This is a genomic window from Pseudomonas sp. BN606 (genome assembly GCF_029873115.1).
Taxonomy (GTDB): Bacteria; Pseudomonadota; Gammaproteobacteria; order Pseudomonadales; family Pseudomonadaceae; genus Metapseudomonas.
Window position 1 is genome coordinate 165554 of the sequence record NZ_SSOF01000042.1, and the last position, 54036, is coordinate 219589.

Annotated in this window: 55 protein-coding genes and 1 pseudogene (1 of these 56 running past the window's edge); 40 read left to right on the plus strand and 16 right to left on the minus strand. The window is 63.7% G+C overall.

Annotated elements, in window-relative coordinates; all coding sequences use genetic code 11:
- The 4 genes from E8E75_RS06235 to E8E75_RS06250 form a co-directional block, all read left to right on the plus strand.
- Positions 1 to 1054, plus strand: partial view of a phosphatidylserine/phosphatidylglycerophosphate/cardiolipin synthase family protein gene (locus E8E75_RS06235; protein ID WP_120654750.1) — the 3' portion only. 101 nt of this gene lie to the left of the window's left edge; 1054 of the gene's 1155 nt are visible here — the last part of the coding sequence; the start codon falls outside the window, past its left edge; the stop codon is at positions 1052 to 1054.
- Between the two features lie 91 nt (positions 1055 to 1145).
- On the plus strand, positions 1146 to 1757 hold the full coding sequence (locus tag E8E75_RS06240) for a DUF2846 domain-containing protein (RefSeq protein WP_153918592.1): 612 nt from the start codon (positions 1146 to 1148) through the stop codon (positions 1755 to 1757).
- Between the two features lie 106 nt (positions 1758 to 1863).
- Complete coding sequence (locus E8E75_RS06245; protein ID WP_120654752.1) at positions 1864 to 2445, plus strand: DJ-1/PfpI family protein; 582 nt, start codon at positions 1864 to 1866, stop codon at positions 2443 to 2445.
- 123 nt (positions 2446 to 2568) lie between these two features.
- On the plus strand, positions 2569 to 2871 hold the full coding sequence (locus tag E8E75_RS06250; protein WP_120654753.1) for a ribbon-helix-helix domain-containing protein: 303 nt from the start codon (positions 2569 to 2571) through the stop codon (positions 2869 to 2871).
- Positions 2872 to 2875: 4 nt separating this feature from the next.
- On the opposite strand, the gene E8E75_RS06255 is transcribed toward E8E75_RS06250, so the two are convergent.
- Entirely contained in the window at positions 2876 to 3274 is a 399-nt protein-coding gene (locus E8E75_RS06255; RefSeq protein ID WP_120654754.1) for a nuclear transport factor 2 family protein, read from the minus strand.
- Between the two features lie 113 nt (positions 3275 to 3387).
- Between E8E75_RS06255 and E8E75_RS06260 the strand changes: the two genes are divergently transcribed.
- On the plus strand, positions 3388 to 3978 hold the full coding sequence (locus E8E75_RS06260) for a GNAT family N-acetyltransferase (RefSeq protein WP_153918594.1): 591 nt from the start codon (positions 3388 to 3390) through the stop codon (positions 3976 to 3978).
- Positions 3975 to 4853 carry a carbon-nitrogen hydrolase family protein gene (locus E8E75_RS06265; protein WP_120654756.1) on the plus strand — a complete coding sequence of 293 codons (879 nt, stop codon included), beginning with the start codon at positions 3975 to 3977 and terminating at the stop codon, positions 4851 to 4853. Before E8E75_RS06260 ends, E8E75_RS06265 begins: the two co-directional genes overlap by 4 nt.
- 139 nt (positions 4854 to 4992) lie before the next feature.
- Here E8E75_RS06265 and E8E75_RS06270 read toward each other — a convergent pair whose 3' ends face one another.
- A complete protein-coding gene (locus tag E8E75_RS06270) occupies positions 4993 to 6516 on the minus strand; it encodes a fumarate hydratase (RefSeq protein ID WP_120654757.1) in 1524 nt (507 codons plus the stop codon).
- A 214-nt stretch (positions 6517 to 6730) separates the two neighbouring features.
- On the opposite strand from E8E75_RS06270, the gene E8E75_RS06275 reads away from it, so the two are divergent.
- The 3 genes from E8E75_RS06275 to E8E75_RS06285 are packed head-to-tail and all read left to right on the plus strand — an operon-like array spanning position 6731 to position 9598.
- Entirely contained in the window at positions 6731 to 7858 is a 1128-nt protein-coding gene (locus tag E8E75_RS06275; protein ID WP_153918596.1) for a GGDEF domain-containing protein, read from the plus strand.
- A complete protein-coding gene (locus E8E75_RS06280) occupies positions 7851 to 8792 on the plus strand; it encodes an iron-sulfur-binding ferredoxin reductase (RefSeq protein WP_120654759.1) in 942 nt (313 codons plus the stop codon). Before E8E75_RS06275 ends, E8E75_RS06280 begins: the two co-directional genes overlap by 8 nt.
- 32 nt (positions 8793 to 8824) lie before the next feature.
- Positions 8825 to 9598, plus strand: a complete 774-nt coding sequence (locus E8E75_RS06285; RefSeq protein WP_153918600.1) for an enoyl-CoA hydratase — start codon at positions 8825 to 8827, stop codon at positions 9596 to 9598.
- Positions 9599 to 9708: 110 nt separating this feature from the next.
- Here the strand turns inward: E8E75_RS06285 and pyk are convergent, their stop codons facing one another.
- Positions 9709 to 11160: a pyruvate kinase gene (gene pyk / locus E8E75_RS06290; RefSeq protein ID WP_120654761.1), complete on the minus strand. Its 1452-nt coding sequence runs from the start codon at positions 11158 to 11160 to the stop codon at positions 9709 to 9711.
- A gap of 110 nt (positions 11161 to 11270) precedes the next feature.
- Positions 11271 to 12074, minus strand: coding sequence for a tetratricopeptide repeat protein (locus tag E8E75_RS06295; RefSeq protein ID WP_120654762.1), 804 nt, complete (start codon positions 12072 to 12074; stop codon positions 11271 to 11273).
- Between the two features lie 169 nt (positions 12075 to 12243).
- Between E8E75_RS06295 and E8E75_RS06300 the strand changes: the two genes are divergently transcribed.
- The 3 genes from E8E75_RS06300 to E8E75_RS06310 all read left to right on the plus strand — a co-directional run bounded on the left by E8E75_RS06300 (position 12244) and on the right by E8E75_RS06310 (position 13541).
- A complete protein-coding gene (locus E8E75_RS06300) occupies positions 12244 to 12615 on the plus strand; it encodes a tetratricopeptide repeat protein (RefSeq protein WP_120654763.1) in 372 nt (123 codons plus the stop codon).
- A gap of 83 nt (positions 12616 to 12698) precedes the next feature.
- A complete protein-coding gene (locus E8E75_RS06305) occupies positions 12699 to 13121 on the plus strand; it encodes a DUF4124 domain-containing protein (protein WP_120654764.1) in 423 nt (140 codons plus the stop codon).
- A 60-nt stretch (positions 13122 to 13181) separates the two neighbouring features.
- Positions 13182 to 13541 (plus strand): PilZ domain-containing protein, encoded by a 360-nt coding sequence (locus tag E8E75_RS06310; protein ID WP_077526741.1) that lies wholly within the window; start codon positions 13182 to 13184, stop codon positions 13539 to 13541.
- Positions 13542 to 13644: 103 nt separating this feature from the next.
- Here E8E75_RS06310 and E8E75_RS06315 read toward each other — a convergent pair whose 3' ends face one another.
- Both E8E75_RS06315 and E8E75_RS06320 read right to left on the minus strand, forming a co-directional pair.
- The gene (locus E8E75_RS06315) at positions 13645 to 14148 is read right to left on the minus strand and encodes a L,D-transpeptidase family protein (RefSeq protein ID WP_120654765.1); all 504 of its coding nucleotides are present in this window, start codon (positions 14146 to 14148) and stop codon (positions 13645 to 13647) included.
- Between the two features lie 43 nt (positions 14149 to 14191).
- Positions 14192 to 14746: an NUDIX hydrolase gene (locus tag E8E75_RS06320; protein WP_120654766.1), complete on the minus strand. Its 555-nt coding sequence runs from the start codon at positions 14744 to 14746 to the stop codon at positions 14192 to 14194.
- A 169-nt stretch (positions 14747 to 14915) separates the two neighbouring features.
- Between E8E75_RS06320 and E8E75_RS06325 the strand changes: the two genes are divergently transcribed.
- The 5 genes from E8E75_RS06325 to E8E75_RS06345 are packed head-to-tail and all read left to right on the plus strand — an operon-like array spanning position 14916 to position 18243.
- The gene (locus E8E75_RS06325; RefSeq protein WP_153918602.1) at positions 14916 to 15518 is read left to right on the plus strand and encodes a CoA pyrophosphatase; all 603 of its coding nucleotides are present in this window, start codon (positions 14916 to 14918) and stop codon (positions 15516 to 15518) included.
- 21 nt (positions 15519 to 15539) lie between these two features.
- Positions 15540 to 16064 carry a gamma carbonic anhydrase family protein gene (locus E8E75_RS06330; protein WP_120654768.1) on the plus strand — a complete coding sequence of 175 codons (525 nt, stop codon included), beginning with the start codon at positions 15540 to 15542 and terminating at the stop codon, positions 16062 to 16064.
- Complete coding sequence (locus E8E75_RS06335) at positions 16064 to 16273, plus strand: DUF1289 domain-containing protein (protein ID WP_162945874.1); 210 nt, start codon at positions 16064 to 16066, stop codon at positions 16271 to 16273. Before E8E75_RS06330 ends, E8E75_RS06335 begins: the two co-directional genes overlap by 1 nt.
- Positions 16274 to 16291: 18 nt before the next feature.
- On the plus strand, positions 16292 to 17473 hold the full coding sequence (gene purT, locus E8E75_RS06340) for a formate-dependent phosphoribosylglycinamide formyltransferase (RefSeq protein ID WP_120654770.1): 1182 nt from the start codon (positions 16292 to 16294) through the stop codon (positions 17471 to 17473).
- A complete protein-coding gene (locus E8E75_RS06345) occupies positions 17470 to 18243 on the plus strand; it encodes an SGNH/GDSL hydrolase family protein (protein ID WP_280358318.1) in 774 nt (257 codons plus the stop codon). The genes purT and E8E75_RS06345 overlap by 4 nt, the downstream gene beginning before the upstream one ends.
- On the opposite strand, the gene E8E75_RS06350 is transcribed toward E8E75_RS06345, so the two are convergent.
- From E8E75_RS06350 to E8E75_RS06360, 3 genes and pseudogenes are all read right to left on the minus strand, one after another.
- Positions 18233 to 19546 (minus strand): MFS transporter, encoded by a 1314-nt coding sequence (locus tag E8E75_RS06350; protein ID WP_153918606.1) that lies wholly within the window; start codon positions 19544 to 19546, stop codon positions 18233 to 18235. The two genes, E8E75_RS06345 and E8E75_RS06350, sit on opposite strands and share 11 nt — an antisense overlap.
- Before the next feature lie 259 nt (positions 19547 to 19805).
- Positions 19806 to 20486: pseudogene (locus E8E75_RS06355) on the minus strand (transporter associated domain-containing protein); the annotation flags it as partial.
- A 151-nt stretch (positions 20487 to 20637) separates the two neighbouring features.
- On the minus strand, positions 20638 to 21438 hold the full coding sequence (locus E8E75_RS06360; protein WP_120654774.1) for an inner membrane protein YpjD: 801 nt from the start codon (positions 21436 to 21438) through the stop codon (positions 20638 to 20640).
- A 156-nt stretch (positions 21439 to 21594) separates the two neighbouring features.
- Here E8E75_RS06360 and ffh point away from each other — a divergent pair, with 156 nt between their 5' ends.
- The 6 genes from ffh to E8E75_RS06390 all read left to right on the plus strand — a co-directional run bounded on the left by ffh (position 21595) and on the right by E8E75_RS06390 (position 25680).
- The gene (ffh, locus tag E8E75_RS06365) at positions 21595 to 22968 is read left to right on the plus strand and encodes a signal recognition particle protein (protein ID WP_120654775.1); all 1374 of its coding nucleotides are present in this window, start codon (positions 21595 to 21597) and stop codon (positions 22966 to 22968) included.
- A gap of 136 nt (positions 22969 to 23104) precedes the next feature.
- Positions 23105 to 23356 carry a 30S ribosomal protein S16 gene (gene rpsP, locus E8E75_RS06370; protein WP_069085410.1) on the plus strand — a complete coding sequence of 84 codons (252 nt, stop codon included), beginning with the start codon at positions 23105 to 23107 and terminating at the stop codon, positions 23354 to 23356.
- Positions 23357 to 23364: 8 nt separating this feature from the next.
- Positions 23365 to 23901, plus strand: a complete 537-nt coding sequence (gene rimM / locus E8E75_RS06375; protein WP_120654776.1) for a ribosome maturation factor RimM — start codon at positions 23365 to 23367, stop codon at positions 23899 to 23901.
- A 9-nt stretch (positions 23902 to 23910) separates the two neighbouring features.
- Entirely contained in the window at positions 23911 to 24663 is a 753-nt protein-coding gene (gene trmD / locus E8E75_RS06380) for a tRNA (guanosine(37)-N1)-methyltransferase TrmD (RefSeq protein WP_153918608.1), read from the plus strand.
- 44 nt (positions 24664 to 24707) lie between these two features.
- Complete coding sequence (gene rplS, locus E8E75_RS06385) at positions 24708 to 25058, plus strand: 50S ribosomal protein L19 (RefSeq protein ID WP_120654778.1); 351 nt, start codon at positions 24708 to 24710, stop codon at positions 25056 to 25058.
- A 193-nt stretch (positions 25059 to 25251) separates the two neighbouring features.
- Positions 25252 to 25680 (plus strand): acyl-CoA thioesterase, encoded by a 429-nt coding sequence (locus tag E8E75_RS06390; protein ID WP_120654779.1) that lies wholly within the window; start codon positions 25252 to 25254, stop codon positions 25678 to 25680.
- Between the two features lie 45 nt (positions 25681 to 25725).
- Here the strand turns inward: E8E75_RS06390 and E8E75_RS06395 are convergent, their stop codons facing one another.
- Both E8E75_RS06395 and E8E75_RS06400 read right to left on the minus strand, forming a co-directional pair.
- On the minus strand, positions 25726 to 26406 hold the full coding sequence (locus E8E75_RS06395) for a hypothetical protein (protein WP_153918610.1): 681 nt from the start codon (positions 26404 to 26406) through the stop codon (positions 25726 to 25728).
- A 95-nt stretch (positions 26407 to 26501) separates the two neighbouring features.
- Complete coding sequence (locus E8E75_RS06400) at positions 26502 to 28340, minus strand: sodium:proton antiporter (RefSeq protein ID WP_153918612.1); 1839 nt, start codon at positions 28338 to 28340, stop codon at positions 26502 to 26504.
- Between the two features lie 76 nt (positions 28341 to 28416).
- Between E8E75_RS06400 and xerD the strand changes: the two genes are divergently transcribed.
- The 4 genes from xerD to thrC all read left to right on the plus strand — a co-directional run bounded on the left by xerD (position 28417) and on the right by thrC (position 33219).
- Positions 28417 to 29313: a site-specific tyrosine recombinase XerD gene (gene xerD, locus E8E75_RS06405; protein ID WP_120654782.1), complete on the plus strand. Its 897-nt coding sequence runs from the start codon at positions 28417 to 28419 to the stop codon at positions 29311 to 29313.
- Between the two features lie 264 nt (positions 29314 to 29577).
- The gene (locus E8E75_RS06410; RefSeq protein ID WP_280358322.1) at positions 29578 to 30306 is read left to right on the plus strand and encodes a thioredoxin fold domain-containing protein; all 729 of its coding nucleotides are present in this window, start codon (positions 29578 to 29580) and stop codon (positions 30304 to 30306) included.
- Between the two features lie 110 nt (positions 30307 to 30416).
- Positions 30417 to 31721, plus strand: coding sequence for a homoserine dehydrogenase (locus E8E75_RS06415; RefSeq protein WP_077526769.1), 1305 nt, complete (start codon positions 30417 to 30419; stop codon positions 31719 to 31721).
- Between the two features lie 88 nt (positions 31722 to 31809).
- Positions 31810 to 33219 carry a threonine synthase gene (thrC, locus tag E8E75_RS06420; protein ID WP_153918616.1) on the plus strand — a complete coding sequence of 470 codons (1410 nt, stop codon included), beginning with the start codon at positions 31810 to 31812 and terminating at the stop codon, positions 33217 to 33219.
- A 196-nt stretch (positions 33220 to 33415) separates the two neighbouring features.
- Here the strand turns inward: thrC and E8E75_RS06425 are convergent, their stop codons facing one another.
- Complete coding sequence (locus E8E75_RS06425) at positions 33416 to 34615, minus strand: CaiB/BaiF CoA-transferase family protein (protein WP_153917046.1); 1200 nt, start codon at positions 34613 to 34615, stop codon at positions 33416 to 33418.
- A 202-nt stretch (positions 34616 to 34817) separates the two neighbouring features.
- On the opposite strand from E8E75_RS06425, the gene E8E75_RS06430 reads away from it, so the two are divergent.
- The 13 genes from E8E75_RS06430 (at position 34818) to E8E75_RS06490 (ending at position 48520) form a co-directional block, all read left to right on the plus strand.
- Positions 34818 to 35972 (plus strand): GGDEF domain-containing protein, encoded by a 1155-nt coding sequence (locus E8E75_RS06430; RefSeq protein WP_153917048.1) that lies wholly within the window; start codon positions 34818 to 34820, stop codon positions 35970 to 35972.
- A gap of 72 nt (positions 35973 to 36044) precedes the next feature.
- Positions 36045 to 36584, plus strand: a complete 540-nt coding sequence (locus E8E75_RS06435; protein ID WP_153917050.1) for a YaeQ family protein — start codon at positions 36045 to 36047, stop codon at positions 36582 to 36584.
- A gap of 100 nt (positions 36585 to 36684) precedes the next feature.
- Positions 36685 to 38400, plus strand: a complete 1716-nt coding sequence (gene recJ / locus E8E75_RS06440) for a single-stranded-DNA-specific exonuclease RecJ (RefSeq protein ID WP_120654787.1) — start codon at positions 36685 to 36687, stop codon at positions 38398 to 38400.
- 343 nt (positions 38401 to 38743) lie between these two features.
- Positions 38744 to 39166 carry a YciI family protein gene (locus tag E8E75_RS06445; RefSeq protein WP_153917052.1) on the plus strand — a complete coding sequence of 141 codons (423 nt, stop codon included), beginning with the start codon at positions 38744 to 38746 and terminating at the stop codon, positions 39164 to 39166.
- Positions 39167 to 39195: 29 nt separating this feature from the next.
- Positions 39196 to 39609 carry a VOC family protein gene (locus tag E8E75_RS06450; RefSeq protein ID WP_153917054.1) on the plus strand — a complete coding sequence of 138 codons (414 nt, stop codon included), beginning with the start codon at positions 39196 to 39198 and terminating at the stop codon, positions 39607 to 39609.
- 82 nt (positions 39610 to 39691) lie between these two features.
- Positions 39692 to 41398: a SulP family inorganic anion transporter gene (locus E8E75_RS06455; RefSeq protein WP_153917056.1), complete on the plus strand. Its 1707-nt coding sequence runs from the start codon at positions 39692 to 39694 to the stop codon at positions 41396 to 41398.
- Between the two features lie 37 nt (positions 41399 to 41435).
- Positions 41436 to 41882 (plus strand): nucleoside deaminase, encoded by a 447-nt coding sequence (locus tag E8E75_RS06460; protein ID WP_120654790.1) that lies wholly within the window; start codon positions 41436 to 41438, stop codon positions 41880 to 41882.
- A gap of 336 nt (positions 41883 to 42218) precedes the next feature.
- Positions 42219 to 43334: an AI-2E family transporter gene (locus E8E75_RS06465; protein WP_120654791.1), complete on the plus strand. Its 1116-nt coding sequence runs from the start codon at positions 42219 to 42221 to the stop codon at positions 43332 to 43334.
- A 15-nt stretch (positions 43335 to 43349) separates the two neighbouring features.
- Complete coding sequence (locus E8E75_RS06470) at positions 43350 to 44888, plus strand: efflux transporter outer membrane subunit (RefSeq protein ID WP_120654792.1); 1539 nt, start codon at positions 43350 to 43352, stop codon at positions 44886 to 44888.
- Entirely contained in the window at positions 44885 to 46015 is a 1131-nt protein-coding gene (locus E8E75_RS06475) for an HlyD family secretion protein (RefSeq protein WP_120654793.1), read from the plus strand. The genes E8E75_RS06470 and E8E75_RS06475 overlap by 4 nt, the downstream gene beginning before the upstream one ends.
- Complete coding sequence (locus E8E75_RS06480) at positions 46005 to 47036, plus strand: DUF2955 domain-containing protein (protein WP_153917060.1); 1032 nt, start codon at positions 46005 to 46007, stop codon at positions 47034 to 47036. The genes E8E75_RS06475 and E8E75_RS06480 overlap by 11 nt, the downstream gene beginning before the upstream one ends.
- 12 nt (positions 47037 to 47048) lie before the next feature.
- Positions 47049 to 47498, plus strand: coding sequence for a potassium channel family protein (locus E8E75_RS06485; RefSeq protein WP_120654795.1), 450 nt, complete (start codon positions 47049 to 47051; stop codon positions 47496 to 47498).
- A gap of 38 nt (positions 47499 to 47536) precedes the next feature.
- Positions 47537 to 48520 carry a cysteine synthase A gene (locus E8E75_RS06490; protein WP_120654796.1) on the plus strand — a complete coding sequence of 328 codons (984 nt, stop codon included), beginning with the start codon at positions 47537 to 47539 and terminating at the stop codon, positions 48518 to 48520.
- Between the two features lie 156 nt (positions 48521 to 48676).
- Here E8E75_RS06490 and E8E75_RS06495 read toward each other — a convergent pair whose 3' ends face one another.
- The 4 genes from E8E75_RS06495 to E8E75_RS06510 all read right to left on the minus strand — a co-directional run.
- Positions 48677 to 49822: a methyl-accepting chemotaxis protein gene (locus E8E75_RS06495; protein ID WP_153917062.1), complete on the minus strand. Its 1146-nt coding sequence runs from the start codon at positions 49820 to 49822 to the stop codon at positions 48677 to 48679.
- A gap of 95 nt (positions 49823 to 49917) precedes the next feature.
- Positions 49918 to 51780 (minus strand): NAD(P)/FAD-dependent oxidoreductase, encoded by a 1863-nt coding sequence (locus tag E8E75_RS06500; protein ID WP_120654798.1) that lies wholly within the window; start codon positions 51778 to 51780, stop codon positions 49918 to 49920.
- A gap of 104 nt (positions 51781 to 51884) precedes the next feature.
- The gene (locus E8E75_RS06505) at positions 51885 to 52361 is read right to left on the minus strand and encodes an ester cyclase (protein ID WP_120654799.1); all 477 of its coding nucleotides are present in this window, start codon (positions 52359 to 52361) and stop codon (positions 51885 to 51887) included.
- A 292-nt stretch (positions 52362 to 52653) separates the two neighbouring features.
- Positions 52654 to 54036 (minus strand): gamma-aminobutyraldehyde dehydrogenase (locus E8E75_RS06510; RefSeq protein WP_280357711.1); only part of this gene is annotated, 1383 nt, incomplete at its 5' end.

The window sequence follows — 54036 nt, forward strand, 5'->3', positions numbered from 1 at the left end:
GTACCAGGTTGCGCTGGAGTTGTACCTGGTGGAAGACGGCCGTTGCAGCGAAGCGCTGGTAGATGCGTTGTGCGTTGCTGCCGTGCGCGGAGTGCGCGTGCGTTGCCTGTTCGATGATTTCGGCAGCCTGAAACTTGGCAGGGTGCTTCGCGAGCGACTCAACGATGCCGGGGTGCTGCTGCAGTTCTACAACCCGCTGCGCTGGCGGCGCGGCTTCAGGAACCTGTATCGCGACCATCGCAAGATCCTCGTGGTGGATGACCGACTGGCATTCGTGGGCGGCACCGGCGCCACCGACGAATTCTGGGACCCGGCGCAGGAAGCCAGCCGTTGGCACGAGGTGATGGTCGCAATCGAGGGCCCGCTGGTGGCGCACTGGCAATTGATCTTCGACTACCAGTGGCTGGCCAACCTCGGCCGCCGCCCCTGGAAATCGGGCGATGCGCCGGGCCTGGCGCATCTGCCACCCTATCCGGCGGTGGGCGAGGGGCTTGGTCGCCTGGCCTACGCCGATGCCAGCCAGCATCGCGACATCGTCCAGTCGCTGGTGCGCAGTATCCGCACGGCGCGCAATCGTGTGTGGCTGGCGACGCCCTACTTCCTGCCGAGCTGGAAGGTTCGCCGTGCCCTGATCAAGGCCGCACGACAGGGGGTCGAAGTGCGCCTGCTGCTCACCAGCCGTCACACCGACCACCCGCCGATACGCTTCGCTGGCCAGCGCTACTACCCGCGCCTCCTGCGTGCCGGCGTGCGGATATTCGAGTACCAGCAGCGCTTCCTGCATCTGAAAATGGTGCTGGCCGATGACTGGGTCAGCGTCGGCTCCTGCAACTTCGACCACTGGAACCTGCGCTTCAACCTCGAGGCCAACGTGGAGGCGCTGGACCAGAACTTCACTCAGGCGGTCGATGCCTGCATGCGCCAGGATTTCTCCGATAGTCGCGAGATCACCATGGACGACTGGCATGCCCGGCCCCTGATCAAACGGCTGCGCCAGCGCCTTTGGGGATGGCTGGACCGTCTGGTGGTGAATCTGCTTGACCGCCGCCGCTAGCGGCACGGGAATGGCTGCCGCACTTTCGTCGGGTGTCTGCGGATCGATGCCGGGCTAGGCTTGCTCCACAACAACAAGAGGGAGTGGCTGCATGGGCCGCCGATACCTGCCGATCCTGCTGCTGTGCGCCGTGCTGGGCGGCTGTTCCACCCCAGGTGCGTTCTTCGGTGCAACCGAGGGACCGGCCTTCCAGTCCATTGCGCCGAGCGATGGCGAGCACGCGCTGGTCTACCTCTATCGGCCGCAAAGCCAATGGGCCGACCAGGAACTGGAAGCACCTGGCATCTTCCTCAATAACGAACTGATCGGCAGCCTGCCGAGCAATGGCTACCAGGCATTGGAATTCGAAGCCGCCAGCTACAAGCTGGAAGTGCGTCGGCCCCTGTTCGGCAGCTACTGGACCCTGTTCGCCGACGGTCCACTGGACTTCACCCTGGTCACTTCCTTTGCTCTGGACGCCAGCGCCGGTCGAACCTACTTCCTGCGCTACGACGAACTGGACCCGCCGCCGAAGAACAGCGAACAGCCCGGCGCGGGCAACGGTCCACTGCACCTGGTGGAGGAATCCCTGGGCAGCCAGGAAATCACTGCCACCCGTCAGGTGCAGCCGATCGAGCGGGTTGCCGCCAGCGGTGAAGTGGTACGCCCTCAGGAGGGTTTCTGGCGCGGCGTGGGCCGGGTGCTGGATAAGATTGGCATCTGACGCTTGGCATTCCTGTAGTAGGGGCCTATTACCCGCGATCGAAAGACGCCGTGGATAATTGGCTACCCTTTGAAGCCTCAGGGCTTCCAATCCAGGAGGATGCGAAATGGCCGCGAAGAAGATTCTGATGCTGGTCGGCGACTACGCCGAAGACTACGAAACCATGGTGCCGTTCCAGGCCCTGCTGATGGTGGGTCACACGGTGCACGCCGTGTGCCCGGACAAGATCGCCGGCCAGAGCGTGCGCACCGCCATCCATGACTTCGAAGGTGACCAGACCTACAGCGAGAAGCCTGGCCACAACTTTGCCCTCAACTTCGACTTCGCCAAGGTCAAGGCAGAGGACTACGACGCCCTGTTGATCCCGGGGGGGCGCGCGCCGGAGTACCTGCGCCTGAACGCTGCCGTGTTGGAGTTGGTGAAGGCCTTCGACAAGACGGGCAAGCCCATTGCCGCGGTCTGCCATGGCGCCCAACTACTGGCGGCCGCCGGCGTGCTGGAGGGGCGCGAGTGCAGCGCTTATCCGGCGTGCGGCCCGGAAGTCAGGCTCGCCGGTGGCCAGTTTGTGGATATCCCGGTGGATGCTGCCCACACCCAGGGCAATCTGGTCACCGCCCCGGCCTGGCCGGCTCACCCTGCCTGGCTGGCAGGTTTCCTCAAGCTGCTCGGGACGAAGATCGAGCTGTGAGGTGCGTAGGGTGGAAACCGTTTTAGGTTTCCACCACCGAGGTCGTGCCGGCCTCCGAGGGTGGATTGGTGAAGCGTGATCCACCCTGCGCCGATGCACCACACCATGAACCTGGAGGCACCCATGTGCGAGCTGTACGTCAAGGCCGATCCCATCCTCTACGAGTCCCGCTCGCGCTCGCTGCGAATCCGCGGGGTCGTGACCACCCTGCGCCTGGAAAACCAGTTCTGGGACATCCTGCGAGAGATCGCCGAGGTGGATGGCATGACCACCAACCAACTCATCACCAAGCTCTACGACGAGGTGATGGAGTACCGCGGCGAGGTGATCAACTTTGCCTCTTTCCTGCGGGTGAGCTGCACCCGCTATCTGGCTCAGCGGCGCGCCACGGTCGTCGAGCTGCCAAAGGCGCGAGCGCAGGGCTGAGACCTTAAACCACCTGTTCGACCCAGTCGTTCAGGTTGTAGTAGTTGGTCACGCGGGCGATCTTGCCGCAGTGGATGTGGAAGAAGGCGCCCGCTGGCAGCACGTAGGTCTGGCCCTTGGCCGGCGGCAGGCCCTCATCGTCGGACAGGTACTGGCCGTGCACCACGAACTCGGCGGCGGCGCGGCTGCCGTCGGCACTTTGCATGACCACGATGTCTGACAGTCGCTCCTTATAGCAGCGGTTCATTTTGTCCATGAAAGCTGCGAAAGCGGCCTTGCCCTGCTGGCGTTCGCCCTGGTTGATGTCGTGCACCACATCCTCGCTGAGCAGGGCGAGGAAGGCCGGCATGTCGCTGGCGTTGAAGGCGGCGTAATAGGCTTGCACCAGTTCGGTAGCGGTCATGGTTGGGTTCCTGTCGCAATGGGGTCATTCGGTCCGTGCCCGGCATGATAGGTTCTTGACCCAGGCCCGGCTTAGCCAGGGGCGTCATCCACATCGCCAGAACGACCGCTCCCATGCAGATCCGACTTCTCCAGGGCGCTGCCATCGCGCCCCACATTGAAGACCTCGCACGCCTTCGACTGACGGTTTTCCGCGAGTTTCCCTATCTCTACGATGGCACGCTGGAATATGAAGCGCGCTACCTCTCGACCTATGCCGAATCGCCGGAGAGCCTGTTCGTCCTGGCCCTGGATGGCCAGCGCGTCGTAGGTGCTTCCACTGGCCTGCCGATGGCGGATGAAACGGAGGAGTTCCAGCGGCCCTTCCGCGAGCGGGGCTGGGACCCGAAGCGCATCTTCTACTTCGGTGAGTCCGTGCTGCAGGCCGAATACCGGGGCAGCGGTCTGGGCGTGCGCTTCTTCGCCGAGCGCGAGGGGTACGCACGGCGCCTGGGTCGTTTTCGCCATTGCGCCTTCTGCGCGGTGGAACGACCGGACGATCATCCACGACGGCCTCCGGGCTACCAGCCGCTCAATGAGTTCTGGGCGCGGCGTGGCTATAGCCACCATCCGGAGCTGCGCACCGAATACCACTGGCGCGACCTGGACGAAGATTCGCAGTCGGCCAAACCCATGTCCTTCTGGCTCAAGGAGCTCACTCCATGATCAGGATCGCCGCCTGCCAGTACGCCATCGAACTGCATGAGAGCTGGGACGCCTACGCCGCACACCTGGAGGCAGTCTGCGCCGAGGCGTCAGCGACTGGCGCGAAACTGCTGGTGCTGCCCGAGTACGCCGGCCTGGTGCTGGCAGGCCAGTTGCCGCCGGATGAGCGGGGCGACCTGCAGGCGTCCATCGTCGGCATCCAGCCGCTCCTGCAGGACTGGCGAGCGCTGTGCGCCGGCATTGCCGCGAAGCTCGGTGTCTACTTGCAGCCCGGCAGCCTGCCGGTGCGTGACGCAGACGGGCGCTTTCGCAACCGCGCCTGGCTGTTCGGTCCGGGCGGCGAACTCGGCCATCAGGACAAGCTGATCATGACCCGTTTCGAGCGAGAGCAGTGGGGCATCGTGGCGGGGGAGGGGCTGAAGGTGTTCGACACGGCCCTGGGACGACTGGGCATCCTGATCTGCTACGACAACGAGTTCCCCATGCTGGCGCGTACCCTGGCCGAAGGCGGCGTCGACCTGATCCTCGCCCCCAGCTGCACCGACACCGAAGCCGGCTACAACCGTGTGCGCATCGGTGCCCAGGCGCGCGCACTGGAGAACCAGATCGCCGTGCTCCAGGCCCCCACCGTCGGCTTGGCGCCATGGTCGCCCGCGCTTGACGAGAACATCGGCCGCGCCGGCCTCTATGTACCGCCGGACTACGGCATGCCGAGCAATGGTGTTATCGCGGAAAGCCCCGAACTCTGCCCCGCTTCCAGCCAGTGGCTGATCTGCGATCTGGATCTGGAGGAGGTGCGCCGTGTGCGTACGGAAGGGCAGGTGTTCACCCGGCGGGACTGGCCGGAGCAGTTTGGCCAGGCACAGCTCCAGTAAGTTGGTGCGGGGTGGCGTTCCGCTTGCTCGGAGCGAAGTTCGGTATTGCTGTGTTCGGCCTCGTAAGCTCAGCGCCAACCTGCGGGTACAACGAAAAAGCCCGGCACATGGCCGGGCTTTTTCATGGAGCGATGTAGGCTTACTTCACTTCCACCGCCAGGTTCTCGGCGATCTTCTGTTGCCAGATCGCCGGGCCGGTGATGTGGACCGACTCGCCGTTGGTATCGACGGCGACGGTGACCGGCATGTCCTTCACGTCGAACTCGTAGATGGCTTCCATACCGAGTTCGGCGAAGGCCAGGACCTTGGACTTCTTGATCGCCTGGGCCACCAGGTAGGCGGCGCCGCCGACGGCCATCAGGTAGACAGCCTTGTTGTCCTTGATCGCTTCGATGGCGATAGGGCCACGCTCGGACTTGCCGATCATACCCAGCAGGCCGGTGCTTTCGAGGATCTGGCGGGTGAACTTGTCCATGCGGGTCGCGGTGGTCGGGCCAGCCGGGCCAACCACTTCATCACCGACCGGATCGACCGGGCCGACGTAATAGATGAAGCGGCCTTTCAGGTCCACCGGCAGTTCTTCGCCCTTGTTCAGCATGTCGACCATGCGCTTGTGCGCGGCGTCGCGGCCGGTGAGCATCTTGCCGTTGAGCAGCAGGGTTTCGCCCGGCTTCCAGCTCTGCACTTCTTCCGGGGTGATCTTGTCCAGGTCGACGCGGCGAGCGGACGGGCCGGCTTCCCAGACGATCTCCGGGTAGGCGTCCAGCGGCGGGGCTTCCAGTTCGGCGGGGCCGGAGCCGTCGAGCACGAAGTGGGCGTGCCGGGTAGCCGCGCAGTTGGGGATCATGCACACCGGCAAGGAGGCGGCGTGGGTCGGGTAGTCCATGATCTTCACGTCGAGCACGGTGGTCAGGCCGCCCAGGCCCTGGGCGCCGATGCCCAGCTGGTTGACCTTCTCGAACAGCTCGAGGCGCATTTCCTCGATCTTGTTCTGCGGACCGCGGGCCTTCAGCTCGTGGATGTCGATCGGGTCCATCAGGACTTCCTTCGCCATCACCGCAGCCTTCTCGGCGGTACCACCGATACCGATGCCGAGCATGCCCGGCGGGCACCAGCCGGCGCCCATGGTCGGGACGGTTTTCAGTACCCAGTCGACGATGGAGTCGGACGGGTTGAGCATGGCCATCTTCGACTTGTTCTCGGAGCCGCCGCCCTTGGCCGCGACGTCCACTTCCACGGTGTTGCCGGGAACGATGGAGTAGTGGATGACCGCCGGGGTGTTGTCCTTGGTGTTCTTACGGCTGCCTGCCGGGTCGGCCAGGATGGACGCGCGCAGGACGTTCTCGGGCAGGTTGTAGGCGCGACGCACACCCTCGTTGATCATGTCGTCCACGCTCATGGTGGCGCCGTCCCAGCGCACGTCCATGCCGACGCGGACGAACACGGTGACGATACCGGTGTCCTGGCAGATCGGGCGGTGGCCGGTGGCGCACATGCGCGAATTGATCAGGATCTGCGCCATGGAGTCGCGCGCGGCGGGCGACTCTTCACGCAGATAGGCCTCATGCATGGCCTGGATGAAATCCACGGGATGGTAGTAGGAGATGAACTGCAGGGCGTCGGCGACACTCTGGATCAGATCATCTTGCTTGATCACGGTCATGTGGGCGCTCCTCTTGGAGGGAACATCAGGGAAGCGCCGGACCACGACCCGGCGCGCGAGGCTAAAAAAGGCGCGGCAGTATAGCGCGTGGTGCCATTCGGGCACAGTCGCCGGTAGTCGACCTTGGTCGGTTGTCGGCCACATCCTACAGGCTAGGAAATTTGTGATCACAGGCGTACATTGAAGGCATGGTGCCATTACGGGAAGGAGCCCCATGAGCCCATCCAGCCAGCGGGTCAGCCATAGAGCCTTGCAGAGTTTGCTGTTTAAGCGCTTCGGTATGGCAGTGGCTACCTACTCGATGGTCCTGCTTTTGTGCTGGGTCGCGATGATCGGTGGCTTGTTCCGGGTTTCGGCGAGCACCGCCCTGATCGGCTCCGGCTTCGTCGCCCTGTCCCAGTTCGTCCTGTTCTGGCTGTTCATGAGCGGGCACAACCTGCGCTTTTCCGATCCCAGCCTGACCGAGCCCCAGGTGCTGCTGGCGCTGGCCTGGAACACTTGGCTGATGTCCATGGTCGACACCGCGAGGGGGACACTGCTGGCGGTTTATGTGCTGATCATGATGTTTGGCGTATTCCAGCTCAAACCGCGGGTATTCGCCCGCTGCGCGGCAGTCGGCTTCTTTGCTTTCGCCGGCCTCAATCTGTTTGAAGCCTACTGGATGCGCTTGCCCGATCCGGCCCTGGCGTTGTTGCAGGTTTGCGTGCTGTTCGTGTTGATGGTCTGGCTGAGCTTGTTCGCCAGCTATGTCCAGGCGCTGCGCCAGCGCATGCGTCAACGTCGCTTTGCCCTCCAGGCGCACCAGGACACCCTGCGTGGAATGATGCGTCAGTTGGAGGACCTGGTAGCCACCGACGAGCTGACCGGGCTGTTCAATCGCCGTCATTTCCTACGCCTGGCCAGTCGCGAGCTGGAGAACCTGACGCCGAACCGCCGGCATGGGCTGGCGCTGATCGACCTGGACCATTTCAAGCGAATCAATGATGTCCATGGCCATGCCGCCGGTGATCGGGTGTTGCAGACGTTCGCCGCCGTCGCGCGGGCGTGCCTGCGTGATGGCGATGTGCTTGCGCGCTACGGCGGCGAGGAGTTTGTCCTGCTCCTGCCCAACTGCGATGCAGACCGCCTTACCGCTTGTTGCGAGCGCCTGCGCCAGGCCTTTGAACAGGCCGAGCCGGTGGGCGTGCAGGTTGAGCGGTTGAGTCTGTCGGCGGGTATGACTCTGCTGACGGCCGGCGACGATCTGGATGATGCGCTGCAGCGTGCGGATCAGGCACTCTATCGGGCGAAGCGCGGCGGACGTAACCGTTGCGATGCCGCCTGGGAGGGGCAGGGTGCCTGAACTTGAAGTTGCCGGAAAACACTGGAGCGTTGCACCTGCCAGCAACTTGCTGGATGCCCTGAATGCCGGCGGTTGCAACGTGCCCTTTAGCTGCCGCGCTGGCAGTTGCCACGCCTGCCTGGTTCGTTGCCTGTCTGGAGAACCGGCTGATGCCCTACCTGAGGCGCTGGATAGTGTCCGGCGTGCCGAAGGCTGGCGGTTGTCCTGCCAGTGCCTGGTAGTGCAGGACCTGGTGGTGGAGGTCTTCGATCCCGCTCGTGATGGTCTTGAGGCAGAAGTCGTCGGTATCGACTGGTTGGCTCCAGACGTCCTGCGCTTGCGGCTCGTGCCGCAGCGACCTCTGCGCTACAGCGCGGGTCAGCACCTTCTGCTATGGAACGACGAGGGTATTGCGCGGCCCTATTCCCTGGCCAGCCTGCCCGGTGTCGATGACTGCCTGGAATTTCATCTGGATTGCCGCAAGCCCGGCCTCTTCAGCGATCGGGCTCGTCGTCTGGCATTGGGCGAGAAGCTGCGCCTGGGCGAACTCCATGGCGGTGCACTTCACTACGATCCATCCTGGGATGCGCGGCCGCTACTGTTCCTCGCTTCGGGCACCGGTCTCGCGCCGCTCTGGGGGCTGCTGAGGGAGGCCTTGCGGCAGCATCACCAAGGCCCCATGCGCGTCATTCACCTGGCCCATGACGCCCAGGGCCACTACCTTGCCAACCCCCTTGCCGAGCTGGCCACAGCCCATCCAGGCCTGGAAGTCAGCCTGATCTCCCCGGCCGAGCTGCCAGAGGTTTTGGCGCAATTCCGCCTTGTTTCCCGCCAGACCATCGCCTTACTCTGCGGCCATCCTGCCAGCGTCGAAGAGTTTGCACGCCGGCTGTACCTGGCCGGCCTGCCCCGCAATCAGTTGCTGGCCGATACCTTCCTGACCCGCGAAGCGTGAAGTCGCGGGCCAACACCCATCGAGGATTTGCCATGAGCGAGCACATTCTGGTCGAGCGCGAACAGGGCCTGCTGACGCTGCGGATGAACCGTCCGGACAAGAAGAATGCCCTGACCCGTGCCATGTACAGCGGCATGGCCGAAGTGCTGGACGCCGCGCGAAACGATGCTGGCGTACGTGTCGTGCTGATCACCGGCAGCGAGGAGTGCTTCACCAGCGGCAACGACATCGTGGACTTTCTGCAGGAACCGCCGAGCGGGATGGGCAGCCCGGTGTTCCAGTTCATGCGCGCGCTGTTCGACTTTCCCAAGCCTGTGGTGGCGGCGGTAAGTGGTCCGGCGGTAGGCATTGGCACAACCTTGTTGCTGCATTGCGATCTGGTCTACGTGAGCTGCGATGCCAAGCTGAAGATGCCATTCGTCAGCCTTGGCCTCTGCCCCGAATTCGGTTCCAGCTTGATCCTGCCGCGTCTGCTCGGTCACGCGAAGGCGTCGGAGTTGCTGCTTTTGGGTGAAGGCTTCACGGGTGAGCAGGCTGCCAGCTGGGGTATCGCCAACGCTGCACTGGAAAATGGGGCTGCGACTCTGGCCCGCGCGCGCGAGGCCGCACTGCGATTCCTCGACCTGGCGCCCTCGGCACTGGCGGTGAGCAAGCGCCTGATGCAGGCGCCGGGCCGCGAAGAGTTGCGCCGGGTGATCGCGGAAGAGGGCGAGATGTTCAGCCAGCGCCTGCGTTCGCCTGAGGCGGTGGAAGCGCTGTCGGCCTTCACCCAGCGACGCAAGCCGGATTTCTCGAAGTTTGTATGAGGCTGCGAGAGCCGCTGTAGGGGAATCGATGCTGTAGGGGCGAATGAATTCGCCCCTACAAGAAAGCCAAAAGCCGCCCCGAAGGGCGGCTTTTTTCGTTCCAGGCCAGGTCAGACCAGCAGGTCGCCGACGTGGAGGATCTTCATGGTGTTGGTGCCGCCCTGGGTGGTGTAGCTGTCACCCTTGGTCAGGATCACCCAGTCACCCTTGGTCACCACGCCGCGTTGCAGCAGTTCGTCCACGGCCATCTGGCTGACCTTCTCCGGGGGCAGTGCGGCGGCGTCGAAGGGGATGGTCTCCACGCCACGGAACAGCGCCACGCGGGCCTGGGTCTCGCGGTGAGGCGAGTAGGCGAAGATCGGCACCGAGGAGCGGATGCGCGACATGATCAACGGTGTGTAGCCGCTTTCAGTCAGGCAAATGATGGCCTTGATACCTGGGAAGTGGTTGGCGGTGTACATCGACGCCAAGGCAATGCTCTCGTCGCAGCGGTCGAAGGTCTGACCGATGCGGTGGTGGGAGCGGCGGGTATCCGGGTGCTTCTCGGCGCCCTGGCAAATACGCGCCATGGCTTGCACGGCCTCGACCGGGTACTCGCCAGCGGCGCTTTCGGCCGAAAGCATCACGGCGTCGGTGTAGTCGAGCACGGCGTTGGCTACGTCCGAAACTTCGGCGCGGGTCGGCATCGGGCTGTGGATCATCGACTCCATCATCTGGGTCGCGGTGATCACGGCTTTGTTGTAGCGGCGGGCATGCAGGATGATCTTCTTCTGGATACCCACCAGTTCGGCGTCGCCGATTTCCACGCCGAGGTCGCCACGGGCCACCATGACGGCGTCGCTGGCGCGGATCAGGCCGTCGAGGGCCTCGTCGTCGGCCACGGCTTCGGCGCGTTCGATCTTGGCCACCAGCCAGGCCTTGCCACCGGCTTCGTCGCGCAGGCGGCGGGCCAGCTCCATGTCTGCGGCGTCACGGGGGAACGAGACGGCCAGGTAATCCAGTTCCATTTCCGCGGCCAGCTTGATGTCGGCCTTGTCCTTGGCGGTCAGCGCGGGTGCAGTCAGGCCGCCGCCGCGACGGTTGATGCCCTTGTGGTCGGACAGCGGACCGCCGATCAGTACGGTGCAATGCAGTTCGTCAGCGGTGGTGGCGACGACGCGCATCACCACGCGACCGTCGTCCAGCAGCAGCTCGTCGCCGACGCCGCAATCCTTGATCAGGTCCGGGTAGTCGATGCCCACCACTTCCTGGTCGCCGGCGTCACGCGGATGGGTGACGGAGAAGCGGAAGCTGTCGCCTTCCTTCAGTTCGATGCGTTTGTTGGCGAACTTGGCGATGCGGATCTTCGGGCCTTGCAGGTCGCCGAGCAGCGCGACGAAACGGCCGTGCTTGGCGGCCAGTTCGCGGACCAGGCGGGCGCGTGCCTTGTGTTCCTCGGGGCTACCGTGGGAGAAGTTCAGGCGGGCGACGTTCAGCCCCGCGACGATCAGTTGCTCCAGGACCTCCGGGGAGTTGCTGGCCGGGCCGAGGGTGGCGACGATTTTGGTACGGCGAAAAGGCATGCGAAGACTCCATTTTTCAAGCAGAGCGCGAGGCTACTACGCGAGAAAACTGTAGTCATTGTTCCTTTGCACTACCCGCTGAATTGTTTCAGGTGGGCCGCTGGGCGGCGCTACGGACGACTCTGATTGAGGGCCTGGTCGAGGTGCTGCGAAGCCTTGCTGGCCAGGTCGCTGTCGGGGAACTGCACCAGTAGCCGGCGGAAATAGCCAATGGCCTTGTCGCGACTGGCGTGGGGATTGTCCGGCGCCAGGTACATCAGGCCCAGTTGATAGAGCGCCTTCTCCTTGATGTCAGGCTGTACGTGGGCGTCGGACAGTGCCAGCAGGTAGAGCTCCTCGGCTTCGGCCACGCGGTCCTTGAGTACTGCCCGGCGTGAAAGCAGGGTCATGTCCGGATCCAGTCCCGGCTTGTAGAGATCGAGGTTGTTGCTTGGCTGCCAGGTGGCGAGGAGTTCGCGGGACGTCTTCTGCACTGGCTCCCCGGCCCGCTGGCGAATGACCAGAATGCGCGCTTCGGCGCGTTGAGCCGCGCGGCTGCTGGGAAATTCGTCGAGCACCCGCTCCAGGTAGCCCAGCGCCTTGGCATCGTTGCGCTGCTCGTTGTAACGGCTCATATAGATCAGGCCGATCTGGTAGAGGCTGATGGCGCGTACGTCGTCGCTGAACTTGTCGTCGCGGTAGCCGACCAGATACAGCTCTTCCGCCTCCGGACTCTTCGCGTCGCGGATGGCCATGGCGCTGTAGGTCAGCAGATCGCCTTCTTCCTCTACTGCCGCGGCCATCCGATTGCTTTTCATGGTCTTGTACTCCACCACCTCGTTGGTGGTGACCTGGGCAATGAATAGCGGAGTGGTGGGCGAGCAGGCGCCCAGTAGCAGGCACAGGGCGAGAAGGGTGGGGCGCGTGGAGTGCATGGCGGGAGCGTGTCCTTGGGCGACTTCCGCAGTCTAGCAGTGGCCGCTTGCCCTCCGAGTCGCGCGCCAGCAGGACCAATCGGAGGTTATGCTTTGCACTTCTCGTTCGCCCAACGGCCTGAAGAAGCGGCGCTCCCAGCCGATATCCCGTGGGACGGAGGAATTACCCATGAGAACCCTGATCATCCTGACCCTGTTGGTGGCCGTGGGCGGTTGCACCCGCTGGTCCCTCGACCATCACCTGAACAGCGCCTACCGCTCCTACGAGAAGGGGGATTGCGAGGATGTGATGCTCGAGCTGTCCAAGGCAGAGCGCAAAAGCCGGTCCCGCCAGTACCTGCAACCGGAAATCTCTCTGTTGCGCGGCCAGTGCCTGGAGCGCCAGAGACTGTTCGTCGATGCAGCGCAGACTTACCAGTTCATCATCGCCCGCTATCCCACCAGCGAGTACGCCTATCGGGCCAAGGCCCGCTTGGAGACCCTGGAGCAGCTCGGCCACCTTGGCGGCAGCGCTGCCCGCGCCAGCGCCACACCGCTCTGACCCGTAACCCGGCCGTCGGTCGTTGTCAGCTTGAGCTGCGTTCGGCCGGGGCTAAGCTGTGCGTCAATCCGAGGAACCCTGGAATGCGCCACCTGCTGTGCTGCCTGTTGCTGGTTCCGGCCATCGCCGGTGCAGAGATCTATCGCTGGACTGATGCCCAGGGACAGGTGCATTTCAGCGAGACGCCCGGGGAGGGAGCCGAGCCGGTCTCGGTGAAGCCCCAGGTGGTGGAGCGTGACCAGGCGACTCGTGAGCGCGAGGCGCGCACCGCGAAATTCTTCGATGCGCGCCGCCAGGAAAAGGCCGCTGCAGCTGACCAGGCCACGGAGGCTCGGGAGAAGCAGCAGAGAAGGTGCGGCCAGTTGCGTTCGCAGCAGGACCAGCTAAGTCGCGGCGGCCCGTTTTACCGGGTCGACGAGCGTGGCGAACGTCAGTACTACACTGATGAAGAGATCGAAACCTTCCATCGCAAGCTCGGCGAGAACATCTCCCGCGATTGCAATTGAAGGTTGGTCTGGGGTTACAACGAGTTCATACTGAAGTGCCACCAATAGCGATTTGATATCATGCCGACCAAGCGCCATATCGAACGCCATCAGTTGCCTTATTACCTGAAGGTGTTCAATCGCATCACCGACAAGCCCATGGGTTACCTGGGCAATGTTTCGATGGACGGCCTGATGCTGATCAGTCAGCTGCCCATGCTGGTGGGCGCGCGCTTCGACATGCAGCTGAAGATTCCGGGCAAGGATGGGCAGCTGCACTTCATCGATTTCTATGCCACCTGCCAGTGGTGCCATGAGGACGTGACTCCCGGGCATTACGATTCCGGCTTCTCGCTGGTTGCGCCGCCGTCGGAGTATGCCGACCTGATCGATGCCCTGCGTTTCTATTTCAGCTTTCGTCCTTTGGCCGCCTCGGCCTGAGTCTGCCTGAAAAAAGGTTGCCAGCCTGCTTCGAACTTTCCCTGATTCGTGCAATGGAAAATAAAAAAGGCGCCATTTGGCGCCTTTTTCGCAGCAGATCGACTCAGGGGCGGATTTCGATCAGCGTGCCATCTTTCACCAGGCTCCAGATTTCGCGCATGTCAGAGTTCTTCATGGCGATGCAGCCTTCGGTCCAGTCCAGGCTGTGGAAGTACCACTCGGGGTATTCCTCATCGAGCGGGGTGCCGTGGATCATGATCATGCCGCCCGGCGGCACGCCCTTGTCCCGTGCCTTGGCGGCGTCGCGGGCGTTGGGGTAGGAGATGTGCATGGCCAGGTTGAATTTGTCGCTGGTCTTTCGCCAGTCGATCCAATAGAAGCCCTCGGGAGTGCGCTGGTCTCCTTCACGCAGCTTGGGGCCAAGCGGTTGCTTGCCAAGGGAGATGCGGTAGGACTTGAGAATGTCGCCGCGATTCATCAGTAGCAGCTTGCGCTCCGATTTCACCACCAGGACCTTGTCGATGGATTTTTCACCCATAGTCGGCGTAGTGCTCGCTTGGGCGAGAGCGGCAAGGCTCATGGAAAGTACGACTAGCAACCAGCGCATCGGCACAACAACCCCACAGTGTTCAAGTAAGCAGATATAGCGGTCAGGCTTTTTTGTAGTAGGCCCGCAACGGCGCGAGCGGCTCGTTGCGCACCGGGAAGACCTGCCCGGTGCGGTCGGCGAAGTAGCATTCTAAGGTACGGCCCACGGTCGGAAAAGCCAGCTCCGACCAGGGAATATCCTGTTCGAGGAAGAGGCGCACTTCCAGGCTTTCGTCACCGGCGGCGAAGTTCAGATCGACCAGTTCGGCGCGGAAGAAGGTGTACACCTGGCTGATGTGCGGCAGGTCGAACAGCGTGTAAAGGCTGAGATTGCTCACCCGCGCGCAGGCTTCTTCGAGTGTTTCGCGGGCGGCGGCCTGCTCCATGGTCTCGCCGTTCTCCATGAAGCCGGCGGGAAGGGTCCAGTAGCCCTTGCGCGGGTCGATGGCGCGGCGGCAGAGCAGTACCTGCTCGCCCCAAACCGGCAGGCAGCCGGCGACGATGCGCGGGTTCTGGTAGTGGATCGTGTGGCAACTGTCGCACACGTAGCGCAGGCGGTTGTCTCCGTCGGGGATGCGCTGGGCGATCGGGCCGCCGCACTGGCTGCAGTATTTCATCGTGGTTCCTCGGGGGCAGGAGCTCATCTTGGCGCGGCACGGTGTCGCACGGCAAGCGACGTACCGGGCAAACCAAAGGTGGTGAATGGTGCGACCTGTCGGCGTGGGACTTGGGCGTCCCACAGGTTCATGCCATGATGCCCGGCAGTCGAGAACAACGAGAAAATCCATGCTGGATGACCTGCTCCGTCGTGTGCAGAGCTACTCCCCGAGAACCCTGGAAACCGATCACGACTTCCCCGAAGCGGCGGTACTGGTGCCTATCACTCGCAGCGACGAGCCTGAGCTTGTCCTGACGTTGCGCGCCAGTGGCCTGTCGACCCATGGCGGCGAGGTGGCCTTTCCCGGCGGTCGTCGCGACCCCGAGGATGCGGACCTGATCCACACCGCCCTGCGCGAAGCGGAGGAAGAAGTGGGCCTGCCACCAGGGCTGGTGGAGGTCATCGGCCCGCTCAGCCCCCTGGTTTCCCGCCATGGCATAAAGGTCACACCTTATGTCGGGCTGGTTCCGGACTTCGTCCAGTACAAGGCCAACGATGGGGAGATCGACTCGGTCTTCAGCGTGCCGCTCGTGTTCTTTCGCGACGATCCGCGACAGGTGACCCACCGCATCGACTACCTCGGCCGCAGCTGGTACGTACCCAGCTATCAGTACGGCGAATACAAGATCTGGGGCCTGACGGCGATCATGGTCATCGAACTGGTCAACCTGGTCTATGACGCTGGAATCGATATGACTCGCGCCCCCGCGAGCTTCATAAAACTCAAATAAGCCCCGTTTGAGGAGCGCCTGATGAAATACCGCCTTGGAACCTCCCAGGTCGAAACCCATCCCGAGAGCTGGGTCGCACCTAATGCCACCCTGGTGGGCAAGGTGCGCCTGGATGCCGGTGCCAGCATCTGGTTCGGCGCCGTGCTGCGCGGTGACAACGAGCTGATCCACATCGGTGAGAACAGTAACGTCCAGGATGGCACGGTGATGCACACCGATATGGGCTATCCGCTGAACATCGGCCGCTCCGTCACCATCGGCCACAACGCCATGCTGCACGGCTGTTCGGTGGGTGATTTCAGTCTCATCGGCATCAACGCCGTGGTGCTCAACGGCGCGAAGATCGGCAAGTACTGCATCATCGGCGCTAACGCACTGATCCCCGAAGGCAAGGAAATTCCCGATGGTTCGCTCGTCATGGGCGCTCCCGGCAAGGTGGTGCGCGAGCTGACCGAGCAACAGAAGAAGATGCTCGAAGCCAGTGCCGCCCACTACGTACACAATGCCCAGCGCTACGCCCGCGATCTGGCCGAGCAGGACGACTGATGGACGCCGAACGCCCCGTCCGCTCCCCCTGCGTGCAAGTCTGCGTGCTGGACGACCATGACATCTGCGGCGGCTGCCAACGCAGCGCCGACGAAATCACCCGCTGGGGCCGCATGGACAATGCCGAGCGCCGCGAAGTCCTGGCCCGCTGCTTCGAGCGCGCCAAGGCCAGCGGCCAGTTCATCAGCACTCCGCCCCAGGCTTCTTGACTCCCCCGAGGAAACGACATGTCCCGTATTGGAACCCCCTTGTCGCCCAGCGCGACCCGTGTGCTGCTGTGTGGCTCCGGCGAACTCGGCAAGGAGGTGGTGATCGAACTGCAGCGCCTCGGCTGTGAAGTGATCGCCGTTGACCGTTATGCCGATGCACCGGCCATGCAGGTGGCCCACCGCAGCCACGTCATCAGCATGCTTGACGGTGCTGCCCTGCGCGCAGTGATCGAGCAGGAGAAGCCGCATTACATCGTGCCGGAGATCGAGGCCATCGCCACCGCGACTCTGGTCGAACTGGAGGCCGAAGGCTTCACCGTGGTGCCCACCGCCCGTGCGGCCCAGTTGACGATGAACCGGGAAGGTATCCGCCGTCTCGCCGCCGAGGAGCTGGGCGTGCCCACCTCGCCCTATCATTTCGCCGATACCTTCGAGGATTACAGCGCGGCAGTGGCCAGCGTCGGCTATCCCTGCGTGGTCAAGCCGATCATGAGTTCCTCCGGTAAAGGCCAGTCAGTGCTCAAATCCGACGCAGATCTGAAGGCCGCCTGGGACTACGCCCAGGAAGGTGGCCGCGCCGGCAAAGGGCGGGTCATCGTCGAAGGTTTCATCGACTTCGAGTACGAGATAACCCTGCTCACCGTGCGCCACATCGGCGGTACCAGCTTCTGCGCGCCTATCGGCCATCGCCAGGTGAAGGGCGACTACCACGAATCCTGGCAGCCCCAGGCCATGAATCCGAAGGCCCTGGCCGAGTCGGAGCGTATTGCCCAGCTAGTGACCGAAGCCCTGGGTGGCCGAGGCCTGTTCGGCGTCGAACTGTTCATCAAGGGCGACCAGGTGTGGTTCAGCGAGGTTTCGCCGCGTCCCCACGATACCGGCCTGGTGACCCTGATTTCCCAGGACTTGTCCGAATTCGCCCTGCACGCGCGAGCCATTCTTGGCCTGCCGATCCCGGCTATTCGCCAGATGGGGCCGTCCGCTTCGGCGGTGATCCTGGTCGAGGGCAAGTCCAGCCAGGTCAGCTTCGGCAATCTGGGCGCTGCGCTCAGCGAGCCGGATACCGCGCTGCGCCTGTTCGGCAAACCGGAAGTGGATGGCCAGCGCCGCATGGGCGTTGCCCTGGCGCGGGACGAGTCCACCGACTTGGCGCGGGCCAAGGCGACCCGGTCCGCCCAGGCGGTCGACATCAAGCTGTGATGCGCCTGGCCACGCTGTGCTGGTGGGTAGCGGCGTTGCCGCTGTTACCCTTAGCACTGCCCATGGCCATGCACACTCGTCGCACCGCCCTGCGCCTGGCACCGGCCGCTGGCTCGGAGTGCGGGCTTGCCGGAAGCGAGCTGCAAGGCGATCCCCTCCGGCTTTTATTGATTGGTGAATCCACCGTCGCCGGTGTCGGCGCGTCCTGCCTGGACTTCGCCCTGGCTGGTCAGCTGGCAGCCGCTCTGGCCTTGCGCCTGCGGCGCCCTGTGGCCTGGCGTGCCTGCGGCGAGAATGGCATCACCGCCGGCGAGGCCCTGAAGCGCTTGCTGCCGCAAGCGGCAGATGAACCCGTTGATCTGGTGCTGCTGGTCTTCGGCGTCAACGACACCACTCATTTCAGCTCCAGCCGTAGTTGGCAGGAGGCCCTGAATGGGATGGCTCGGCATTTCGTAGAGCGTGGCGCGCAAGTCGCCCTGGCCGGCGTGCCGCCGCTGCAGCATTTCACTGCATTGCCCTGGCTGTTGCGCCAGTTGCTCGGCTGGCGGGCCAGGCTGCTGGACCGTCAACTGCGAGCGTTGGCTGAGCGTGAGGGGCTGGTCTGTTGTGCCACCAGTCTGGAAATGCGCCCGGAGTTTCTGGCGTTGGATGGCTACCATCCTTCCGCACTTGGTTATCGCGTCTGGGGCGAGTCACTGGCGGACTGGTTCGTCGCCTCGGCCCAACCGTCTCCGGAGGCGGAGGGCCTGGCGCTCGACCTTAGCGTGTGAGGCTGAGGTCGCTGTCGCGGGTTTCCTTCAGGCAGAGGACGGCCAGCAGGCTGATTACTGCCGCTATCGACACATAGCCCCCGACCCAGCTCAGGCCACCCATGGCGACCAGCTTCTGTGCGAAGAAGGGTGCCACCGAGGCGCCGACTATGCCCCCCAGGTTGTAGGCCGCCGAAGCGCCGGTGTAGCGCACGCGAGTTGGAAACAGCTCCGGCAGCAATGCTCCCATGGGTGCGAAGGTCACGCCCATCAGGAACAGCTCGATGCAGAGGAACAGCGCCACGCCGTAGGCCGAGCCCTGGGTCAGCAGGGGTTCCATGGTGAATCCGGAGAGGATCGCCAGTAGCGTGCCGCCGATCAGCACCGGCTTGCGCCCGAAACGATCGCTGAGCCAGGCGGATATCGGCGTCGCGAGGGCCATGAAGAGCACTGCAAAGCAGAGCAGGGCGAGGAAGGTCTCGCGGCTGTAGCCCAGGGTGGACACCCCGTAGCTCAGGGAGAAGACCGTGGAGATGTAGAACAGTGCGTAGCACACCACCATGGCCAGGGCGCCGAGAAGCACGGGCCGCCAGTGTCCGGAGAAGGTGTCCAGCAGTGGCACGCGGGATTTCTCCTGGCGGGCCATGGCTTGGGCGAAGACCGGCGTTTCTTCCAGCTTCAGCCGCACATAGAGGCCGACTACTACCAGCACGGCGCTGAGCAGGAAGGGAATGCGCCAGCCCCAGCTGCGGAACTGCTCGTCATCGAGCCCCATGGCCAGACCGAGGAACAGACCGTTGGCGGCGAGGAAGCCGATGGATGGGCCGAGTTGTGGGAACATGCCATACCAGGCTCGTTTCCCGGGCGGAGCGTTTTCCGTGGCGAGTAACGCCGCACCACCCCATTCGCCACCCAGCCCGAGGCCTTGGCCGAAACGCAGCAGGCACAACAGGATGGGCGCCCAGGCACCGATGCTCTCGTAACCGGGTAGTACGCCGATCAGGGTGGTGGACACGCCCATCAGCAGCAGTGAGGCGACCAGGGTGGACTTGCGCCCGATGCGATCGCCGAAATGGCCGAACAGCGCCGAGCCCAGCGGGCGGGCGAGGAAGGCTATGCCGAAGGTGAGGAAGGCCGAAAGCATCTGCGCGGTGCTGGAGGTCTGCGGAAAGAACACCGGACCAATCACCAGCGCGGCGGCGGTGGCATAGACATAGAAATCATAGAACTCGATGGCGGTGCCGATGAAGCTGGCGGTCGCTACCCGCACCGGGGAGTTGGCCGGTTGGGTGCCCGGGGTGTCGCTCAGGGCGGCGCTGGTCATCTGTGGATATCCCTTTGCATGGGCCGGACGTGCTCCTTGCGGGATGCCCGGCGGGTCTCTGGAGCTGGCGATCGCTGAGGGATGGGCTGATGGCGCTGTGTCGCCATCGAATCCCGGGCTGCAGGCGGGTGGCCGCGGCGGATGGTTCTCAGGTGGTCGCAGAGTGCGGCCGGTGGCGCGGCGTCGCGGGTGGCGACTGTGGCCGGAGGAGGGCGGGTAAGCCCGGGTCGATTATAGGAAGGGGCCCCGGCCGGGACTACTAGGCCTTTGGCGTAAGTCCGGCGCGCCAGGCGAGCACACGCTGTACGCGGTTGTCGCCGGACTGGAGGATTTCCAGGCGGTACGGGCCGACCTTCAGGCACACGCTTGAGTCGGGAATCTGCTCCAAGGCTTCGGTGATCAGGCCGTTGAGGGTCTTCGGCCCGTCGCAAGGGAGGTGCCAGCCGAGCACCCGATTCAGTTCGCGCAGATGAAGCGCACCGTCGAGCTCGTAGTGGCCGTCATCGCGCGATTGGATGCCGGGATTGGGAGCGAAGTCTTCCAGGCTGCCGAACTCGCCCACCAGCTCCTGGAAGATGTCTTCCAGGCTGACCAGGCCCACCACATCGCCGTACTCGTCGACCACGATGCCGAGGCGGCGCTTCTGCTTCTGGAAGTTCACCAGCTGCGTCAGCAATGGCGTGCTTTCCGGCACGAAGTAGGTTTCCCGGCTGACTGCCAGCAGCGATTCGGCGCTGGGCCTGCCCTCCGCCAGCAGGCGCGGTAGCTGGCGCAGGTGGAGGATGCCTTCGATCTGGTTGATGTCTTCGCGATACAGCGGCAGGCGAGTGTGGGTGGCGTTCTGCAGTTGGGCGATGAGCTCGTCTTGCGACGTGTCCAGGTCGATCCCCTGGATTTCGCTTCGGGGAATCATGATGGAACTGATACTGACCCGTTGCAGAGCATCGGTCACAGCAACCGGCAACCGCGATTGCGGCTGGATCTCCACGCCATGGCGGCGGCGTGTCGTCAGCCATGCGACCAGCGCGCCGGCTACCAGGGAGAGAGTGATTCCGAGGAGGAGGCCGGCGAGCAGTCCGTGCATGGGATAGTCAGACGTGAAGGATGAATTCGCGGACCAGCTTGCTGCCGAAATACGCCAGCATCAGCAGGCAGAAGCCCGCAAGGGTCCACCGTATGGCCTTGTGCCCGCGCCAGCCGAGCTGGTGGCGGCCCCACAGCAACACCCCGAACACGACCCAGGCGATGCAGGAAAGGATGGTCTTGTGCGCCAGGTGCTGGGCGAACAGGTTGTCCACGAACACCCAACCTGAGATCAGCGACAGCGACAGCAGGCACCAGCCGGCCCACAGGAAGCCGAACAGCAGGCTTTCCATGGTTTGCAGGGCAGGGAAGTTCTTTATCAGTCCGGAAGGATGCTTGTGCTTGAGCTGGTGGTCCTGCAGCAGCAACAGCAGCGCCTGGAACACCGCCATGGTCAGAAGGCCGTAGGCCAGGATGGACAGCAGGATATGCGCAAGGATGCCCGGCTCTTCATTGATGGCCTGGGACGTGCCGCCCGGCACCAGTACCGCCGCCAGCACCGTCAGGGTGCCAAGAGGCAGCAGCAGGAGCAGCAGGTTCTCGATGGGAATCCGCGCGACCGCCACGATGGTCAGCAGAATCACCGCTGCGGCGATCAGGCTGGCGGCATTGAAGAAGTCCAGGTAGAGCCCGGCAGGGGTTATCAACTGGAGGAAAAGTGCAGTGCAATGGGCGAGCAGGGCCAGGCCGCTGCCGAGGATCAGCAGACGTTTGTCCGGCGTAGTGCGCTGGCTGAGGCGAAAGCCGTGGTAGCCAGTGGTGCCCATATAGAGGAATGCAGCCAGGAGGCTGGGCAGCAGAGGGTGCATAAGTCCTTGTAAGGCAAGCCCGAAAGGCAGTGAGTGTGGCATACAAGGCTTGACGGTGAAAGACCGCTGGCGGTGTCGGCGGCGCCGACTCTTCGTTATACTCCGCCGCCTGCAGCAAGCTCAGCCGGGGCCCATGAGAGCCCGAAAGGAACGCGCATGTTTGAAAACCTAACCGACCGCCTCTCACAGACGCTGCGCCATGTCACCGGCAAGGCCAAGCTGACCGAGGACAACATCAAGGACACCCTGCGTGAAGTGCGCATGGCCCTGCTCGAGGCCGACGTCGCCCTCCCGGTGGTGAAGGACTTCGTCGCCAAGATCAAGGATCGGGCGGTCGGTACCGAGGTTTCCAAGAGCCTGACCCCGGGCCAGGCCTTCGTGAAGATCGTCCAGGCTGAACTGGTGGAGCTGATGGGCGCCGCCAACGAAGACCTGGCGCTTAACGCCGCGCCGCCGGCGGTGATCCTGATGGCCGGCCTGCAGGGCGCGGGCAAGACCACCACGGTCGGCAAGCTGGCGCGCTTCCTCAAAGAGCGCAAGAAGAAGTCGGTGCTGGTGGTTTCCGCGGACGTCTACCGCCCGGCGGCCATCAAGCAGCTGGAAACCCTGGCCAACGACATTGGCGTCACCTTCTTCCCGTCCGAAACCAGCCAGAAGCCGGTGGCCATCGCGCAAGCGGCAATTCAGGAAGCGAAGCTGAAGTTCATCGACGTCGTCATCGTCGACACCGCGGGTCGTCTGCACGTCGATACCGAGATGATGGATGAGATCAAGCAGGTCCATGCCGCCATCAAACCGGTGGAAACCCTGTTCGTCGTTGACGCCATGACTGGTCAGGATGCCGCCAATACTGCCAAGGCCTTCAACGATGCCCTGCCGCTGACCGGCGTGGTACTGACCAAGGTCGACGGCGACGCCCGTGGTGGTGCCGCGCTTTCCGTGCGCGCGATCACTGGCAAGCCAATCAAATTCCTCGGCATGGGCGAGAAGACCGAAGCCCTTGACCCCTTCCACCCGGATCGTGTCGCTTCGCGCATCCTCGGCATGGGTGACGTGCTTAGCCTGATCGAGCAGGCCGAGCAGAACATGGATCGCGAGAAGGCCGAGAAGCTCGCGAAGAAGATCAAGAAGGGCAAGGGCTTCGACCTCGAAGACTTCCGAGACCAACTGCAACAGATGAAGAACATGGGCGGTCTCGGCGGTCTGATGGACAAGCTGCCCATGCTCGGTGGCGTCAACCTGGCGCAGATGGGCAACGCGCAGAACGCCGCAGAAAAGCAGTTCAAGCAGATGGAAGCGATCATCAATTCCATGACCCCTGCAGAGCGTCGCGATCCCGATGTGATCAGCGGCTCGCGCAAGCGCCGCATTGCGCTGGGCTCCGGCACCCAGGTGCAGGACGTCGGTCGCCTCATCAAACAGCACAAGCAGATGCAGAAAATGATGAAGAAGGTCACCGCCAAAGGCGGCATGGCCAAGATGATGCGCGGCATGGGCAGCATGTTCCCCGGTGGCATGCCGAAGATGTGAGCCCTGGCCGCCGATCGGTGGCCGCCAAAAAGAGATTTGCAATCGGCCGCATAATCCTTAGAATATGCGGCCTTTCGGGCCCATGGCCCATGTGTGTGCACAGCTTGAAAAGCACCGACTATAGGAACGAAGTTCAATGGTAACCATCCGTCTTGCCCGTGGCGGCTCCAAGAAGCGCCCCTTCTACCACCTGACCGTGACCAACAGCCGCAATGCGCGCGACGGTCGCTTCGTTGAGCGCGTTGGCTTCTTCAACCCGGTTGCCCAGGGTGCAGAAGTCAAGCTCTCCGTAAATCAGGAGCGCGTCAGCTACTGGCTGAGCCAGGGCGCCCAGCCGTCTGAGCGTGTTGCTCAGCTGCTGAAGGAAGCTGCCAAGGCTGCTGCCTAAGCATCTTTATGAGCACGACGCCGGCTCCCGCCGATGAACTGATCGTTCTCGGCAAGATTTTCTCGGTGCATGGCGTACGTGGCGAGGTGAAGGTCTACTCCTTCACCGATCCGCTGGATAACGTGCTCGATTACCGCCGTTGGACGCTCAAGCGTGACAACGAGGTAAAGCAGGTCGAAGTCGCCAGCGGACGTGTGCACGGCAAGGTCCTGGTAGTAAGGCTGAAAGGGTTGGACGACCGCGAGGTTGCACGAACCTACGCAGGTTTCGAAGTCTGCGTTCCCGTCAGCGAACTGCCGGAACTCGACGATGACGAGTTCTACTGGCACCAGTTGGAAGGTCTCAATGTGATCAACCAGGACGAGCAACTGCTCGGCCGAATCGATCACCTCCTCGAGACCGGTGCCAACGATGTGATGGTGGTCAAGCCCTGTGCTGGCAGCCTCGATGATCGTGAACGCCTGCTGCCCTATACGGACCAGTGCGTGCTCTCGATTGATCTGGACGCCGGCGAGATGCGGGTGGATTGGGACGTTGATTTCTGAGGGCCTGACATGAAAAGCATGCAGGTCGAAGTCATCAGCATCTTTCCCGAGATGTTCGCTGCCATCAGCGAGTACGGCATTACCAGCCGTGCGGTGAAGCAAGGGCTGCTCAAGCTCAATTGCTGGAATCCGCGGAGCTTCACCGAAGACCGCCACCAGACGGTGGATGATCGGCCGTTCGGCGGTGGCCCCGGCATGGTGATGAAGATACAGCCCCTGGAACGGGCCCTGGCAGCAGCCAAGGCCGCGACGGGGGAGAAGGCGAAGGTGATCTACCTCTCGCCGCAAGGGCGTCAGCTGAAGCAGGCGGCCGTGCGCGAGCTGGCGAACGAGGAAGCATTGATCCTCATCGCCGGTCGTTACGAAGGCATCGACGAACGCTTCATTGAAGAGCACGTCGATGAGGAATGGTCGATTGGCGACTACGTCCTGTCCGGCGGTGAGCTGCCGGCCATGGTGCTGATCGATGCGGTGACGCGGTTGCTGCCCGGTGCGTTGGGCCACGCGGACTCCGCCGAGGAGGACTCGTTTACGGACGGCCTGCTCGATTGCCCGCATTACACCCGACCGGAGATGTATGCAGGCAAGCGTGTTCCCGAGGTGCTGCTCAGCGGCAACCACGAACACATCCGGCGATGGCGTTTGCAGCAGGCGCTTGGGCGCACCTGGGAACGTCGGGCCGATCTTCTGGATTGCCGCTCGCTTTCTGGAGAAGAGAAAAAGCTGCTGGAGGAATATGTCCGCCAGCGGAACGATAGTTAACGTATCGATGGCACGCCCAGAAGGCCTGCCTTAGGAGCATAGCGATGACCAACAAAATCATTCAGCAGATCGAAGCTGAACAAATGAACAAAGAGATTCCGGCTTTCGCCCCGGGCGACACCGTAATCGTTCAAGTGAAAGTGAAGGAAGGCGACCGTGCGCGTCTGCAGGCCTTCGAAGGTGTGGTCATCGCCAAGCGTAACCGCGGCCTGAACAGCGCTTTCACCGTACGCAAGATCTCCAACGGCGTAGGCGTTGAGCGTACCTTCCAGACCTACTCCCCGCTGGTCGACAGCCTGAGCGTCAAGCGCCGCGGTGACGTGCGCAAGGCCAAGCTGTACTACCTCCGCGACCTGTCCGGCAAGGCAGCTCGTATCAAGGAGAAGCTGGTCTAATCGCCAGAGTTTCTCGAAAAACCCGCCCAGGTTCGCCTCGGCGGGTTTTTTCTTGCCTGTGTGCAAGGGATAATCCGTGCCCCGCTGGCAGCGCCAGCCAGGAAGATTCCTGCCTACCAGGTAGCGCATAGAAGAATCACAAGAGTCGCCGCACGAGTGGCAGCCACATGGGTTCGATTCAGGTAGTAGTGGCATGACCCCGAGAGAGCAAGAGATAGCCCGCCGGACCGAACTGTCCGAGAGCCGGGTGACCAAGGCGGTGTTTCCGCCCAGCACCAACCATCACAACACCCTGTTCGGCGGTACCGCCCTGGCCTGGATGGACGAAGTTTCCTTCATCACCGCCACGCGCTTTTGCCGCCTGCCGCTGGTGACGGTGTCCAGCGACCGCATCGACTTCAAGCACCCGATCCCGGCAGGTTCCATCGTCGAACTGGTGGGACGCGTCGTGAAGGTGGGCAATACCAGTCTCAAGGTGGAGGTCGAGGTGTTCGTCGAGGACATGTACTGCGCCACTCGCGAGAAGGCCATCACCGGCCTGTTCAGCTTCGTCGCCATCGACGGGGAGAAGCGACCGGTGCAGGTTCTGCCGGACCATCCGCGGACCGCCAGCGCCGCATGAATGCAAAAGGCACCCGTCGGGTGCCTTTCTTGTATCCCGCCTGGTTCAGTTCCGCAGGCTGATCTTCAGGGATGCCTGCGACAGATCGATGTTGTTCAGGGTCAGGCTGCCGAAACTCTGGTCCCGTGGTGCGCCGGCCACACGGATATTCTCGAAGCGCAACTCGCCGATCGAACTGGGCAGGCGCAGGTTCACCGAACCATCCGGGTTGACCACCGAGGTCATCTTGCTGGTGTCGTAGGCCACATCCTTCATCGAGGTCTCTGCGTCCAGGCCGTCCAGCACTGGCATTACCAGCCGCGCCAATTGCTTCACTGCACCCAACCCATCGCCCTGCTCCGCTTGCAGGAAAAGGCCCTGCAGAACGTCGTCCAGGCCCTGGGCGCTGACATTGCTCATCTCCAGGTCGCTCAGCGGACGCAGGCCCTGCGGGGTCTCCTGGCGGCTGATACTGGCCGGCGGCTGCAGGCGCTGGATATCGGCGCTGGCCATCTGGAAGGGGCTCATCAACGCAGCCACAAGGGTAGCTGCCAGACGCAGATTGCTCTGTTTCTTCAGGGCCTTGGTCAGTTGCTTCTGGGTTAGCAGGCCTTGCGCTATCAGTACTTCACCCAGCCGCATCTTGCAGGTGAGTTGCATCTTGATTGCGGCATCCAGCTGCTGGGAGTTGATCAGACCCTTGTTGATGAGGATCTGCCCCAGGCGGGAGTTCATTTGGTTGGCCATGGTCCGGTACCGGCGGTGGGTGATAGCAAGATGAAATCATCCACGGCCAGCCCAATCCTGTCACCAGACTAAGGATAGGCTGGCCATGCCGCCCGTCAGTGTGTTTGCGCCAGAGTGCGATCAGCGGTAACACCGGGTTGCGCTTCGGTTTCGATCAGGGACACGAGGGTCCAGTCCTTCTCGGGTACGAAGTCCGTCGGGTTGCCGATCAGGTGCACCCAGCCCCGTGGGTCTTGTGCCAGCAGCAGGGTCGCGCGGTTACCGTGCAATGCCTGGTATTCCTCCCAGCCGAAGGCGGCGGTCAGCGTAGTGGTCCGAACGTCGGCGCCCTTGGCCAAGTAGCTGGCGAATTGCGGAAAGGTCAGCGGCTGGTTGCCCAGCGGTCGGCCCCGGACCGTTTCACCGGCACGGTGCTTCTCGCTGCGTCGACTTTCATGGCCGCTGGGCAGGGTGAAGCGACGCTGGGCACTGAAGTCATGACGGAAATGCATGCAGGCCAGGGCATTGAGTTCACTGGAAGGTGATAGGGCCAGCAGATGGCCGAGGCCCACCAGGTCGAGGTGCGCTTCGGCGTGTTGCGATGTGGGATTGCCGAAGTAGGTGGGCAGGTTGTCCATGCGCGCGGCACGAATGTTTTCCCAGCTGGAGTCGGTTAGCAGCACACGGCTGCCCAGGTTCTGCAGCGCCTTGCCGACCTCCCGGGCCACAGGATTGGCGCCGATGATGAGAAAGCCCGAGGGGGCAGGTTCGGCAACCTTCAGGAGTCGAGCCAGCGGACGCGCGGTGGCGCTTTGCAGTACCACGGTGCCGATGATCACCAGGAAGGTCAGAGGGACCAGCAGTTGCGCTTGCTCGTGGCCAGCCTCGATCAGACGTAGGGAGAAAATCGCCGACACCGCCGCCGCGACTATCCCGCGCGGAGCGATCCAAGCCAGGAGCGCCCGCTCGCGCCAATTGAGGCTGGATCCCCAAGTACTGACTGCGACGTTCAGCGGTCGTGCGATGAACTGGATCACTGCCAGTAACAGCAGAGTCGCCGGCCCCATGGCGATAAGGGCGGCGAAGTCCATGCGCGCGGCAAGGAGGATGAACAGTCCTGAAATCAGCAGCACGCTGAGGTTTTCCTTGAAGTGCAGGATCTGCCGTACATCCACGCCACGCATGTTGGCCAGCCCCATGCCCATCACGGTCACCGCCAGCAGCCCGGACTCATGCACCAGTAGGTTGGCAACGATGAACACCCCGAGTACCGCCGCCAAGGCTGCAAGGTTCTGCAGGTACTCCGGCAGCCAATGGCGCCGCATGACCACGCCGAACAGCCAGCCTCCAACAGCCCCCAGCAGGCAGCCACAGGTGATAACACTGGTAAAAGTAGAGAGGCTCGCGATCCAGCCGCCGTCGTCGCGGCTGACGATGAAGCTGAACACCACTACCGCCAGCAGCGCTCCGATGGGGTCGATGACGATGCCTTCCCAGCGCAGGATGTTGGCGATCGACGAGCGCGGTCGCACGACGCGCAGCATCGGAACAATCACAGTGGGACCGGTGACCAGGGTCAGGGTGCCGAACAGCAGCGCCAGTTCCCAGGAGAAATCCAGCAGCCAGTGCGTGGCGATCGCGATCACCGCCCATGTCAGAAGCGCGCCGACAGTCACCATTCGCCGCACCACGCTGCCGATTTCGCGCCATTCGGAGACGTGCAGGGTGAGGCTGCCCTCGAAGAGGATCAGTGCCACCGACAGGGAAATCAGCGGGAACAACAGCGGGCCGAACAGCGCCTCGGGGTCCAGTAGGCCGGTCACCGGTCCGCTGAGTATGCCGGCCACCAATAGGAAGAGGATCGCCGGCAGACGCAGGCGCCATGCCAGCCACTGGCTGAACAGCGCAGCCGCGCCTATACCGCCCAGGCCCAGCAAGATGTGGTGTTCGCTCATTGGAAGTCCTTGTCGGGGATGAATCGTATACAGCGCTATGAAAGACTAGCGTTTCGTACAGTCAAGGCCGCCATTCATGCCCGCGCTAGACCATCCCCTGATCGACCGTTTCCTCGATGCCCTCTGGCTGGAGAAGGGACTTTCCGAACACACCCGCTCGGCTTATCGCAGCGACCTCGCGCACTTCAACAGCTGGCTGGACGATCGCGGTCTGGCGCTGGATAAAGCCGGACGCGATCTCATCCTCGATCACCTCGCCTGGCGTTTGGAACAGGGCTACAAGGCACGCTCCACCGCTCGGTTTCTCTCCGGCCTGCGCGGTTTCTACCGTTTCCTGCTGCGGGAGAACCTGATCATCGAGGACCCGACCCTGCAGATAGACTTGCCACAGCTGGGGCGACCGTTGCCCAAGTCGCTTTCCGAGGCCGATGTGGAGGCGCTGCTGGAGGCGCCCGAGCTCGACGATCCCATCGGCATGCGCGACCGCGCCATGCTCGAAGTGCTCTACGCCTGCGGCCTACGCGTGACCGAACTGGTTAGCCTGACCCTGGAGCAGGTCAACCTGCGCCAAGGCGTACTCAAGGTCTTCGGCAAGGGCAGCAAGGAGCGTCTGGTGCCCCTGGGCGAAGAAGCAATTGCCTGGATCGAACGCTACCAGCGCGAAGCGCGGCCCTTCCTGCTCGACGGCAAGCCCAGCGACGTGCTCTTCCCCAGCCTGCGTGGCGAGCAGATGACCCGCCAGACTTTCTGGCACCGCATCAAGCACCAGGCCCGGGTGGCCGGTATCGGCAAGTCGTTGTCGCCGCACACCTTGCGCCATGCCTTCGCCACTCACTTGCTCAATCACGGCGCTGACCTGCGCGTGGTGCAGATGCTACTTGGCCACAGCGACCTGTCCACCACCCAGATTTATACCCACATCGCCCGTGCCCGACTGCAGGAACTGCACGCCCGCCACCACCCGAGGGGGTGAGCCGGATCAGGCGACGCATGCGTCGCCCCGGCGAACGACCGGCCATGGATGGCCGGGCCGGGGTTGAACCGGGCAAAAGGGCGACGACAGGGATGTCATGCACAAGCGCTGGACCTCGCGCATGCGTCGCCCCGGCGAACGACCGGCCTACGCAGCACCAGCCAGCAGCCTACGCAATCCACCGGGCGTCAGACGACTGCGTGTTGGGCCTTCTGTGGTAGGCTTGAGCGGTTTCCGTACGTCCGCCGCTCGACAGGAGTACCCATGCGCGTGACCCGTCTTATCGCTGGCCTGGCCCTCGGCCTCGCCAGCACCATCAGCCTCGCCGACGATCCGGACCAGGCCATCCGCAAGACCCTCGATGCCCTGGAACTTGGACTGCCCATCGAATCCATCGGTGAAAGCCCGATGAACGGCATCTACCAGGTGCAACTCAAGGGCGGTCGCATGCTTTACACCAGCGCCGACGGCCAGTACCTGATGCAGGGCGACCTGTATCACGTGCAGAACGGCAAGCCGGTGAACCTCACCGAGCAGGCCGAGAGCCGCTCCATCGCCAAGGAAATCAACGCCATCCCTGCTGGCGAGATGGTGGTGTTCTCGCCCAAGGAGCCGGCCAAGGCGCATATCACCGTGTTCACCGACACCGACTGCGGCTACTGCCAGAAGCTGCACAGCGAAGTGCCGGAGCTGAACCGTCGCGGTATCGAAGTGCGCTACGTCGCCTTCCCGCGCCAGGGCATCGGCAGCCATGGCTACAACAGCCTGGTCAGCGTCTGGTGCAGCAAGGACCGCCAAGCTGCCATGAACACGGCCAAGTCCCGCAAAGAACTTCCGGCTGCGACCTGCGATAACCCGGTGGCCAAGCAGTTCGAACTGGGCCAGATGATCGGCGTCAACGGCACCCCGGCCATCGTGCTCGGCAACGGCCAGATGATTCCGGGATACCAGCCAGCTCCGCAGCTGGCCAAACTGGCCCTGGAAGCCAAGTAATCCGGGCGCCCAGCTTGATTGACCAATAAACAGCCGCTTCGTAAAGTGCGGCTCTTTTCCTCGGCCGGGATACACCCGGCCGTTTTCGCAGTGATGATGGGGAGTTCAGCGTGAAGCCGGTAAAAGTAGGCATCTGTGGCCTTGGGACCGTCGGTGGCGGCACCTTCAACGTACTCAAACGCAACGCCGAGGAAATTGCCCGCCGTGCCGGGCGTGGAATCGAAGTTGCCCAGATTGCCGCTCGTCGCCCCAACCCGAAGTGTGAAACCGGCGCCACCCCCATCACCGCCGACATCTTCGACGTGGCCAACAACCCGGAAATCGACATCGTCATCGAGCTGATCGGTGGCTACACCCTGGCCCGTGAGCTCGTAATGAAGGCCATCGAGAATGGCAAGCACGTGGTCACCGCCAACAAGGCGCTGATCGCCGTGCACGGCAACGAAATCTTTGCCAAAGCGCGCGAGAAGGGTGTCATGGTCGCCTTCGAGGCTGCCGTTGCCGGCGGCATCCCGGTGATCAAGGCGATCCGCGAAGGACTCGCTGCCAACCGCATCAACTGGCTGGCCGGCATCATCAACGGCACCGGCAACTTCATCCTCACCGAAATGCGTGAGAAGGGCCGCGCCTTTGAGGACGTGCTGAAGGAAGCCCAGGCGCTGGGTTACGCAGAAGCCGACCCGACCTTCGACGTCGAAGGCATCGACGCCGCTCACAAGCTGACCATCCTTGCATCCATTGCCTTCGGCATCCCGCTTCAGTTCGACAAGGCCTACACCGAAGGCATCTCGAAGCTGACCAGCGCCGACGTCAACTACGCCGAGGCCCTGGGCTACCGGATCAAACACCTGGGTGTGGCTCGTCGCACCGATAGCGGCTTCGAGCTGCGCGTGCATCCGACCCTGATTCCGGCCGACCGCCTGATCGCGAACGTCAATGGCGTGATGAACGCTGTGATGGTCAATGGCGACGCCGCCGGCAGCACCCTTTACTACGGCGCTGGCGCTGGCATGGAGGCCACTGCCTCTGCCGTGGTCGCCGACGTGGTGGACGTGGTCCGCGCGCTGACCACCGACCCGGAAAACCATGTGCCGCACCTGGCGTTCCAGCCGGACTCCCTGTCCGACCACCCGATCCTGCCGATCGAAGCCTGCGAGAGCGCCTACTACCTGCGCATTCAGGCCAAGGATCATCCGGGCGTGCTGGCACAGGTCGCGACCATCCTGTCGGAGCGCGGCATCAACATCGAATCCATCATGCAGAAAGAAGTCGAAGAGCAGGACGGCCTGGTGCCGATGATCCTGGTTACCCACCGGGTCGTCGAGGCGCGCGTCAACGACGCCATCGCCGCGCTGGAAGCTCTGGAAGACGTGGTAGGCAGCGTAGTGCGCATCCGCGTCGAGCAACTGAACTAAGCAGCCACCGGGCGCTGGTGCCGCCGCGAGGGGCGATCCCCCGGAGCGACGCACCAGCCCCGGCCGCTCGAAACCAAGGTTTTAAGACATGCGCTATATCAGTACCCGCGGCCAGGCTCCGGCCCTGAACTTCGAAGACGTGCTGCTGGCTGGCCTGGCCAGTGACGGTGGCCTCTACGTACCGGAAAACCTGCCGCGCTTCACCCAGGAAGAAATCGCCTCCTGGGCCGGCCTGCCGTACCACGAACTGGCCTTCCGCGTGATGCGCCCCTTTGTTGCCGGCAGCATCAATGACGCCGACTTCAAGAAGATCCTCGAGGAAACCTACGGCGTCTTCGCCCACAACGCCGTGGCGCCGCTGCGCCAGCTGAATGGCAATGAGTGGGTGCTGGAGCTGTTCCATGGTCCGACCCTGGCGTTCAAGGACTTCGCCCTGCAACTGCTGGGTCGCCTGCTCGACCACGTGCTGAGCAAGCGCGGCGAGCGTGTGGTGATCATGGGCGCCACCTCGGGCGACACCGGATCGGCTGCGATCGAAGGCTGCAAAGCCTGCGAACACGTCGATATCTTCATCATGCACCCGCACAATCGCGTGTCCGAAGTGCAGCGCCGCCAGATGACCACCATCCTCGGCGACAACATCCATAACATCGCGGTCGAGGGCAACTTCGACGACTGCCAGGAGATGGTCAAGGCGAGCTTCGCCGACCAGGGCTTCCTCAAGGGTACTCGCCTGGTCGCGGTCAACTCGATCAACTGGGCGCGGATCATGGCCCAGATCGTCTACTACTTCCACGCAGCCCTGCAGCTGGGTGGCCCGGCGCGCTCCGTGGCGTTCTCCGTGCCCACCGGCAACTTCGGCGACATCTTCGCCGGCTACCTGGCGCGCAACATGGGCCTGCCGATCAGCCAACTGATCGTCGCCACCAACCGCAACGACATCCTGCACCGCTTCATGAGCGGCAATCAGTACGTCAAGGACACCCTGCACCCGACCCTGTCGCCGTCGATGGACATCATGGTGTCGTCCAACTTCGAGCGCCTTCTGTTCGACCTGCACGGTCGTAACGGTGCTGCCATCGCCAACCTGATGGACACCTTCAAGCAGGGCGGCGGCTTCAGCGTCGAGGAAGACCGCTGGACCGAAGCGCGCAAGCTGTTCGACTCTCTGGCCGTGGATGACGCAGCTACCTGCGAAACCATCGCCGAGGTGTACAAGGAGTGCGGCGAACTGCTGGACCCGCACACCGCGATCGGCGTTCGCGCTGCCCGCGAGTGCCGCCGCAGCCTGGCCACCCCGATGGTCACCCTGGGTACCGCTCATCCGGTCAAATTCCCGGAAGCGGTGGAAAAGGCTGGCGTTGGCCAGGTCCCGGCCCTGCCGCCGCACCTCGCCGACCTGTTCCAGCGCGAGGAACGCTGCACCGTGCTGCCGAACGACCTGAAGCAGATCCAGGCCTTCGTCAGCCAGCATGGCAACCGCGGCAAGCCGCTGTAATCCAGGCGCCAGAACGAAAAGGCCGGCTCCCGAAAGGGGCCGGCCTTTTTTATGGCATTGCGTCGAGACCTCGTAGGGGCGAACTCATTCGCCAAGGGATGTGTAGCATCCCCCTTAGGTATCGCAGGGCAACTCTTCGACCTGCTTGGCGAATGAATTCGCCCCTACAGGAAAATCGGCTCTGTTCCAGCGGCGATCAGATCGCCCCATTTCCCTTCAGCGCCGTAACCTGCTCGGCGCTGTAACCCAGGGCGGCCAGCACCTCTGCGTTGTGCTCTCCAAGTTCCGGACCGATCCATTCGGTCGAGCCGGGCGTGTCGGAGAGCTTGGGGACGATGCCCGGCATCTTGAATGGCTTGCCATCCGGCAGCTTTGCCGAGAGGAACATTTCCCGGGCGAGGAATTGCGGGTCGGCGAACATGTCTTCGGCAGAGAAGATGCGGCTGGCCGGCACTTCGGCGCGGTTCAGCACGGCCAGCACCTCGTCCAGCGGCAGCGAGCCCACCCAGCGGTCGATCACCCCATAGAGTTCTTCGCGACGTGCGTCGCGACCGTCGTTGCTGGCCAGGGTCGGATCGTTGGCCAGGTCCTCGCGGCCGATGGCCAGCATGAAGCGTTTGAAGATGGCATCGCCGTTGGCGCCGATCTGTACGTGACGGCCATCGGCGGCGGTGTGGATAGAGGAGGGGGTGATGCCGGGCATGATGTTGCCGGTGCGTTCGCGAATGAAACCGAACACGTCGAACTCCGGCACCATGCTTTCCATCATGGCGAATACCGCTTCGTAGAGCGCCACGTCCACTACCTGGCCCAGGCCGCCATTCACCTCGCGATGGCGCAGCGCCATGAGCGCGCCGATCACGCCCCAGAGGGCGGCGATGGAGTCGCCGATGGAGATGCCGGTGCGCACCGGCGGGCGATCCTCGAAACCGGTGATGTAACGCAGGCCACCCATGGACTCACCCACCGCGCCGAAGCCCGGTTGGTCCTTGTAGGGGCCGCTCTGGCCGAAGCCGGATAGCCGTACCATCACCAGCTTGGGGTTGAGGGCATGAATCACGTCCCAGCCCAGGCCCAGCTTCTCCAGCACGCCGGGGCGGAAGTTCTCGATCAGGATGTCCGCTTCGGTCAACAGCTTCTTGAGGATGTCCCGGCCATCGGGGTGTTTCAGGTTCAGCGTCAGCGACTTCTTGTTGCGCGCCTGTACGAACCACCAGAGCGACGTGCCTTCGTACAGCTTGCGCCACTTGCGCAGTGGGTCGCCGCCATCGGGGGATTCGATCTTGATGACTTCGGCGCCGAACTCCGCGCACAGGCGCGAGGCGAAGGGACCGGCGATCAGCGTGCCGAGCTCGATTACTTTGAGGCCGGCGAGTGGTTTGGCGGGGGCGTTCATCGGGATGTCCATGGGCCAGGCAATGGCGGCGACTCTACTCCCTTGGAGGTTGTTGCGAACAGCCTGGATTGTCGCTGGCGCGCCATTCCCGGGCGACTTAAAGTTCTTGGCAGGCCCCCGATTCGAACGCGTCGACGACCATGCCAGATCGCCTTGCCAGCCGCAGCCACTTGTCGCCCGGAACGTATCGGGAGGAGGGTGCATGCAACTGAATGTTCCCACGCTGGTGCTTGTGGATATCTATGTCCTCGCCCTGGTCGGCCTGCTCATGCTGCACGCCTGGCGTCGTGGTCGTCGCGAACCGACGCTCGGTTACCTCGCCGCCATGCTGCTGCTCGGTGCCCTGGGCACGGTGCTGGGCAGCCTGCGCGGCATGGGCATGGACTTCGTTCCGCTGGTGCTGGGCAATGTGGTGCTTCATTTCTGCGGGGCCATGAACTGGACCGCCATGCGCGTGTTCGCCGGGCGCCAGCCGCACCTGTTGGGTATCTGCGCCGGCTCGCTGGTCTGGATGCTGCTCTGTCTAAACCCGGCGTTCTACGAATCCCTTACCGTGCGCGTTGCTGTCAGCTCGCTGATCACAGTCTGTTACTGCGGGCTGAGCGCCCATGAGCTGTGGCGCAGTCGCCAGTCGCTGGAAGTGGCCTACATGCCTGCTTTGGTACTGACCCTCTTCCACATGGTTTTCTACAGCGCGCGCATTGTGATCGATCGCGGCATGCCGTTCGATGCAGCCATGGCCAGCAGCGGCCAGGGCACCAGTTTCTTCTCCCTGCTGGTATTCGAGACCCTGCTGTACGCCATCGGCATTGCCTTCGTCACCCTCGCGATGGTCAAGGAACGCGCCGAACTGAAGTTTCGCGCTGCCGCCTATTGCGACCCGCTTACAGGGGTCGGCAACCGGCGCGCCTTCATGACCACTGGGGAATACCTGCTGGAAAGTTGTGAGCACCGGCGCGAACCGGTTGCACTACTGCTCTGCGACCTCGACCACTTCAAGCGGCTGAATGACAGCTACGGCCATGCTGCCGGCGACGAGGCCCTGGTCGCGTTCACCCGTATTGCCGTCGGCAGCATGCGCAAGCAGGACGTCTTCGGCCGCATCGGGGGCGAAGAATTCGCCTGCCTGCTGGCCGATGCCGACGACGAAGCCGGTGCCCAGGTGGCCGAGCGCATCCGCCGCGAGTTCGCCGAACTGCCATTCCAAGAGCCGGGGGAGCTCAGCGTCAGCATCGGAATCGTCAGCTCCAAGGAAGCAGGTTACGACCTGTTCCGCCTGCTCTCGATGGCCGACGACGCCCTCTACGCGGCGAAAGACAAGGGGCGCAACCGCATCCAGCGCTACCCCGCCGATTAGCTGGAAGCCCCAGCCAAGGCAATGGAATCAGGGTAGACTTGCGCCCCTCCGCGAATCACCAAGAAGCCCGTCATGGCCCTCCAAGCGACCCCCTACAAAGTCGAACTCAACCTCACTGACCTGGATCGCAGCGTCTACGAGAACCTGCGTTTCACCGTCGCCAAGCACCCCTCGGAAACCGAGGAACGCCTGGCCGTGCGGTTGATCGCCTACGCGCTGTGGTACCACGAGCAGCTGGCTTTCGGCCGTGGCCTGTCGGACGTAGACGAGCCGGCTTTGTGGGAAAAGAGCCTGGATGACCGCGTCCTGCACTGGATCGAGGTGGGGCAGCCGGACGCCGAGCGCATCACCTGGTGCTCGCGCCGTACCGAGCGCTTCAGCCTGGTGGCCTATGGCAACCTGCGCGTCTGGCAGACCAAGGTCCTGGACGGCGTGCGCAGCCTGAAAAACATCAATGTCGTCGCCGTCGGCCAGGAAGCCCTGGAAGAACTGGCCCGCGACCTCCCGCGCTCGATCAGCTGGAGCGTGATGATCAGCGACGGCGAGCTGTTCGTCACCGATGAGCGCGGCCAGCACGAAGTTCCCTTGGAGTGGCTGGCCGGGGAGCGCTGATCGGAAATCCGGAGGATTTCCGGGGCAGGGCGCCAAGCCCTCGCCCCAAGGCCCTTTCCCGGGAGGGAGAGGGGAAGTCGATTCAAAGATTGGACCTTTCATGCGTATCGAACACCGCGTCCTACCCGATGTCCTGCCTGACCTGGGCGAGCTGCCCCCGCTGCTGACCCGCCTCTACGCTGCCCGTGGCGTACAGTCCGTGGCGGAGCTGGACAAGAGCCTGGCGCGGTTGATTCCTTACCAGCAGCTCAAGGGCATCGACGCTGCGGTGGAACTGCTGGTCGAGGCCCTGGAAAAGCGCCAGCGCATCCTTTATGTCGGCGACTTCGATGCCGACGGTGCGACTGCCAGCAGCGTTGGCGTACTCGGCCTGCGCATGCTCGGTGCCTTCCATGTCGATTACCTGGTCCCCAACCGCTTCGAGTACGGCTACGGCCTGACGCCAGAAATAGTTGCCGTTGCCCTGACCCGCCAGCCGGACCTGCTGGTGACGGTGGATAACGGCATTTCCAGTGTCGAAGGCGTGGCAGCCGCGAAGGCTGCGGGGCTCAAGGTGCTGGTCACCGACCACCACCTGCCGGGGCCGGAATTGCCCGCGGCGGACGCCATCGTCAATCCCAACCAGCCTGGCTGCGACTTCCCGAGCAAGTCTCTGGCCGGCGTCGGCGTGATCTTCTACGTGCTAATGGCGCTGCGCGCTCGCCTGCGTGAGCTGGACTGGTTCAATCGTGCCGGCCTCAAGGAACCCAACCTCGGCGACCTGCTCGACCTGGTGGCGTTGGGCAGCGTCGCCGACGTGGTGCCCCTGGACGCCAACAACCGCATCCTCGTGCACCAGGGTCTGGCGCGCATCCGCGCCGGCCGTGCCCGTGCCGGCCTCAAGGCGATCCTCGAAGTTGCCGGGCGTCCGGCAGGGCGCATCACCTCGACCGACCTCGGCTTCATCCTCGGCCCCCGCCTGAACGCTGCCGGCCGCCTGGACGACATGAGCCTGGGCATCGAATGCCTGCTTTGCGAAGACGAGGCCCTGGCCCGCGACATGGCCGTGCAACTGGACCAGCTCAACCAGGACCGCAAGGCCATCGAGCAGGGCATGCAGCGCGAGGCGCTGGCGCAACTGAAGAACCTGCCTATCGAAGACATGCCATTCGGGCTCTGCGTATTCGAGCCGGACTGGCACCAGGGCGTGATTGGCATCCTCGCCTCGCGCCTGAAGGAGCGCTACCACCGTCCGACCATTGCCTTCGCCGATGCTGGCGACGGTCTGCTCAAGGGCTCGGCACGCTCAGTGCCGGGCTTCCACATCCGTGACGCGCTGGATGCCGTCGCCGCCCGCCATCCGGGTCTGATCAGCAAGTTCGGTGGTCACGCCATGGCCGCTGGCTTGTCCCTGCCTGTGGAAAACTTTGGTGCCTTCGCTGCCGCGTTCGACGCCGAGACCCGCCGGCAGCTCGATGAAGACGACCTCACCGGCCGCCTGCTTTCCGACGGTCAACTGAGTATCGAGGAGTTCCACCTGGAGCTTGCCCGTGCCCTACGCCTGGCCGGCCCCTGGGGCCAGCACTTCCCCGAGCCGCTGTTCCATGGCGTATTCCAGATCGTCCAACAGCGCCTGGTCGGCGAGCGCCATCTGAAGCTGGTGCTGAAAAGTGAATGCGGTTCGGTGCAACTGGACGGCATCGCCTTCAATATCGACCGCGAGCAATGGCCCAACGCCAGCGTTCGCTGGGCGGAAGTGGCCTACAAGCTGGACGTCAACGAATACCGTGGCCAGGAAAGCGTGCAACTGATGGTCGCCCACATCGCCCCACGCTGAGCGCCCACGTAAGCAACTCGTAGGTTGGCGTTGAGCGAAGCGCAGCCCAACTTGGCGCGCATAGCGTGCCCGGTTCGTTGGGCCTCGCGGGCTCGGCCCCAACCAAAGGGGCCGCTGCGCTGCCCTTCGCGATTGCAATCGCCCCCACAAGAACAGTCTCCGTTCGTCCGTCACCCCGTCCGCGCAAACCTCCGATCCGGGTCTACGCTGATCCAGTCCTGCGCCCCCGAGAAAAAAAATTTCGGCCTGTTGTCGATCTCGTCGATTCCCCATCGACCATTAAGCACAGTCAGCAGGCAACGGTCGCAGGCTGATGTTCATGCAACCCAACAGGAGAACAACAATGCGCTTCATGGTGATTGTCAAAGCAACCAAGGAATCGGAAGCGGGCATCATGCCCAGCACGGAACTGCTCACGGCCATGGGCCAGTACAACGAAGAGCTCGTCAACGCCGGCATCCTGCTTGCTGGTGAGGGACTGCATCCCAGTTCAAAAGGAGCGCGAGTCGTGTTCAAGGGCAAGGACCGCACTGTCATCGACGGCCCCTTCGCAGAAACCAAGGAACTGATCGCCGGCTTCTGGCTGTTCAAGGTCAATTCCCTGGAAGAGTGCATCGAGTGGGTCAAACGCTGCCCCAACCCCATGATCTCCGAGTCCGAGATCGAAATTCGCCAGGTGTTCGAGGCCGAGGACTTCGGCGCGGAGTTCACTCCTGAGCTGCGCGAGCAGGAACAGCGCGTTTTCGAGAAAGCCCGGCAGCAGTGACCGCTATCCATCACGGACAGGAGACCATCATGAAAATCGATCCCTACCTCACGTTCGATGGCCAGTGTGGCCCCGCCTTCCAGTTCTACGCCAAGGTGCTGAACGGCACCCTGGAAGCCTTCCTGAGCTTCGCCGAAAGCCCAGCCTGCGAGGATGTGCCGGAGAACTTCCGCGACAAGATCATGCATGCCCGCCTTGCTGTGGGTGATCAGGTGATCATGGGCTCGGATTGCCCGCCTCAAGTGCCTTTCAAGGGCATCAGCGGCATCAGCGTTTCAATCAACGTAGACCGCATAGTCGAGGCCGAGCGGGTCTTCAATGCGCTGGCCGAGGGCGGTCAGGTACAGATGCCCCTGGCGCAGACTTTCTGGGCCGCGCGCTTTGGCATGCTGGTGGACCGCTTCGGAGTGCCCTGGATGATCAACTGTGAGAAGGATCATTAGTTCTCAAAAGTAGCTGCGGCGCCGGGGTCTCCCCGGCGTTGTGGGCCTAAGCTTCTGGAGTCATCTGAAGCGGACGGTTCCAATGTTCCTGATCCATAGGCTGCGTGATCACGTCAGCCGTTTCCACTATCGCCGCGATTGGCTGCGCGCCGATCTCACGGCCGGCCTGTCAGTCGCCGCCGTGCAGATTCCTACGGCCATCGCCTATGCGCAGATCATCGGCTTTCCCGCTCAGGTCGGGCTCTACGCCTGCATCCTGCCGATGCTGATCTACGCTCTGGTGGGCGGCTCCCGGCAGCTTATGGTCGGGCCGGATGCCGCCACCGCAGCCATGGTGGCCGCCGCTATTACCCCGCTGGCGGCAGGCGATCCACAGCGTCTGGTACACCTGTCGATGATCGTCGCAGTGATGGTTGGCCTGCTGTCGATCGTGGCTGGCTTCATCCGAGCCGGTTTCATCGCCAGCTTCCTCTCACGGCCCATCCTCGTGGGCTACCTCAACGGTATCGGCCTCAGCCTGCTGGCTGGCCAGCTCGGCAAACTGCTGGGTTACCAGAGCGAAACCAGCGGCTTCATCGCCGGCCTGCTGGCGATGATCCGCAATCTGGCCGACACCCATCTGCCGACCCTGGCCTTGGGCGCCGCGGCGCTGCTGCTGATGATCGTCCTGCCGCGGCGCTGGCCACGGCTGCCGGTCTCGCTGGTGGCCCTCGTGCTGGCTTCGCTGGCGGCCGCCTGGCTCGGGCTCGACCGTCACGGAGTGGCCCTGCTGGGCGCCGTCCCGGCCGGGCTGCCCGAACTGAGCTGGCCGCGCGCCAGCTACCAGGAGCTGCTCAGCCTGCTACGCGACGCCACCGGTATCACGATCGTCAGCTTCTGCAGCGCCATGCTCACCGCTCGCAGCTTCGCCGCCCGTCACGGCTATGCCATCGACGCCAACCACGAATTCATTGCCCTGGGCCTGGCCAACGTCGGCGCCGGGGTGTCGCAGTCCTTCGTCATCAGCGGCGCGGACTCGCGCACCGCGGTGAACGACCTGGTGGGCGGCAAGACCCAGATGGTCAGCGTGGTGGTGGCGCTGGTGATTGTCGCGGTACTGGTGTTCCTCCATGGTCCCCTGGCCTGGGTGCCCATTGCGGCCCTTGGCGCGGTGCTGATGCTGGCAGGGTGGGGACTGATCGATTTTCGTACGATCAAGGCCTTTTGGCGCCTCAGCCGCTTCGAGTGCGGGCTCTGCCTGCTGACCACCGTGGGGGTGCTGGGCGTCGGTGTGCTGCCCGGCATCTTCGTTGCCATTTCCCTGGCCCTGCTGCGCCTGCTGTATCTCACCTATCGCCCCACCGACGCGGTGCTTGGCTGGGTGGAAGGCGTGGATGGCCAGGTGGAGGTTGGGCGTTATCCACAGGCCACCACCTTGCCGGGGCTGATCATCTACCGATTCGACGCGCCGCTGCTGTTCTTCAATGCCGATTACTTCAAGCAGCGCCTGCTGGCTGTGGTGGAGCGGTCGGAAGCCCCGCGCGCGGTGTTGCTCAACGCCGAAACCATGATCAACCTGGACGTCACGGGCCTGGCCACCTTGCGTGAGGTGCAGGAAACCCTCGCGGCCCGTGGCGTTTTTCTCGGCTTTGCCCGTCTCTTCGGTCCGGCCCACGACCTGTTGCTACGCTCCGGGCAGTTTGGCGAGCTGAAACCGCCGCTGGTATTCAGCTCGGTACGTGCCGGCATCAATGCCTACCGTATCTGGCTGGCGAAGCAGGCCTTGCAGGAAAAGCAGCCTGTCGCGTAAACCACAGGATCAACCCATTGGAAACCAAGGAACGACCATGGACCCTTTCATGCAAGCCGCCATCGAAGAAGCCCGCCAGGGCCTGGCCGAGGGCGGGATTCCCATCGGCTCGGTGATCGTCCACAAGGGCCGCATCATCGGTCGGGGTCATAACCGCCGTATCCAGGAAGGCAGTGCGATCAAGCACGGTGAGATGGACGCCTTCGAGAACGCCGGCCGCCAGCCCGCCAGCGTCTACCGGGAGGCGGTGCTCTACACCACGCTGTCGCCCTGTTCCATGTGCAGCGGCGCGATCCTGCTCTACGGCATTCCCAAAGTGATCATCGGCGAGAACCGCACCTTCATGGGCGAGGAGGAACTGCTTCGCTCCCGTGGCGTGGAGCTGGAGGTGCTGCAGGATGCCGAGTGCGTGAAGCTCATGGAGGATTTCATCGAAGCCCGGCCGGAGTTGTGGAACGAGGATATCGGCGAGCCGGCGGCCTGATCCCAAACCAACGCCACAACCGCATCGTCCCCCCTGGCGCCCGCCAGTGGGACCCCTTGCGAGAGCCCCTCTCGCAAGGGGACTACCAATCGTCGAGTAGCGACTATGCTGGTATTCAGCCGATCCAGCAGCGGATCGGAGACGTCGCTTTAGGCCCGACACGATAGGGGTGTCTAGGCTGGAAGCCGGCAGAAATGACGATCATTGAACAGAAATGACTTGGATCAGACTCCAGTGCGGCTTGAGGATCTTGCGCCGTACGTCCGTTGGATCGCTGCCAAGCAGTAGGAATGTCCGACTGGTTTTGCCTGATTGCTACAGCAGAAGGAGAGCTCAATGCTGTCAAGTTCCGTTTCGGAAAGGATCCTGTCTCGCGGCCTGATGGATGTGCTCATTCGAGCAGGCCTGGTCGCGATCCTCGCCATTTCCTGCTACCAGGTTTTCCATCCCTTCCTCAACCTGATGCTCTGGGCATTGATCCTGGGGGTCACTTTCTATCCACTGCATCAGAGTCTGAAGGCCAAGCTGGGCATGCGTGATGGCCACGTGGCCACGCTGATCGTTGTGGTTTCCCTGATTCTGCTGATGGTGCCGGTCTACCTGCTGGCATCTTCCATGGCCGAGTCGGTGCAGGGGGCCATCGAACTGTTCAAGGGCGGTGAACTGAATATTCCATCACCCAACGCGTCCGTTGCCAGCTGGCCCCTGATCGGCCAGCCGTTGTTCGACTTCTGGCAGCAGGCGTCGGTCGACCTGACCAGCCTGATGAAGAAGTTGCTGCCCCACCTGCGCGGCTTCGGCATGAGCATGTTCGGCAAGCTGGCCGGCGTAGGGGCGGGCTTTCTGCTGTTCATCGCCGCATTGATCGTGGCAGGCATCTTCATGGCATTTGGCGAGAATGGTCACCGCAGTGCCATACAGATCGCTTCACGCATCTCCGGGCCGGACCGTGGCCCGCAGATCGCCGAGCTTTGCACGGCGACCATTCGTGCAGTGGCGCAGGGCGTGGTCGGCATTGCCTTCATCCAGATGCTGCTGGTGGGCATCGCCTTCGTGCTGATGGGAATCCCGGGCGCTGGCCTCCTGGCGCTCGGCGTGTTGCTGCTGGGCATCATGCAACTGCCCGCACTGCTGATCACCATTCCGGTGATCATCTTCGTGTTCGCCAGCCAAGGAGCGACCGCCGGAGCCATCATCTTCGCCATCTACACCTTCGTTGCCGGGATGTCGGACAACGTCCTGAAACCCCTGTTGCTGGGGCGTGGTGTCAACGTACCGATGCCCGTGGTGCTGATCGGCGCCCTGGGCGGCATGGTCACCGGCGGCATCATTGGGTTGTTCATTGGCCCGGTCATGCTGGCCGTCGGCTACATGCTGTTCTGGCACTGGGTCGACGACCAGCCGGAAAGCGCGGCGGTGACAACCACTTCGGAAGAAGAGACGACGACCTGACGCTCCGACTTCCCCATGTACATGGCCGGCAGATCTACCTGGCTGTTCCTGTTCGGAGCCCTTGGCCTCAGTGGCTGCGTGCGTCTGGGACCGGATTTCCAGACGCCGCGCGAACCCTGGATCGACCAATGGAACAGTCCGGCCATCGCGCAGGCGAGCCTTGATCGCCCGCAGCCGGACTTCCGCCAATGGTGGCAAGTGTTCACCGACCCGGTCCTCGATGCCCTGATTGCCGAAGCCGACGCGTACAACCCAAGCCTGGAAATTGCCGGCCTGCGGGTGATGGAGGCGCGCGCGCAGCTCGGCATCGCCATGAGCGGCCGATATCCGCAGGTGCAGCAGGTCAGTGCTGATGCGCTGTACCTGGACCGCAACCAATCCGGGGGGCGCAATCCGCAAGACAGCCATTCCTGGCAATACGGTGCGGGCTTCGACGCGGCCTGGGAGCTGGATTTCTGGGGACGATTCAGCCGCGCCATCGAGTCGGCCGACGCCGCCTACTTCGCCGCCTATGCCAACTACGAAGACGTGCTGGTGCTGCTGCGTGCCCAGGTGGCGGACACCTACTTCTCACTGCGCACCTTCGAGGCTCGCCTGCGCATCGCCCGTGACAACGCCGAACGGCAGCGGCGCAGCTTCGAGATCACCGAGCGGCGCTTCCGCAGTGGTGACAGCGACGAGCTGGACTTCCAGCAAGCCAAGACCCAGTACCTCGGCACCCTGGCTACCATCCCTGACCTGGAAAGCCAGGTGCTTCGCACGCGCAATGCCCTGGCCGTGCTGGTGGGCCGGCCGCCAGGTCCACTGCCGGAGCTGCGCGAACGAGAGGGCCTGATTCCATTGCTGGATCGCGCGGTGCTGCAGGACGTTCCCGCCAACCTGCTGCTACGTCGTCCCGACGTCCGCGCAGCCGAGCTCGCGGTTGCCGCCCAGTCGGCGTTGATCGGCGTATCCGAGGCGGATCTCTATCCTTCCATCACCCTGCTGGGCAGCATCGGCTGGAGCGCCTCGACCCTGGATGGCGCTTCCGACAGCCTGGACCTGGCCGCGGGGCCGAGCCTGGTGTGGAACGTGTTCGACCATGGTCGGATCAAGAACGATGTGCGCGTCCAGGATGCGCGCCTGCAACAGCTCATCGAGGTTTACCGTGACGGCGTGCGCCAGGCCGCGCGCGAGGCCGACGACGCCGCCACCGGGCTGATCAAATCGCTCGAAAGCGAACGCATCCGGCGCGAGGCTGCCGAATCGGCGGAGCGCTCCCTGACCCTGGCAATGGCGCAGTACCGCGAAGGCTTCGCAGATTTCCAGCGGGTGCTGGATGCCCAGCGGGAGCTATTCCAGCAGCAGGACAGCTATCTGGTCAGCCGCAGCAACGCAGTGGCCAACCTGATCGGACTGTACAAGGCCCTGGGCGGTGGCTGGTACAGCACGAGACCGTTGATCGACGACAGTACGCGCCAGCAGATGCAGCAACGCACCGATTGGGGTGACCTGCTGGACGAGCCCGATGCGCCGTCCGACTCGTCTCCGATCGAACAAGGTGAACGACCATGACCGATTCTCTTCAGGCCAATCCGCAGCCACCGGCCCAGCCCGCTCCCGAGAAGGCTGCGGACGGCGCGAAGAAGGGGACCCGCTGGGTCGCCCTGGTCATCGTCCTGACGCTGGTCTGGTACCTGCTGGCCGATCGTTTCACCCCCTATACGCAGCAGGCGCGACTGCAGGCCTTCGTGGTGCCGGTGGCCGCTGAAGTAGCCGGCCGGGTCACCAAGGTGCACGTTCGCAACAACCAGGACGTCAAGGTGGGCGAGGTGCTGTTCGAAGTGGACCCGACGCACTACCAGATTGCCGTCGACCGCGCCCGTGCCGACCTGGAAACCGTACGCCGGCAGGTGGGGGCGAGCACTGCCGCCATTGATTCGGCACTGGCTTCCCAGCGGGCCGCCGAGGCCAACGAACTGAAGGCGCGCCAGGACAGCGAACGCCTTGAACGCCTCTACCAGCAGGACCCGGGCACTCTCTCCGTACGGCGCCTGGAAGGGGCGCGGGCATCCCGCGAGCAGGCCATCAGCCAGGTAGCGGCAGCGCGGGCCGAAGTGCAGCGTGCTCGGGAGCAGCAAGGTGGCAGCGAAGCGGAGAACGCGCAGTTGCGCAGTGCCGCCACCGCCCTGGAAAAGGCCGAACTGGACCTGGCCAACACCCAGGTCAGGGCACGCTCGGCCGGCCTGATCACCGACCTTCGCACCGACATCGGGCAGTACGTGGGGGCGGGTAACCCGGTGATGACCCTGATCGCCATCCACGACCTGTGGATAAGCGCCGACTTCACTGAAAACAACCTGGGCCACGTCCAGCCGGGGGCTCCGGTCGCCATCGTGCTCGATGCCCTGCCTGGGCGAGTTTTCAAAGGACGGGTACGCAGCGTCGGCTATGGCGTCAGCGTTGGTCAGGCGCCGGCCCCCGGTAGCTTGCCATCGGTGGAGAACAGCCGTGACTGGCTGCGGCCCGCCCAGCGATTCCCGGTCATCGTCGAGCTCCTGCCGGGCGAACTCGACGAACTGCGCGGCCTGCGTGTTGGCGGCCAGGCCGAAGTCATGGCCTTTCCCCGCGAAGGCAACGTCCTCAATCCGCTGGGCCGACTGTTCATTCGCATGATGAGCTGGCTGTCCTATGCCTACTGAGCACGACCCACGCAGTCAGCGCGCCCTGCGCCTGGCCAGTGGTACGGCGCTGGGCTTGGCGATCAGCTTCGGCCTGGCCCTGCCGATTCCCTTCCTGGCGCCGATTTTCGTCCTGGTCCTGCTGACCGCCGGCAATCGTCCCCTGCCTTTGAAGGCCGGACCGGGACTGGCGCTGGTGATCATGCTCAGTACCGGAACTGGCCTGTTGCTGATTCCACTCCTGCGCCATGCGCCAGCGAGCGGTGTGTTGCTGGTCGCACTCTGCCTGTACCTGTGCTTTCGCTATGGATTGCGCGGCGGCAACCCGCTGGTGGCGCAGTTTCTGGTGATCGGCCTGACCATGATCAGCGCCGCCGGCACGGCCGAATTCGCGTTGGCACTGACGGTGATCCAGGCATTGGGCAAGGGTGTGCTGCTCGCTGTACTGGTGGTTTCGCTCAGCCATATGGTCTTTCCCGAGCCAACCGCGCCGCCGGCGCCCGCCGCGCGCCCGGTGCTGGAGGACGTGGAGGCTGCCTGGGTGGCGCTGCGCGCAGCGTTAGTGGTGCTGCCTGCTTTCCTCCTGGCGCTTATCGACCCGGCCAGTTACATGCCGCTGATCATGAAGTCGGTCAGCCTCGGCCAGCAGGTCTGCGGTGCCAGCGCACGCACGGCCGGTCGCGAACTGCTGGGCTCGACCCTGCTGGGCGGCGTGCTCGCCATGCTGTTCTGGAGCGCGTTGAGCCTCTTTCCGCACCTCTGGATGTTCTTCCTCTGGATGCTGCTGTTCGGCCTGCTGCTGGCCCGAAAGCTCTATCGTCTCAGCCCAACGGCGCAGACGCCGGGTTTCTGGGTCAACACCCTGATCACGCTGATCATCCTGCTGGGCCAGTCTGTGCAGGACAGCGCGGCGGGCAAGGATGTCTACACCGCCTTCGCCGTCCGCATGGGCCTGTTCATCGCCGTCACCCTGTATGCCTGCGCCGCGGTTTACCTGATCGATCGGCGTCGTTTCCGCCGGCAACGGCGCTCCACGCTCTGACGAGGTCGCTTCATGTTGCTCAATCTGCTAGTCGGAATTCCCGTGATGTTGCTCTGCCTCCTCATGCAGGCGTACTTCGTGGCGCTCTGCCTGAAATACTTCGTGCGTTATCGGAAGCTCTGGCAGGGGCATGATTCGCAATTGCGCAACACCGGATACCTGGCCGTGGTGATGCTTCTGATGCTGCTGGGCAATTTCGTGCAGATGGCGATCTGGGCGGCGTTGTTCCGGCTACTTGGTGAGTTCGATGACTTCGCAACCGCGCTTTACCACTCGGCGGTCAACTTCGCGACCCTGGGTTACGGCGACATCGTCATGTCTGGCGCCTGGCGCTTGCTGGGACCGCTGGAGGCCGCCAACGGCATCCTCATGTTCGGGGTGTCCACCGCCGTAATGACTGCGGCGGTGACCGAAGTCATCAAGCTCCACATGTCACGAGGGCTGCACAAGCAGGACGACTAGACTGTATCTGTCAGTCCGCCTTCGCCTGGAGGTGCAGCATGGCGATCCGCGAAGGTTTCATCGGTAGTGTCGGAAACACGCCGCTGCTGCGTCTCGAAAGCCTGAGCAACGAGACCGGTTGCGACATCCTCGCCAAGGCCGAATTCCTCAATCCCGGTGGGTCGGTAAAGGATCGCGCGGCGCGCTCCATCCTCGACGACGCCGAATGCCAGGGCTTGCTGTATCCCGGCGGCACCGTGGTAGAGGGCACCGCCGGCAATACGGGAATCGGCCTGGCACACATCTGCGCGGCGCGTGGATATCGCTGCATCATCGTGATTCCTGACAACCAGTCCCCGGAGAAGCTCGACCTGTTGCGTACCCTCGGCGCCGAAGTGCGTCCGGTGCCGCCCAGGCCTTACAAGGACCCGGACAATTACCAGAAGATCGCCGGACGGCTGGCCGCCGAGCTGCCAGGGGCGATCTGGGCCAACCAGTTCGACAACACCGCCAATCGGCAAGCCCACTTCGAAACGACCGGCCCGGAAATCTGGGCCGATACGGATGGTCGGCTGGATGCCTTTGTCTGCGCCACCGGTACCGGTGGCACTTTGGCCGGGGTGGCGCGGTTCCTCAAGGCGCGTGACCCGGGCATCCGCATCGTCCTCGCCGACCCGCTGGGCAGCGCGCTGTACAACTGGGTGAAGCACGGTGAACTGGTGGCCGAAGGCAGCTCCATCACCGAAGGCATCGGCACCACGCGTATTACCGCCAACCTCGAAGGCACGCCTATAGACGACGCCGTGCAGGTGGACGACCCCGCCTGCGTGGCCATGGTCTATCACCTGTTGCGGGAGGAGGGCCTGTTCGTCGGTGGCTCCTCCGGCATCAACCTCGCCGCGGCTGTGCAGGTGGCCCGCGCGTTGGGGCCGGGGCACCGGATCGTGACCCTGCTCTGTGATCGAGGCGGGCTCTATCAGGGGCGGCTGTTCAATCCGGCGTGGTTGGCGGAGAAGGGGCTGGCTGGTGCGGCTGGGTTCTAGGCTGTCGTTGCGCTGGGGCTTTCAGATCAGCCTTGGCACACGCTTGAGATGTTTCCCCCTCACTCAAGCCCCCTCCCTCTGGGGGAGGGGGGATTCGGCAGTACTGCGAGCCTCGGGGCATCAGGTGAGAGGGAAGGGGGAGAGGGTCACTCTGCTTCAGCTAGCCAGATCAGGATCGAACTGCAGCAGCAACGACCAGGGCGCATTGCAGTTGCCGACGAAAATCGGATGCAGCAGGCATATGGCGTTGCCGGCGCCCTTGAAGCGCAACGTCTGGCCATCGCGAATTGCACTGCGCGCATCGCCAGGAAGTTCGTTGGCCGGGGTGCCCAGCCGCTTCTCGTTCGGGTGAGTCACGTAGTGGGCAGCGTTGGAAAGCAGCGCGTAGTGGCCGTTGCCGAACGGCTTGAGCTGGCTCAGACGCTCCTGAAGCTGTTGCAGGCTGTAGTCGGCACCGAGGATGCCGAGGAAGCGCCCGCCGGCCTGCATCGGGGTCATGAAGGAGGTCATCAGCACCGTGTTGCCGGCCACCGTGTACTCGTAGGGCTCCATGAACAGGTCGCGGCCTTTGCGCCGGGGTAATTCGTACCAGTCGCCGTCGTAGCCCACCAGGCACTCGCGCTGGATGGCGCCGGCGCCCCGGTTCCAGTAGGCCATGATGCGGCCGGTATGGTCGTGCCCCGGCTGGTTGGCGAACTCGCCGTCACGGCCGTCCAGGGCGTTGGGTTCGCTGGCACAGGCGAAAGCCAGCAGACCGGGGTTTTGCAGCAGGAATTGCTGCATCACGGCGTCGATCTGCTCGCGCTGCGGGCCGAGGCCCTGGGCATGCAGGCCGAGGATGAAATGCTTAAGGCCATAGAGCGCAGTAGCCATTACCGCAAACTGGTTCTGCAATTGCTGCGCCTCTCGGGCGAGCAGGACCGCAGCCGTCTCCGCCTTTGAGGCGCTTTCCGCTCGTTGCACCTGCTCGAGGGCCTTTTCGCTCTCCTGGCGGATGGTGGCGACCACGTTGCCAATATCGGCGGTGGCGTTGGCCGACTGGGTGGCCAGGCGCCGCACCTCGTCCGCGACCACGGCGAAGCCGCGACCGAGTTCGCCGGCGCGAGCAGCCTCGATGGCGGCGTTGAGGGCGACCAGGTTGGTATTCCTGGCGATCTGGCGGATCACGTCGGAAACCTTGCTGATCTCGTTCCAGCGGCTGTTCAGGCCGTCGATCAGCAGCTTGACCTGGTCGAGGGTGGAGTTGTCCTGGACGCCGTCGTCCGATATGGGCGCCTGGGGCTGTCGGGTACTGCTCTGCATGGTGGGCTACCGAAATGGATTGGGGCAGGAAGACGCCACAGGCAGTGGCGCGAAACCGGGGCCCGATCTCTCGTACCCCGGATGGCCTCGACCTGTCAGCCGAGTTCGCTGACCGCCCGGTGGGCTTCGTCTATGGCCGCGTGGGCATAGGCGCTCCAGGCCGAGTCGGAGTTTGCGATTGTCACGTTGCCTACCGGCTTGCGCGCCAGGAGCATGGTTTTCTCGCTCTCTTTTTCATCGTCGAACAGTGAGTTGGAGAAGTAGGCGTAGCCGTGGGACCAACGGTTCACGGTAATGGCGAGGATGTCTTTCTGGTGGTCGAAACCACCTGGACCGAGCATGCGCTGGAGCTGGTCGCGAAGCTGCGCTTCGAGCTGCTCGAAGGTCGTCGCATAGAGCTTGGCACGGCCAGTGCGGGCCTGGGTGCGGGCGTCCATGCCGGAGTTAGGCGACGTCGGCACGTAGACCATGTGCAGGCCGATGGGCTGCTTCGGTTCCCGCGGGTGGTTGTAGCCACCGAGGTCTACCGGGTAGTCCAGTTTGATCCGGCTGTAAGGCTGCGTGGTCGCATAGATTTCGTGCACGCCGAGCTTCTGGAAACTCTCCCAGTTGCGGATCACCACCTTGGTGTACACCAGCGGGAACTTCACGTTCTGACTCAGAGCCTGGGCCTGGTCGGGGGAGAGGTCGGGCAGGAGATAGGGAATCATCATGTTGTAGCAGGCCATTACGCAGTGCTTGCTACGTACCCTGGCCAGCTGGCCGCCACGGCTGTAACCGATATCGACGCCGCCGGCGCGGTTCTTCACGTTCACCGCCGTGCTGTTGAGGCGCAGGCGTACGGGGCTGCCTGCGACGTCCAGCTGGCTGTAGTCGAACTGCGCCAGGACGATGTCGTCCATGCCCTTGCCGGGCGCTACGGCCGGGATCAGGTCGCGCACCAGCAGGCGTGCCACCGAGGCGTTGCCGTCGGGGAAGTGATAGATGTACGGCTCTTCCATCTCCGCCTTGGCTTCCTCGCCAATGGGCGGCAGCTGCATCGCCGCGAAGCCGGGGAAGCCGACGTAGTAGGCGTCGTAGGCAGCTACGGCATCGATGCTGAGGGCTGAGAAATCATTGGTGCGGCTCTGGAAGTACTTCACCGCACCCTCGGACAGGCCAACGTCCTTGAGCAGGAAGTCGCGGTAGCTGGTTTTGGCCAGGTGGGCTTCCTTCTCGTCGCTTGTCTTGCCGGCCAGGTAGTCGCGGGGCGCTTCATAAAGATCGATCAGCGCCTGGCGGTCTGCCTCGGGCAGCGGGAAGTCGCTGATGAATGCGCGCCAGGAGCGGGCATTGAGTTTTTCCGGGGCGATGTCGTCGGCCACCATGGGTGTCGGGTCGCCGCTCACCAGCTTGTCCACGCCGAAGTTCTCCTTGTCGAAGAACACCCCGCGGGACAGGCCGAGGTTGGGGTAGAAGTTGCGATCGAAGGCGGTCTCGAAGCGCTTGATGTCGACACCGAGCTTCTTCAGCAAGCCATTCACGGTCTCGCTGTAGAGGTGGTTGGGCGACTGGAAGGATTCGCTGCCGCCGTAACCGATGATCATGCGGCCACCGACCTCGAACTCGTTGCGCTTGGCGTGGCCGCCGAAGTCGTCGTGGTTCTCGATGATCAGGATGCGCGCATTGGGCTGCTTCTCGCGGTAGAACCAGGCGGCAGCCAGGCCGCTGATGCCACCGCCGACCACCACCAGGTCGTATTCCTCGGCTACCGGCATGCCATCGGTGTCGAATTTCTTCTTCTCCCAACCCATCTGGTGGGCCACTTCGAAGGCGCCGGGGTGGCTGCCGCGCAGGCCGGTGAGGGCCGGCGGGTAGTAGCGGCCGGACGGCGCTGCGCGCAGCAGCTGCGTGGGCGTGAGGCCGGCGGCGATGGTGAGGGCGACACCGTTGAGGAAATCACGGCGGGTGATGGTCATAGCGAATCCTTGCAAGGCAGTTGTTTTCGATCTTTGCAGCGACGCTGGCGCGAAGCCGGGCGGGAGGAGACCGGTGCCCCGCATTGGGGGCACCGGTGAAGGGGTTACCAGCCGAGTTGCTTGTTGAAACCGAGGGCATCGTAGTAGTCGCCCTGGTAGGTGATCTTGCCGTTCTTGACGCGTACGAAGCTCACGCCTTCGAACTTCAGCGGCTTGTTGGTGGCCGGGGTTTCGGCACTCCAGGCACCGCTGTTGGTACCCGCGAATTCCCACTGGAAGGCGATGCCTTCGGCGCTGACGATGGGCTCGCTGATCATTTTCCACTTCAGGTCCGGCACGGCGCCGATGAACACCTTGATGACGTTGTCGCGGGCAGCCGCACGACCTTTCTGCGGCGTGCCGACGGTGGCATCGAAGTATTCCGCGTCCTCGGCCAGGAAGCTGGCGGCCTTGTCGACGTCGTGGGCGTTCCAGGCAGCCATGTAGCCATCGACTATGGCCTTGGCATCGTCAGCCGCCTGGGCCATCCCGGCCATGGCGAAAAACAGGATGAAGCTGAAATTACGCAAGGTATTACGCATTGCTCGTTCTCCTGGTTGGGTGAGGCGTACTGCGGGTGGAACGTTCTTGCTTTGCTTGTCTGTGGAGGCGATCTCAATCGCTAAGGGCGGCGTAGCTGCCCCAAGGTTTCCCCGGGCAGGCCTGCGGCCTGCTTGGCGAATGAAATCGCCCCTACAGCAGGTGGCGCGAATCCGGGCGTCGCTCACGCCGTGCGGGCTAGGCGAGAAGAGCGGAGAACGCGGAATGTACTGTTGTACATGAGCATTTCGACGTTCTTCTCAACAACGCCCGAGCAAGCGAGCGGCGGCCGGATCAGTGCTTGAACATCACGTGGCGAATGGCGGTGTAGTCCTCCAACCCATACATGGACATGTCCTTGCCGTAGCCGGAGTGCTTGACGCCGCCGTGGGGCATTTCGCTGACCAGCATGAAATGAGTGTTGACCCAGGTGCAGCCGTACTGCAGGCGCGCGGACAGGCGGTGGGCGCGGCCGACGTCGGCGGTCCAGAGGGAAGAGGCCAGGCCGTAGTCGGAATCGTTGGCCCACTCCAGCACCTGCTCCTCGCTATCGAACTCGGTGACCGAGACCACCGGGCCGAACACTTCGCGGCGGACGATCTCGTCGTCCTGGCGGGCGCCGGCGAGCACGGTGGGCTGGAAGAAGAAACCCGGGCCGTCGACACGCTTGCCGCCGGTGACCACCTGGATGTGCGGCACGGCGGCAGCGCGCTGGACGAAGCCCTCGACGCGCTCCAGGTGCTGCTCGGTGATCAGCGGGCCGAGTTCGGTATTCGGGTCGTCCTGCAGGCCGGTCCGGATGCTGCCGACGGCTTCGCCGAGCTTGGCGACGAACTTCTCGTAGATGCCTTTCTGCGCGTAGATGCGGCAGGCGGCGGTGCAGTCCTGGCCGGCGTTGTAGAAGCCGAAGGTGCGAATGCCTTCCACGGCGGCGTCGATGTCGGCGTCGTCGAAGATGATCACCGGGGCCTTGCCGCCCAGTTCCATGTGCATGCGTTTCACGCTGTCGGCGGTGCCGGCGATGATGCGCGAGCCGGTGGCGACCGAGCCGGTGAGGGAGACCATGCGCACCTTCGGGTGGGTGGTCAGCGGTTCACCGACGCTCGGGCCGCGGCCGAAGACCATGTTCACCACGCCGGCGGGGAAGATCTCGGCGATGTACTCGGCGAGCTTCAGGGCGGTCAGCGGGGTCTGCTCGGAGGGTTTCAGTACCACGGTGTTGCCGGCGGCCAGGGCCGGGCCGAGTTTCCAGGCGGCCATCATCAGCGGGTAGTTCCACGGCGCGATGGAAGCGACCACGCCGACCGGGTCGCGGCGGATCATCGAGGTATGGCCGGGCAGGTACTCACCGGCGGCGGAACCGCTCATGCAGCGGCTGGCGCCGGCGAAGAAGCGGAACACGTCGGCGATGGCCGGCAGTTCGTCGTTCAGCGCGGCGGCGTAGGGCTTGCCGCAGTTCTGCGATTCCAGGCGGGCCAGTTCTTCGGCGTGGGCGTCGATGCGGTCGGCGAGCTTGAGCAGGAGGGTGGAGCGGTCTTTCGGCGAGGTCTGCGACCAGGCCGGGAAGGCGGCGTCGGCGGCGCGCACGGCGGCATCGACCTGGGCCGGGCTGGCCTCGGCGATTTCCACCAGGGCGGTGCCCAGGGACGGGTTGAGCACGGCGAGGCTGGGGCCTTC

Excerpts from the sequence above, each read along its gene's own strand:
- E8E75_RS06240 (WP_153918592.1), top strand. The coding sequence starts at position 1,146 with ATGGGCCGCCGATACCTGCCGATCCTGCTGCTGTGCGCCGTGCTGGGC.
- E8E75_RS06245 (WP_120654752.1), top strand. The coding sequence starts at position 1,864 with ATGGCCGCGAAGAAGATTCTGATGCTGGTCGGCGACTACGCCGAAGAC.
- E8E75_RS06250 (WP_120654753.1), top strand. The coding sequence starts at position 2,569 with ATGTGCGAGCTGTACGTCAAGGCCGATCCCATCCTCTACGAGTCCCGC.
- E8E75_RS06255 (WP_120654754.1), bottom strand. The coding sequence starts at position 3,274 with ATGACCGCTACCGAACTGGTGCAAGCCTATTACGCCGCCTTCAACGCC.
- E8E75_RS06260 (WP_153918594.1), top strand. The coding sequence starts at position 3,388 with ATGCAGATCCGACTTCTCCAGGGCGCTGCCATCGCGCCCCACATTGAA.
- E8E75_RS06265 (WP_120654756.1), top strand. The coding sequence starts at position 3,975 with ATGATCAGGATCGCCGCCTGCCAGTACGCCATCGAACTGCATGAGAGC.
- E8E75_RS06270 (WP_120654757.1), bottom strand. The coding sequence starts at position 6,516 with ATGACCGTGATCAAGCAAGATGATCTGATCCAGAGTGTCGCCGACGCC.
- E8E75_RS06275 (WP_153918596.1), top strand. The coding sequence starts at position 6,731 with ATGAGCCCATCCAGCCAGCGGGTCAGCCATAGAGCCTTGCAGAGTTTG.
- E8E75_RS06285 (WP_153918600.1), top strand. The coding sequence starts at position 8,825 with ATGAGCGAGCACATTCTGGTCGAGCGCGAACAGGGCCTGCTGACGCTG.
- pyk (WP_120654761.1), bottom strand. The coding sequence starts at position 11,160 with ATGCCTTTTCGCCGTACCAAAATCGTCGCCACCCTCGGCCCGGCCAGC.
- E8E75_RS06295 (WP_120654762.1), bottom strand. The coding sequence starts at position 12,074 with ATGCACTCCACGCGCCCCACCCTTCTCGCCCTGTGCCTGCTACTGGGC.
- E8E75_RS06300 (WP_120654763.1), top strand. The coding sequence starts at position 12,244 with ATGAGAACCCTGATCATCCTGACCCTGTTGGTGGCCGTGGGCGGTTGC.
- E8E75_RS06305 (WP_120654764.1), top strand. The coding sequence starts at position 12,699 with ATGCGCCACCTGCTGTGCTGCCTGTTGCTGGTTCCGGCCATCGCCGGT.
- E8E75_RS06310 (WP_077526741.1), top strand. The coding sequence starts at position 13,182 with ATGCCGACCAAGCGCCATATCGAACGCCATCAGTTGCCTTATTACCTG.
- E8E75_RS06315 (WP_120654765.1), bottom strand. The coding sequence starts at position 14,148 with ATGCGCTGGTTGCTAGTCGTACTTTCCATGAGCCTTGCCGCTCTCGCC.
- E8E75_RS06320 (WP_120654766.1), bottom strand. The coding sequence starts at position 14,746 with ATGAAATACTGCAGCCAGTGCGGCGGCCCGATCGCCCAGCGCATCCCC.
- E8E75_RS06325 (WP_153918602.1), top strand. The coding sequence starts at position 14,916 with ATGCTGGATGACCTGCTCCGTCGTGTGCAGAGCTACTCCCCGAGAACC.
- E8E75_RS06330 (WP_120654768.1), top strand. The coding sequence starts at position 15,540 with ATGAAATACCGCCTTGGAACCTCCCAGGTCGAAACCCATCCCGAGAGC.
- E8E75_RS06335 (WP_162945874.1), top strand. The coding sequence starts at position 16,064 with ATGGACGCCGAACGCCCCGTCCGCTCCCCCTGCGTGCAAGTCTGCGTG.
- purT (WP_120654770.1), top strand. The coding sequence starts at position 16,292 with ATGTCCCGTATTGGAACCCCCTTGTCGCCCAGCGCGACCCGTGTGCTG.
- E8E75_RS06350 (WP_153918606.1), bottom strand. The coding sequence starts at position 19,546 with ATGACCAGCGCCGCCCTGAGCGACACCCCGGGCACCCAACCGGCCAAC.
- E8E75_RS06360 (WP_120654774.1), bottom strand. The coding sequence starts at position 21,438 with ATGCACCCTCTGCTGCCCAGCCTCCTGGCTGCATTCCTCTATATGGGC.
- ffh (WP_120654775.1), top strand. The coding sequence starts at position 21,595 with ATGTTTGAAAACCTAACCGACCGCCTCTCACAGACGCTGCGCCATGTC.
- rpsP (WP_069085410.1), top strand. The coding sequence starts at position 23,105 with ATGGTAACCATCCGTCTTGCCCGTGGCGGCTCCAAGAAGCGCCCCTTC.
- rimM (WP_120654776.1), top strand. The coding sequence starts at position 23,365 with ATGAGCACGACGCCGGCTCCCGCCGATGAACTGATCGTTCTCGGCAAG.
- trmD (WP_153918608.1), top strand. The coding sequence starts at position 23,911 with ATGAAAAGCATGCAGGTCGAAGTCATCAGCATCTTTCCCGAGATGTTC.
- rplS (WP_120654778.1), top strand. The coding sequence starts at position 24,708 with ATGACCAACAAAATCATTCAGCAGATCGAAGCTGAACAAATGAACAAA.
- E8E75_RS06390 (WP_120654779.1), top strand. The coding sequence starts at position 25,252 with ATGACCCCGAGAGAGCAAGAGATAGCCCGCCGGACCGAACTGTCCGAG.
- E8E75_RS06395 (WP_153918610.1), bottom strand. The coding sequence starts at position 26,406 with ATGGCCAACCAAATGAACTCCCGCCTGGGGCAGATCCTCATCAACAAG.
- E8E75_RS06400 (WP_153918612.1), bottom strand. The coding sequence starts at position 28,340 with ATGAGCGAACACCACATCTTGCTGGGCCTGGGCGGTATAGGCGCGGCT.
- xerD (WP_120654782.1), top strand. The coding sequence starts at position 28,417 with ATGCCCGCGCTAGACCATCCCCTGATCGACCGTTTCCTCGATGCCCTC.
- E8E75_RS06410 (WP_280358322.1), top strand. The coding sequence starts at position 29,578 with ATGCGCGTGACCCGTCTTATCGCTGGCCTGGCCCTCGGCCTCGCCAGC.
- thrC (WP_153918616.1), top strand. The coding sequence starts at position 31,810 with ATGCGCTATATCAGTACCCGCGGCCAGGCTCCGGCCCTGAACTTCGAA.
- E8E75_RS06425 (WP_153917046.1), bottom strand. The coding sequence starts at position 34,615 with ATGAACGCCCCCGCCAAACCACTCGCCGGCCTCAAAGTAATCGAGCTC.
- E8E75_RS06430 (WP_153917048.1), top strand. The coding sequence starts at position 34,818 with ATGCAACTGAATGTTCCCACGCTGGTGCTTGTGGATATCTATGTCCTC.
- E8E75_RS06435 (WP_153917050.1), top strand. The coding sequence starts at position 36,045 with ATGGCCCTCCAAGCGACCCCCTACAAAGTCGAACTCAACCTCACTGAC.
- recJ (WP_120654787.1), top strand. The coding sequence starts at position 36,685 with ATGCGTATCGAACACCGCGTCCTACCCGATGTCCTGCCTGACCTGGGC.
- E8E75_RS06445 (WP_153917052.1), top strand. The coding sequence starts at position 38,744 with ATGCGCTTCATGGTGATTGTCAAAGCAACCAAGGAATCGGAAGCGGGC.
- E8E75_RS06450 (WP_153917054.1), top strand. The coding sequence starts at position 39,196 with ATGAAAATCGATCCCTACCTCACGTTCGATGGCCAGTGTGGCCCCGCC.
- E8E75_RS06455 (WP_153917056.1), top strand. The coding sequence starts at position 39,692 with ATGTTCCTGATCCATAGGCTGCGTGATCACGTCAGCCGTTTCCACTAT.
- E8E75_RS06460 (WP_120654790.1), top strand. The coding sequence starts at position 41,436 with ATGGACCCTTTCATGCAAGCCGCCATCGAAGAAGCCCGCCAGGGCCTG.
- E8E75_RS06465 (WP_120654791.1), top strand. The coding sequence starts at position 42,219 with ATGCTGTCAAGTTCCGTTTCGGAAAGGATCCTGTCTCGCGGCCTGATG.
- E8E75_RS06470 (WP_120654792.1), top strand. The coding sequence starts at position 43,350 with ATGTACATGGCCGGCAGATCTACCTGGCTGTTCCTGTTCGGAGCCCTT.
- E8E75_RS06475 (WP_120654793.1), top strand. The coding sequence starts at position 44,885 with ATGACCGATTCTCTTCAGGCCAATCCGCAGCCACCGGCCCAGCCCGCT.
- E8E75_RS06480 (WP_153917060.1), top strand. The coding sequence starts at position 46,005 with ATGCCTACTGAGCACGACCCACGCAGTCAGCGCGCCCTGCGCCTGGCC.
- E8E75_RS06485 (WP_120654795.1), top strand. The coding sequence starts at position 47,049 with ATGTTGCTCAATCTGCTAGTCGGAATTCCCGTGATGTTGCTCTGCCTC.
- E8E75_RS06490 (WP_120654796.1), top strand. The coding sequence starts at position 47,537 with ATGGCGATCCGCGAAGGTTTCATCGGTAGTGTCGGAAACACGCCGCTG.
- E8E75_RS06495 (WP_153917062.1), bottom strand. The coding sequence starts at position 49,822 with ATGCAGAGCAGTACCCGACAGCCCCAGGCGCCCATATCGGACGACGGC.
- E8E75_RS06500 (WP_120654798.1), bottom strand. The coding sequence starts at position 51,780 with ATGACCATCACCCGCCGTGATTTCCTCAACGGTGTCGCCCTCACCATC.
- E8E75_RS06505 (WP_120654799.1), bottom strand. The coding sequence starts at position 52,361 with ATGCGTAATACCTTGCGTAATTTCAGCTTCATCCTGTTTTTCGCCATG.